Below are 57,671 nucleotides of genomic sequence, written 5' to 3'. Positions count from 1 at the left end.
CTATCATAATACTCTATCACGTAGTAATACGTTCCTTGTGGGAGCTTATCGGCTTGTTCGATAGTTACACGTCCGTTAGAGATACCTCTAAATACGCGGGTAACATTGTCATAACCTTCGGACTCGAATACTTTCACCCCCCAACGGTTATAGATACGTACCACATTGTTAGGGTAACGCTCAATGCCACCGATATGAAAATAATCGTTTTTGCCATCGCCATTTACCGACATACCATTGTAAGGCACTATCTTGTTCACTACATCGACAGTAACAGTAGCTGAAGCACAACCATCGGTGTTGCAAAGTTTATACACAAAGGTATCAGTGCCCTCAAAATTAGTATTTGGACGATATTCTATAGAACCATCTACATTCACAACTACTGTACCGTTAGCAGGGGTGGCTACCACATTAGGAGTTGTTGCTCCGTTAGGGGTATCGTTACCCAATACATTCACCACTACTGGAGTATTGATAGTGGTTGTAGAACGATCATCTACTGCTATTGGCAATACTGGGGTGGTGCTTGTGGTTGTACCACTCACTGTTACCACAATACTTGCGGTGCTACATACCGTAGGACTTGCTACGGCGCATATAGTGTAGCTTATCGTATGGATACCCACAGGGGTGTTTGGTGCTACCGTAATCGTTCCATTAGGGTTCAAGGTGAAGCCCGTAGGAGTTGCTGTATTCCAAGTAAGTGTTACAGAACTGATACTTGGATTTGGTACACCATTGAGTTTATCATTAGTAAGAACGCTTGGCGTAGTGCCGCCTACAATGCTTGTAATCGTAGTTACCCCATCGTTCACTGCTTCAATAGTCGTTGGCGTTACTACAGTAGGAACAAACACTTTTACAGTAGCTGTGGCTGTTGCACAGTTATCAGGGTTCAAACGCTCACAGATGCTGTATACTATCTCATAAGTACCCGATTTAGTGCCCGAAGGTACCGTAACAGTACCATTGTTCTTGAGCGTAGGCGTTTTAGTCGCTCCTACTACATCGGTGGTGGTAGTTACTACGGTAAGAATCACATCGGTGGTGGTTGGCGTTTTAGTGCCGAGTTTATCGTTATCTAATACCGTACCGGTGGTAGTTGTTGTACTAGTACCATTGGTTATTGTATAAGTATCAGCTTTGGCAACAATTGGCGTACTGCCTACTTTTACAGTAGCTGTGGCTGTTGCACAGTTATCAGGATTCAAACGCTCACAGATGCTATACACTATTTGGTAAGTACCCGATCTAGTACCCGAAGGTACCGTAACAGTACCATTGTTGTTGAGCGTAGGCGTTTTAGTCGCTCCTACTACATCGGTGGTGGTAGTTACTACGGTAAGAATCACATCGGTAGTTGTTGGCGTTTTAGTGCCGAGTTTATCGTTATCTAATACCGTACCTGTGGTAGTTGTTGTGCTAGTACCATTGGTTATCGTATAAGTATCGGCTTTGGCAACAATTGGCGTACTGCCTACTTTTACAGTGATGGTGGCTGTGTCGCAAACGGTTATACTATTTTCGGTATGACAGATTTTGTACTGAATAGTATAAGTACCCGATTTAGTGCCTGCAGGGACTGATATTTTACCTGTAGCGGTATTAAGTGTAGGTACATTGGTTCCTCCAGTAGCAGGGGTTACTACCGTAAGCTGTACATTGCTTGTAGTAGCTTGTGTCTCTCCTACCCTATCATTTTGCAATACATCAATCACATCATTAGCACCATTGGCTCCATTGATGATACCCGTATGTGTATCGTCTACAGCATCAATTTGCAATACTTTGATAGTGCTTGTTTTGGTAACGGTGTTGCCTAATGGGTCTTTACCTACAAAGGTAATAGTTACTATCGAAGTGTTACACCAATCCGTCGGTTTCACCGCAGTGTAGTTGTGGGTAAGGGTAGCCGTACCACAAGTATCGGTAACTGTAGCTTGGTTGAGCCAATTGCCTACAGTTGTTGCTATGTTAGCATCATCGCAAGCAATGGTTAAAGGTGCTGGTACAGTAAGGCTTAATGTATTGCTATAGATTACATTCACTACTGCACGGGCACTTTCACAACTGCCATTTCTCTGAGCTACATAGTAAGTATTACCCGCTACCAAAGGCGTTGTATTTGCCAAAGGTGTTGTGCTGGTAGCTGTAGCATACCATATTATATTAGCGCCTTGGGGTTGCAAGGAAGCTATGGTGGCATTACTACAGAAAGATTGGGTAGTTTGGGTAACTGTAGGAGTGACAGGACGCTGCAAAAGTGTAAAGGTTATAGGAGCCTTTTCACTCACACATTTTCCAATATCGCGAAGGGTGTAGTAATAAGTGGTAGCAGCATTAAGAACTGTGGCTTCTGCTTCCTCTACATATTTATTTTGAGCATTAAGTGTATAGATTTTCACTTCATTTCCCTGCAAGGCTACTTTCAAATCCCCTATAGTAGCATTGCTATTGCACAATGATAAAGAGACTGGCTGTGCTAAAGTTTTACCTCCTAATGATTTCGAAAGGTATATCCTTTCTTTTCTACTTTCACAAGTATCTCCTGTGTTTTTTATAGTATAGAAATATTCTATTCCTTCTGTCCAATCTATATCTTCATTATCATTAACTTCAGTAGATAGAACAGCATTCTGAGAAGATGTTCTTAATTTTTTATAGATTTTGATATTATCTCCTATTAACTTGGCTCTTATAGCAGACACTTTATCTTCTTCACATACGCTTATAGCTACTGTAGTAGCTATAGCACGATTAATATCGGCTACAACTATAATTTTCTGTCTAACTGACTCACATTTTCCTGCTTCTTGCAAAGTATACGAAAATCTATCAGTATTTAAAAATATTTTATCAGTAGGTTGTACCTGAGGAATATTATAAGGTCCAAAACTTTGATACAATTTAACTGTCTTACCTGCATACTTTGTTTGAAGGTAATTCATTACCACAGCATAAGTAGTGTAATAAGATAGGTTTTCCACCTCATAATCACATACTACTAAACTTTCTACTGGGAGTATAGAAGTTATAGGGGTGAGAGTAAGGTTTATATTAGCCGAAGGCGTTTCACAAGTACCCACTTTATAGGTATAAGTATACTGAATACCTGTTTGCAACAGATCATCGTTAGAAAGTAGGGTTGTACCCTTATAAACAGCTACTTTATTTACATCGGAAGTAGATGGCTTAGCAATTTCTTTCTTCAAGTCGGTTATGGTAGTTCCTTCACAAAGTGTTATGGTTTTATCACCTTTAGAAGATGAGGAAAGACGCATAATATTCACTTGTGCAGGTGAAGAAAAACAGAAACTATCACCTATATGTTTCCCTTTTATGTAATACTGATTATTCCCTTCGGATAGGGACAGCGATGGAGTGGTAATTCTATTCGTTTCATTAATTGCATCTACAGAAGTAGGATACCACTGAAACTCAAAGTTATTACCAAACATAGATGCTGTTATACCTGTGTTTGTGTTTTTAATAATCGTTTCAAGTTCTGCCAATGTTTTAGTTGCTTCACAAACATTTATACTTGTAGCATAGATTTGTTTATAAGTTTTTACTTCTAAAGTAGCTTCTGTTTGTGTAATCACGGAACCACAAGCCGATTTTATGCGGTATATAAAAGTATGTTTTCCTACAAGTGCCGGACTCATTTTTATCATATCTTTTAGTCCTAAATAATCCATCCTAGTAGTAGAAATCAATCCATCTTTATCAATTATATCATAAGAAACACCAGCCTCAAAAGAAGTAGGGACGTCTTTAAAGAGTTTATTTACATCATAAATATTATTAACACTATTGTTTTTCTCTTCTAAACACTCCACTCTATTAACAGCTATAGGAGCTTTATAAGTTTGGCTATAAGGAGTGTGAGTATTGAAACGGATAGTATCAAAACCATTAAGATTTTGCTCAATACAGCTTTTTACTGTAGGGTCAGTAATATTAGTGAGCGTTAGCTTCAAGCTAAAAGTATTGTCGAGATCGGCTTGAGTGAGATTGTTTATAATAAGCTGATTACTTGTACTCAATACAGTCGTAGGTTGATCATTGCGATACCACTGATAACTAACTCCACTTATTTGTGGCACTGATAGCACACCTTTAGAACCAACACAATAAAACTCTTGATTTTTTTGTACAGCAAAAGGAGCTATTTGTGAAAGTGTTTCTTCATAAACTTTCCCTTTACCACAAGAATCTTTCACCAGAAACTTATAACGAGCTTGAGGTTTAGAAGCATCTACATTGATAAAGAAATTGTTATCAGCATTATTCTGATACACAGAATTTGTAGTGCTACCATCTATCTCAGCTTCAGATAATTCATAAGTGTAAGGAGGCACTCCCCCTTGTGGAATAATGACTATATGATATTTTTGAGTTCCTCCTATTGCTGAGCAATCCATACGCACTCCTCTAGGCTGTTGCATTTCACCCTCGGTAAATTCATGTTCAGCTACCACACGGGTACACTCTTTTAATCTGTTTGTACTATTGGGTTGTATAGAGCGCAAGACACGATATTTTCCTTGTTGAGGACTCGGAATATTGAACTCAAATCTATCTCTTTTCCCATCAAGAAAAGTATCTCCTCCATAATAACCATAAGTAACAGATGCCCATCTATTTTCTTTAGTATCATAGCGTTCTAAAGTATACTCTATACCTTCAGCAAGTGAATAAGAAGTATTTCTTTTCACTATCAATTTAGGATTACAACCATCCTGCCACTCAAAGATAGTATTTTCAGGACCTCCAGTTTGCACTTTCAGAGTTTCTGTTTTATTACACGAGCCTGACCATCGCACATTGTAAATTCCTGCAGGGAGTTTTATTCTCCACTGTTGTTCTCCTGATCTATAGGTTTCGGTAATATCAATAGGCAATGTAATAGGCATTAAGGCACTATAGTCGGCAAAACGGCTATCTTTCTCATAAGAAATGATTTCAACTTTAGTAATGGTTCCATCAGTAGTATTTCCTCTTTCAAGCACTACTTCTTTCCAAAGAGAATTATTGTCAGGAGCTCCTGAAGGATCACTACAAGTGCCATAGACTTTAGCTTTTAATTCAAAACGCCCTTGAGAAGTAGCATAGCCGGTATAGCTAAGGTCTTTAGTAGTATTCGTACATTCATCTACCACTTTAAATTTGTAATCACCTCCTTCTTCTATAAACTTTGCAGGCAATAATGTTTTTTTACCATCAGTATTTTCAAAGAATTTCACCCATTTGTTTTGCAAAAGTGGATTAGTAGTTGTTATTTTATAAAAACCTGCTGCTTGATAATCAAATCCAGCAGGAGCATTTTCTAATACTGTATAGAAGTTCTTTAAATTTTGTACCTGATTACTCTTACTATTAGTAAGAACGAGCTTTTGGTTTCTACAATTAGTAGCAAAATCATCTTGAACAATACCTATACCTACCCCTGTAATAGGTAAAAAAACCTCTTTTTCAGCTTCAGGAATAATATTCTGTTTACCACAAATAGTATAAGTACCTTTAAGTTTCCATTTACCTACCTCATAAGAAATATTATTATTTGAAAGTTTGAGAGGTCTTAGATAAAAACTATTTTCTGTTGGAGTAAAATTTTCTTCTAATTCTTGCTTGTTATTCACTACAAAAGAGAAATGATACACCTTATTAGAAGGTGAAGTCATCTCAAAAGTAAAAGCGAGCGGATAAGGAATTAGGTTTTTTTCAACCATTTCTCTCGCATCTTTCACATAGAGTTCTGAGGTAAATGAAACCATATAAGGGCAATTCGCTTTAGGAGAAAAGCCGGTATGATTAATAACCTTGAAAACGCCTAATCTTTTTTCAACTTTATAAGTTTGAGTAGAAAAGTTACCACCACTAGTACCACAAACATCGTATACACGCACTTCATAAGTAGCACCTTCTTCTACATCTTTAAATATCGGAGAAGTTTGATTTTTTATCTCTACATTATTTTTGAGCAAAGTAAAAAATAGGGGATAACTGTTATCAACTGAACCTCCTGTCTTTCCTTTTTTAGTATCTACATAAATAGCTATTTTGCCAGTACACACATCGACTACACTACTCAATTGAAAATCGACGTGTTTAGTAAGCTTCTCTATTTTTACTTTTTGTGTATAGGTTTTACTATTGTCGTTCTTGTTTACCGCTTTTACTTCGTAGGTACCCGCATCTAAACTAGTATAAGAATGTCCTGCCAATTGCTCAAAATTGCCATTAGGCTTTTTGAAGAAGAAATTGTAATTGGCATTATCATCACCCACCATATTCATATGCACTGCTCCTGAGTGTGCACACCATTCATGTTCGACACTGAGAGAAAGTTTGAGTTGAGTATTGGGGGTAATTACATAATATCGCTTATTAACATCGCGATTGTCCAACGATTGATAAGCACAATCGCCGTTGGTAGCCCTAAATATAAAGCTCTGCTCAGTAGCTACCTTCCCTACTGGAATCTCAATGGTGAGTTCCTCAGGCATACCTGTATAAAGTTTGCTATAAGCAACACCAGTTGCCTTATCTATAAATGAATAGGTAGTACCTTTCAAAGGGTTTTTAATGAAGAATGAAGCATTACTGTCTTTGGTTACTTCTTTATGGTAATAAATACGGGTTCTTTCTAACCCTTTTAATACGTTTTCATCACACGACTGTGCTTGCCCTTTTACAAATAGAAATAGTAAAATAAATAGCGATAACCTAATAGTTAAATGTTTGTACATTTTGAGTTTTATAATTGTTTCGTTAGTGATTTTTGGGGTGCAAAAGTAGGGAAAATTTTTCACATGCAAAATATTTTGAGTAATATTTTCTTTTTCTTCTCAACTATTGTTACTTTTTCTACGAAACTGTGCAACAAAAAAGCTCTTACTAAATCCTAAAAACTTAGTAAGAGCCTATGTTTATACTTTATTTATATAAGTAGCCTATAATTTACTAATATGCAAACAAAGGTCTGTCTTCCATAAACATATTTACTTCTTCTGCTATTTCTTCAAGCACTTCATCATTATCTCGATTAGTAATCGCACGGTCTATAAAGTCGGCAATGCGTTCCATATCCGCTTCTTTCAGTCCACGAGTAGTGATTGCTGATACTCCTACCCTAATACCACTAGTTACAAAAGGCGAGCGGGTATCAAAAGGCACCATATTCTTGTTCACAGTAATATCTGCTTTACCAAGGGCTTCTTCTGCTTCTTTACCACTTACATCTTTATTGCGCAAATCAATAAGCATTAGGTGATTGTCAGTTCCTTTTGAGATGATATCATAGCCTTTTGCTAAAAGAACAGATGCTAATTTACGCGCATTCTTTTGCACTTGTATAGCGTAATAGAGAAAATCATCAGAAAGAGCTTCGCCAAAGGCTACCGCTTTTGCTGCGATGATATGTTCCAAAGGACCTCCTTGGTTACCTGGGAATACCGCACTGTCTATAAGTGACGACATCATTCGCACTTCTCCCTTAGGAGTCTTTATATCAAAAGGGTTCTCAAAATCTTTACCCATCAAGATAAGTCCTCCTCGAGGCCCTCGCAGTGTTTTATGAGTAGTAGTAGTTACAATATGGCAATATGGGATAGGGTCGTTCAAAAGTCCTTTGGCAATGAGCCCCGCAGGGTGTGCAATATCAGCAAAGAGGATAGCACCTACCTTATCGGCTATTTCCCTAAAGCATTTAAAATCGATATCACGAGAATACGCCGAAGCTCCTGCTACTATCATTTTAGGGCGCTCTCGTTCCGCTATTTCTAATATATTGTTGTAATTGAGTCTTCCTGTTTCCTTTTCTACCCCATAAAATACAGGTTCGTACAATCTACCTGAAAAATTAACAGGTGAGCCGTGTGTAAGGTGTCCACCGTGTGAGAGGTCGAAACCGAGAATTTTATCACCTGGTTTAAGACAAGTAGCATAAACTGCCGCATTAGCTTGCGAACCGCTATGAGGTTGTACATTGGCATATTTAGCACCAAAAAGCACTTTAGCGCGGTTAATAGCTATTTGCTCGATTTCATCAATTACTTCACAACCGCCGTAGTAACGCTTGCCTGGATAACCTTCAGCATATTTGTTAGTCAGTACCGAACCTGCTGCTTCCATTACTTGGTCACTCACAAAATTCTCTGAAGCGATGAGCTCAATTCCCAACTCTTGGCGCTCTCTTTCGTCTTCAATTAGTTCAAAAATATCAATGTCTCTTTGCATATTAAAATTATTTAATGTTTAATACTCTTCTCATTGCTTCTATTTCTGGGCAAATATATGTTTTTTTTCAGTATCACACAAACATCTGTAAAGAAATATTTGTTAGCCCAATACCACGTCCATTGCCATCATCACTACAAAACCTATTAAAAAGCCTATGGTAGAAACATCGGTGTTCTCATTTTGCTGGGCTTCAGGTATTACCTCTTCTATGACCACATAAATCATAGCTCCTGCCGCAAAAGCAAGAGCATAAGGGAGTATCGGAGTAAAAAAGAGTACTGCAAAAGCACCCAATACCCCTGCTATGGGCTCTACAATAGCCGAAAGCTGCCCATAAAAAAAGCTCTTACATCTGCTCACCCCCATACGTCTGAGTGGCATCGCTACGGCTATTCCTTCAGGAAAGTTCTGTAGCCCAATACCGATGGCAAGAGTTACCGCTCCCGCAATAGAGGCTTCGGGAATACCAGCGGCTACTCCTCCAAATAGTACCCCTACCGCCAATCCTTCGGGAATGTTGTGCAAGGTAATAGCTAAAATAAGCAAAGTAGTTTTTTGCCAATCGGTTTTAATACCTTCTGTTTGTTTGAAGTTGGCGTGAAAGTGCGGTAATAACTTATCTAATACATAAAGAAAAAGTGCTCCCATAAATATCCCTACCGTAGCAGGTAGAACCTTTATAAAGCCTTCACCTTCTGTCATATTAATAGAGGGTATTATCAAACTCCACACACTGGCTGCCAGCATCACCCCTCCTGTAAAGCCTAACATACCATCTAACACGGTCTTGTTTTCTTTCTTAAAAAAGAATACCACTGCAGCCCCCAAAGCTGTTACACTCCACGTGAAAATGGTAGCGTATAAGGCAGCAAGTATAGGGTTTATGGTCTCTAAATAAGTAATAATATCTCGTATCATTTTATGACTTATCTGAAAATATTTTGGTATAATAACATATCTTTATAAACTCCTTGACTGTAAAGCCAGTCTTTTTGTACACCACTGCAACAAAATCCTACTCCCTCAAAAAGGCGTATACTCACCTCATTATCCTCAGGAATATAAGCAATCAGTTGGTGTAAGTCTAAGTATTGTTGTGTATGAGCTATCAACTGTTGCAAGGCTTCTTTTGCATAACCTTTCCCTCGATAGACGGGCAAAAGAGCTATCCCCACAGCTGCTCTACGGTGCTTCGGACTAAAATCGTATAAATCTACACAGCCCATAGGCGTTCCCTCTTCAAACGCTATAACATAGCGATACTGCTTAGCTTCGTAAATATCCTGTTGGGCATTCCGTATATAATCTTGTAGCAAATGCTTAGCAAAAGGCAATTGGTTGTCACTTACCTCCCACAAACTCTCTTCATTTTCTAACTGATACAAAAAATCTATATCCTCAGGTTCTAACGCTCTTAACTTTATCATTCTTTACCTTTTAACTCCTCTATTGTTCCGTCAAACACGAATTGAGCACTACCACTCAAATAGATATTCTCATACCCCTCTCCTACTCTATCGAAAGCCACTTGCAAGTCACCTCCTCGAGTGTGCAGGGTAATCTGTTGTGCATCGGTTTCTCCTATGTGATAAAGAGCAATCGCTACGGCTGTAACCCCTGTACCGCAAGAGTAAGTTTCATCTTCCACTCCGCGCTCATAGGTGCGCACTTTAAAGCCTTTCTCTCCTTTGCTCACAAAATTCACGTTACTACCGCCCTGAGTAGCATAAAGTTCTCCATAGCGTATAGTAGCTCCTTCGCTTTTCACGTCTACGGCATCTACCTCTTCCACCCATTGCACGTGGTGAGGCGACCCTGTATTTAAGAATACGTAGCCTTTGTGTTCTTCTACCTCAGTTACATTTTTCATTTGCAAGCGCACGTAGCTATCCCCTTCAATCGTAGCACGATGCTCCCCATCTACAGCTATAAATAGCGTTTCGTGTTCTATAATACCCAATTGTTTCGCAAAAGCCACCACACAGCGCCCCCCATTGCCACACATCGTACTTTCACGCCCGTCAGAATTGTAATACACCATACGGAAATCATACTGCGGGTCGTCCTCAAGCAATATCAATCCATCGGCTCCAATACCAAAACGCCTATGACACAATTGTGCCACAAGCGTTTCGTTATTTTTAGGAAATACCCCTTTGCGATTGTCTATCATCACAAAATCGTTCCCTGTTCCTTGATATTTGTAGAATTTCATCATCAAAAAAGGTCAAAAATTAGTAGCGTTAAGTACGCAAAAGGCGAGGCAAAAATAAGGCTATCCAGGCGGTCGAGTAAACCTCCGTGTCCTGGCAGTATCGTCCCGCTGTCCTTTACCTTAGCAATTCGTTTAAAGCTAGACTCTACCAGGTCGCCTACCGCACCGGTAACCACCAAAATCACTGCCAATATAAGCCATTGCCATAGTGGTCTGCCACTGTAATACGAAATAGCCGTAGCGATAAGCATCGCCCCTATGAGTCCGCCCACAAAACCCTCAATAGTTTTCTTAGGCGAAATGCGCTCAAAGAGCTTGTGTTTGCCAAAGGCTTTGCCTGTAAGGTATGCAAAACTATCACTCGCCCATATAATACACAACAGTCCTATCATCGTAATTTGCGACTCGTTGTTGAATATATTCTGATAAAAATAATTAGGGTTCGGATTATTCTCATATTTGTAAATCAGAGGCATAAATATACAACCTCCTCCTATATACAGTAGGCTAATAAGCAGTTTAGTATTGTTACTTTGCTTGCGGATAGGCGTTTTTTCGTTGAAAAGCATCATCGTGAGGTATATATTGGCAAGCAAAGTAGCCAAAAGCAGGATATAAACCGAGAAAGGATAAGTTTTTAAGTGAATAAACAGCCACCAAACCAACAAAAAAAGCAAAAATATATGCAATTCCTTTAATCTGATAAGCCTTTTAAACTCAAATAAACAAATAATACCAAAGGATAAAAACAAGAAGTCAAAAGCATCAGCGTTGAGCATAATCGCCGATAGCAATAGAAAAACATAAATAAAGCCTGTAATAGTTCTTTTGAAGAGTTCGTTCATAAATTATTATTTATCAATAGGTAAATCTTCTAAGAGTATCAGGTACGTCCTCTTAGAACTTGTGCCGTAATGGTTGATACTATTCTTCTCAGGGTCATCGGTAAAACTTTGTAGCGTAATGAGACCCGTAGGAAATTGTTGTGGGTATTTGTTCTTTATGCCCCTCATTCCTTCAGGGATATCTCTCACCATCTGACTCGTTTTGGCAAAAACAATAAATATTTCAGGTAATTCATTGATATTCTTATGCCTCAACTGATGCGAAGAGAGCATAATCCCACCCAAAGTAGTGATAAGATACTCGCAATCCGTCAAATACACGTTCGAAGTTTCGATATCGGCAGTAAACAGTGGCGTGTGTTCTTCAAACATTGTTTTAATAGTGTGAGAAGCATTACTACTCATCTTCACATATACGCCCAACTCTTTCAGTATGTGCCGAAAAACCTCTTGCACCTGTATTTCGGTAGTGCAATAAATAAACTTTCCGCCATTTTTAGTAAAGTTCATCGCAAATTGCTCATCAGCAGGAAGCTGTTCATTTAACTTGCGTACTTCATCTTCACTTTTTATATCATTCCCTTTAAATAATCTTCTAAATAAATTCATTGACAATCCGTTTTTACAATTGGCAATCTAACTAATACTTAATCTTCTTATTCGTTGAAAATCAACAAAAGAAGTATTTTATTCCATTCATATCTGCCCAGCAGATAATACAATGAGCCCTATTTTTTTGCAAATATATACAAAATAAATGAATCTATATACTTTTTCTATAAAATTTGTCATTTGCTTTTATTTTCCTACCTTTGTGCCCTTACTGAATATATGATATTTATTTTTTTGCGTTTTTTTCGCCAAAAACGCAATTTTAACATTTTTTTCTCAATAAAATAAAAACAGCTTTTTTCCGTTTGATATTCAGCTTAATACCCTCTTTCCTTCGCCTTAGCTTCGTCTTAGGTTCGTCTTACCTTCGTCTTAGGTTCGAGTAAAGTAGAGGTAAAGTAAAAGATAAGAACTAAAAATATTCATTGATTATCAACCTTTTGTATTTTTGAGGTGAAAAAACAGAACCTTGTCTTTTTTTGAAGAATATTCGCGAAAAAGCAATTTTTAACATTTTTTTTGCAGTCAATATGGCTATTAATATTAGTATCATAGGAGGAGGCAATGTGGCTTATCACCTCACCAAAGCCCTCTATCAGCTCCCTAAGGTGCACCTTCGGCAGTTGTATAACCGTAGTGAATTTAGCCCTGAGTTTAATGATTTTCAGGTAGATAAAATTCACAGCCTTACCGATTTGCGCCCCACCGATATATGTATTATAGCCGTGAAAGACGAAGCTATTAGTGAAGTTTCAGCCTTCCTTCCTTTCGAGGGACAATTGGTAGTGCACACCTCTGGCAATACCCCTATGGAGGTACTCTCACCCAAAAACCGACGTGGCGTGTTTTACCCTTTACAATCCTTTTCAAAAAGCACTCAGGTCGATTTTTCAAACATTCCTTTTTGTTTAGAGGCTGAACATACTGAGGATATGGAAAGATTTCTATACCCATTAGCTCAAAAGCTTTCCACAAAAGTGTATCTGCTCAGTAGTTACCAACGCAGTATAATGCACCTATCGGCTGTTTTCGTTAATAATTTCACCAATCATTTGGTGGCTATCAGTCAAAGAATATGCGAGGCACACGCCATTCCTTTTGAAATATTAGAACCTTTGCTAAAAAATACTTTCGAAAAACTCCAAACAATGCCCGCCCTCGAAGCACAAACAGGACCTGCACGACGCGGCGACACTCAAACTATTGCTAACCATTTGACTTTGCTTGCAGGTTATGAACGAGAAATATACAATATAATTACAAAATCAATAATAAACACCTATGGAAAGAAAGAACTATAAAGAACGTTTAAAGAACATCACAACTTTTATTTTTGATGTTGATGGCGTATTTACCAATACTCAAGTGTTTGTAAATAACGACGGCGACCTATTGCGCAGTATGAATATGAAGGACGGATTTGCAGTAAAAACAGCTATCGCCAAAGGGTACACCATATGTATCATTACAGGAGGAGGTAACGTAGGCGTACAAAAACGCTTCGAAAACCTCGGTGTAAAAGATATCTTTATGCTCCGTCACCAAAAGCTCGAAACCTTTCTGAAATACCAAAAGGAGAAACATCTTAAAAGAGAACAAATACTTTATATGGGTGATGATATGCCCGATATCCCCCCAATGAAGCGAGCAGGATTGGCTATTTGCCCCGTAGATGCCGTACCCGAAGTAAGAGCCGTATCCGATTATATTTCGCATCTTGAAGGCGGACAGGGAGCTGTGCGCGATATTATAGAACAAGTACTTAAAGTGCGTGGCGATTGGACTTTTGAAGATAAATAATCCCACTTTACTTATTATATAAAGGGCTGTCTACCTTCCGGTAGACAGCCCTTATAATTAGATGATAGAATTAATATTCTCCTAATTCTAATTCTTTTTTAGCAATCGGCGAGCAGCTTCTGAGGCTGCTATCAATCCACCTGCCGACATAATAATATCTTTCAATACTAAACGTCCCGCTCCCGATAGATAAGGGAATCCGTAAGCAGGCGTAGGCATATCTCCACCTAAGTTAGGCACATACACCTCAGGAGTCGTGATGAGGAAAGAAAGGGTAACTATACTCATACCAAAAGTGAGTAATCCTCCTATTACCCCTATTTTAGGCGACCAAATACCCAATAAGGTAAGCAACCCTATCAAACAAATAAAAGCCCCTAAGCCATATGAGAACACATAAGTACCGTTCTCTTTATGCCATTCAATATTAGCTTTTACCATCTTCCCTTCAGGATTCTTGTGTAGCTTGTATTGGGCTACTTCTTTACCTTTGTTGGCTTCACCTGTCACGCCGTTCTCATCAATGGCAGTTTTGCCTGAATTGTTGTAGAAGAAACTCATAAACGGGCTATTCGTTACAAAGGGAACAATACCATCGGCTTCGTACTGGCACACTTTAAGTCCACCAATCCAAGCCATTACAATAAAGATAGCGACTCTGATAAAGTTTACAAAGCAACGTTCGCTATCGGCTAAAAATGATAATAATTTTTGCATAGTGATTTAATATTTAAAATTAACTTTTTATTTGCGGGGGCAAAGATACGGCATTATTTTGTATCTCGAATGGATAAAAAAGGTTATTTCATAGACTTTTTCGTTTTAGGCTGGGCAACGATAGAGATTCCCACCTTTTTTCGGAAGTGTTTGGGTGAGAGACCTACATTTTTCTTAAAGAACCTACTGAAATAAAACTCATCTTCAAAGTTGAGTTCAAAGGCTACTTCTTTAATGGATTTATAGGTGAGATGAAGCAGTTTTTTAGCTTCGAGTACTACACGTTCTTGTATGAGTTTATTGGGTGTTTTCCCTAAAAGTGTTTTTATTTTCTTGCTAAAACTATCGGGAGTAAGGCATAATGCTGATGCATAAAAGGACACGTTGCGTTCTGTAATAAAATGGTCTTCTAAGAGTTTTTGAAAGTCGTTAGCTAAATGATGTTCAGTTTTAAGAGAGGTATGCTCTAACAATAGGCTTTTTTCTTTACTTGCTAAAGCCAAAATAAGTTGCAAGTATGATTTGAGTACTGGTTCTGAATAAAGGGAAGGCGTTTTGCTTTCGTCTTCTATACGTTCAAAAAGAGTTATTATTTCAGCAAAACGTTTATCAGTAACCTTGATATGAGGATGCAAGAAGATAGCGTTAAATAGGAGTCCGTTACAGGCTACTTCTTTTTTGTGGTACTCAATACAGTAGAAATCACCGTGGAATTCCAACAGTAGGTTATCATTCGCAGTACCTTCTACCCATTGAAAATATTGATAAGGTGATAGAAAAAGTAGTGTATTACCTTCATAGGAATAGGGCACCGTATCTACGGCAATAGTTCCTTCTCCTCGAAATATAAATACACAATAATTCTCCACACGTACAGGTGTGGAGAATTGTTGTAATGTAATATGTTTAACAGCTATATCCACTATTCACTAAAATGCCTTAATACGGTACATCAAACCAATACTTACTCTATTTTTATCTAACATAGGAGAAAGCGGTTGGTGTTCATAATCATATGCTCGCCCTATATAAGCCAAGAAGAAACGCAAATCTTGCTTTTCAAAAGGCAAATATTCAACCCCTGCATAATAGCCATAAGAACGATAGTTGTTATTATAAGCCCCAGAAGGGAGACTACTATTTTTCACATCAGCCATTTCATACATTCCTTGTGCAAAAATATTCAGTTGTGGAATAGGCTGGTATTCGGCTTTTACTACAAAAGAATTATAAGATGTATCTTCTAAATAAGCAGGAACAGCTACGGCTGTTGTGGTATAAACAGAAGCGTATTGCAAACGGTCTAAGTTTTCATAAGCCATCATATAATCGAAGAAGACTTGAAACTTAGGTAAGTTTAGCTTAGTACCCAACATAACCATCGAATTGGCTATATTTTTAGCCTCTTGCTGAATCCCTGCTCCCCAACGTGTTTGCAATTTATTATCAAAGAAACTACCATTCCAGTTAAAAATATAAGTAAGTGGTGATTTGCTTGCTTCAAAGCTACTTCCTGCGTATAGTTTTTCAAAACTATCATTACGCACATCGGTAATTTGGAAATTAAACTCGTGATTTTTATTAGGGGCATAAGTAATCATCGCACCTAACATAAAATTATCCATATGGTCTACGAAATCAGAATATTCATAGATGTTCATTGGGTTTAGGTCAAACTCAAAACCTCCCCACGCTTGGCACATTTTACCTGCAGTGAGTGCCCATTTATCGTCTAAACGGAAACCTGCATAGAGCATATCGGTAGCTTTGGCGAGATTATCCAAAGAAGTTCCTGCATTTGATTTGTTCAAACGATGACGGAAGCGGTAGAAAATACGGTCGGTAATATCACCTCGAACCTCCAATCGCAATTGGCGCGCTTTGAATTGAGCAGTCATATCTTGGTCTTTTACTTTTTCAAGATCAAAGCTCGATTGAAAGTTGAAGTACATATTAAACTTCTTATGAATAGGGTTTTCTTCTCCATCTTGTGACATAGGTAGAGGCGCAGGAGCAGTAGCTTTTAACTGGTCAATTTCTGCCCTCAATTGGTTGATTTGGTCTTGCAAATCTTGTTGTGCAGTGGCAACACCTCCTACCAGAAGGCTCATTGCCAATAATATTTTTTTCATAGTATAAATTAGTCGTTAATTGTTAGTCTTTAATCGTTAGCTAAGTACTAACGATTAAAGACTAAATCTTAATATTCATTAAAGTATTTTTGGATTTGTTTCCAATCCTTAGTTTTAGTGAGTGCCAACATCAATAGAACACGAGCTTTTTGTGGGTTGAGTGTTTGTGAAGCTACAAATTGATATTTAGCATCGTCTACTTCGGCATCGAGAGTTGTTGCTCCTGTAGGTACGCGTGAAGAACGCACAAACTGAATGCCTTGCTCTCTAGCTTTTACTGCCAAATCGAAAATAGTGTGATAGAGGTTACCATTACCTACTCCTGCGTGTACAATACCATCGAATTTAGCGTCCATAAAAGCTTTCATTGGTAATTCAGATACATTAGAATAACTGTATACGATACCTACTTTAGGCAATTGTTTCAAATTATCAACATTAAACACTGATTGATAAGTGTGTTTGTTTTCAGGAGTACGATTAAAGAATACCTTACCGTTGTGAATGTATGCCAATTTGCCATAGTTAGCACCTTGGAAAGTTTCGACAGCTGTAGTATTGGTTTTAATCACATCTTTAGCATCAAGTACAATATCGTTCATACAAACCATTACTCCACGTCCCATAGCATTTTTATCGGCAGCAGTTACTACTGCGTTATAGAGGTTTAGAGGACCATCGGCACTCATACCGGTAGCAGGACGCATTGCTCCTACCATTACCACAGGTTTTTTGCTGTGTACGGTAAGGTTGAGGAAGTAGGCGGTTTCTTCCATTGTATCGGTACCGTGAGTGATTACCACTCCGTCGTATCCTTCTTTGTTGAGCAATTGATTGATGCGTTTGGCAAGGGTGAGCCATACCTCATCGTTCATATCTTGTGAACCGATTTTCACAATCTGTTCACCACTTACATTGGCTACGTTCTTCACTTCAGGTACTGCGTCTAAGAGTTGGTAAATACCGATCTCACCAGCTTTATAGTTGGTTTCAGTATTCGATTTACTTACTCCAGCGATAGTACCGCCAGTAGCTAAAATACGAATCTTTGGCTTTTGTTGCGCAAAGACTGCTACAGTCATCATTAAGAGCAATGAGAGGGCAATTTTTTTCATCAATGTCATCATATATAATTTTAGTTATTAGTTTTGAATGGAAAGTTAAGAATTAGAAATTAGATATTTCACATAAACATAATTATTAGGTAACCTACCGCAATGGCTACAATAGTAGCTACAAAACCAGGAATTTGGAACGAGTGGTTCAGCACGTACTTGCCTATGCGAGTGGTGCCAGTTCTATCGAAATTGATAGCAGCAACTACGGTAGGATAATTAGGGATAAAAAAATAGCCATTCACAGCAGGGAACATTGCTATCATTGCCATTGGGTGAATGCCTAAGGCAATCCCTAACGGATAAAGAGTTCGTACCGTAGCGGCTTGACTAAATAAAAGAACAGACATTACAAAAAGAGCTACTGCAAAAAGGAAAGGATATTGTGTAACTATTTGTTCGATGTGCATTTTGAAGAACTCAATATTGCCATTGAAAAAGGTATCGCCCATCCAAGCAATCCCAAAAATAGCTATCACGGCTTGCATACCTGCAATAAATACCGAGCCTTTTACTGCTTTGTTGATGTCCACTCGAGCAAAGATAATCATCAAGCCAGCGATAGACATCATTATAATTTCGATGAGTTGGGTCATTCCCATTTGCACTTTCTCACCTCCTACTTCAAAAGATGGACGGAGGCTATCAATAGAACCAAAAAGTACGATAGAGAGGACTCCTATAAGGAATATAATCACTGACGTTTTGGCTCTTTGCAGGTCTTTACCGGTCATTTGCAAAGCGGTATGACTTTCTTTTTCTAAAAGACCTTCACGTAAACGGCGTTGGTATTCAGGGTCTTTTTCGAGAGGAACGCCCATAAAACTCACGGCTATAGCACCTACAATCACCCCGATAATCGTAGCGGGAATACACACCATCAGGATATTGCCCAGCGTAATACCTTTACTACCTAAGAGCTCAGCTGAAAGTAAAGCGGCTGTAGCTGCCGAAATAGGGCTGGCTGTAATAGCCTGTTGCGAAGCTATTACCGATATAGAAAGGGGACGCTCAGGGCGTACCTTGCTATCGGTAGCAATTTCGGAGATGATGGGCAAAAGCGAATAGGCAATGTGACCTGTACCTGAAAACAAAGTAAAAAAGTAACAGACTACAGGCGCCAAGAAGGTAATCATAGCGGGATTTTTGCGCAGAATTTTCTCGGCTACCTTCACCAAATAATCTAAACCTCCCGCTGCTTGCAAGGTAGCAGCCGCTGTAATAACTGCTACAATGATAAGCATTACATCGATAGGCGGATCGCCAGGTTTGAGTCCGAAACAAAAAACTAGAATTCCTAAACCTATCATACCGAAGATACCGAGCCCAATACCTCCTACTCTGGCTCCTACAAAGATAGCGAGGAGCACGATTAATAATTCTATATATATCATATTCAATGAATAATTGAGAATAACAATTAGCAACTACTAATTTTGGGTCAAAGATACGAAAGTTTTTGAAAACAAAAAAGAGAAAAAGAATATTTTTTAAAATAAAAAGAACTTTTAAATTTAGGAGATAACTTATACTTAGCTTATAGGAAGCTTATAGGAACCTTGAACGAATCTTGGAAGATTGTTATACAAAAGGTATATAAACACTTGATATACAATAGTTAAAAATAATATAATTTCTATAATTCAGTTAATTTCCATTTTTTGATTTTTTAAGATTTTTGTATATAACATTAAAAATTCTTTTCAATGTCGAACGAAGGTCATTCGCAATTATTTGCTAACTTTGCCCTCAAAAATAACGTTATGGAATTTACCTACACTTTAGCGGATATCGATACAATTGCAAAAAAACTTCTTCCTCACTTACACTGCAAAGTGGTGATTTTCAGAGGAGGAATGGGATTTGGCAAAACAACACTCATCAAAGCCTTGGTGCGTACCTTAGGTAGTACAGACAATGTGAGTAGCCCTACTTTTAGCCTTGTGAACCCTTATGAAGGTGCTGATAGTCGTATTTACCACTTCGATTTCTACCGTATTAAAAACGAGGAAGAGGCTTTTGATATTGGCTTCGAAGAATACCTCTATTCGGGCGATTGGTGTTTTATTGAATGGGCGGAAAAGGTTGAAAAATACTTGCCTAATACTTATACCACAGTCGAATTGATACAAATAGATAAAAACTATAGAAAATTAGTAGTTAGCAATTAAAAAATTAGAAAATTGATAAAATGCTCGCGCGGCTCGCACCAAATTATGATTAAACACATTCTCAATTTTAAACGTCCTTCAGGGACATCAAGAGGGGTTCTTACCTCCAAAGAGACCTTTTTTTTGGTAATAGAACAAGAGGGCAAAAAAGGCATAGGAGAATGCAACCTCTTTCGTGGGCTTAGTGCCGATGACGTACCTGATTATGAGGCTAAATTGCAATGGGTAGAACAACACTTACACTTGGGAGAAAAGGCTTTATTAGAAGAGCTCAAGACTTTTCCGTCTATACAATTTGGTGTGGAACAAGCCTTTAGGTCGGTAGCAGCTCCACACTGGTACGAGCTCTTTCCTTCGAACTTTACGAAGGGAAAAGACGCTATACCTATCAATGGACTCATTTGGATGGGCTCTCCCGACTTTATGAAAGCGCAGATAAAAGAGAAACTCGCTCAGGGTTTTCGCTGTATCAAAATGAAGATAGGAGCGATTGACTTTGAAGAAGAATACCGTATCTTGAAAGCCTTGCGCAATGAGTTTTCGGCAAGCGATATAGAAATACGGGTAGATGCTAATGGTGCGTTTCAAGCAACTGAGGCACTGAGGTATTTAGAACGCTTGGCTACTTTGCAATTACACTCTATTGAGCAACCTATACGGGCAGGACAGTGGGAAGCGATGGCTGAACTATGTGAGCAAACACCTCTGCCTATCGCCCTAGACGAGGAGCTGATAGGGGTATTTACAAGGGAAGAAAAACAACGACTTCTGAGAGAGATACAACCGCAGTATATCATTTTAAAACCTTCGCTTATAGGAGGTTATAGAGGTTCTGAAGAATGGATAACCCTCGCCGAAACATTAGGCATAGGTTGGTGGGTAACCTCGGCTTTGGAAAGCAATATAGGGCTCAATGCCATCGCACAGTGGACGTACACACTTCACAGCTCAATGCCCCAAGGCTTAGGCACGGGAATGCTGTATACAAACAATATACCTTTTCCTTTGTATGTGGAAAACGGACATTTAGGTTTTAATCCTTGTGAGCGCGTAACATTTCCCTTTTCATAGGCGGACCAGGCAATCGCTCCACCGTAAAGCCACAAGCTTGCATCGCACGGCGTACAGAGCCTTTGGCAGCGTAGGTTACCAAATAGCCTCCTTGTTTGAGAGCAGTGTACATTCGTTGGAAAATAGCTTCTTGCCATAATTCAGGTTGTACTTGCGCCCCAAAAGCATCGAAATAAATAAGGTTGAAAGTATCGGTATCGTTGATAGTTTCAAAACGTTGTAATCGCTTTTTGAAACTAAAAGAGGGTAATATGGTAATGAGTTTGTTCCACTCACAACGGTGCATCTGCTCAAAAACGGGCACGAGTGCTGGAGCGTTGAGCATCTGTGGAAAGTTCATTTGCGAGGCTTCGTCACACGAAAGTGGGTAGGCTTCTACCGTTTCGTAACGAATATTCAGTTGCAAGGATTCGTGTTCCTTGTAAGTAGCCAAAGCGTTAAGCCCCGTACCAAAGCCAATTTCTAAGATAGAGATGCTTTGATGGTCAAACAGTTGCAATCCGTTTTTGATAAACACGTGTTGGGTTTCTTGAAGCGCACCGTGTACTGAGTGATAGGTCTCGTCTAACTGTGGAATATAAAGACTAGTAGAGCCATCAGAGGTTTTTATAAGTTCGTGAGTCATTATTCAGGTAAAAGATAAAAGATAACAAGTAATCGTTTAATAGTTAGTGTGTTGAAAAATATAGGTAAAGATTTTTGTGTTTTACGCGACAAAGTTAAAAAATATTTTGTACCTTTGACAAAAATTTAGACAAAATCAAAAACTAAAACAATATGAATTTAAAGATTGAAAAAGTAAAAGAAAGTCGTATTAACCAGATAGACTTTTCAAAACTGAGTTTTGGTAAAACTTTTGCTGACCATATGTTCATCTGTGAATACAAAGATGGACAGTGGCAAAACCCAACCATCAAACCTTATGCTCCTATAACCCTTGAGCCTTCAGCAAGCGTATTTCACTACGGACAAGCTGTTTTTGAGGGAATGAAAGCTTATAAGGACGACAACGGACACGTTTTTCTATTCCGTCCGCAAGAAAACTACAAACGTATCAATAAATCCTGCTCACGCTTGGCAATGCCTGAGTTTCCTGAAGAATGGTTTGACCAAGCTCTCCGTACTCTTGTAGATATTGATAGTGAGTGGATAAAACCCGGATTTGGCAATGCCCTCTATTTGCGCCCATTTATGATTGCTACTACTGCTGGCGTACAAGCGGCTCCTGCTAAAAACTACCTCTTTATGATTATTACTGCCCCTGTACAAGCTTATTACAAAGGCGATGTAAAAGTAAAAATAGCAGACTATTATAGCCGTGCTGCTAATGGAGGTTTTGGTTTTGCTAAAGCAGCAGGTAACTACGCAGGTCAGTTTTTCCCTACCCAAGAAGCTGCCAATGAAGGTTACCAACAAGTGATGTGGACAGACGATGCTACACACCAATTCTTAGAAGAAGCAGGTACAATGAACCTATGGTTCCGTTTTGGTGATACCCTTGTTACTTGCCCTACCAGTGAGCGTATTCTCGATGGGGTAACTCGTAAAAGTATCATTGCAGTAGCCGAAAAATTAGGTATCAAAACCGAAGTACGCCCCGTGAAAGTAACCGAACTTATCGAAGCATCTGAAAAAGGTGAATTGAAAGAAGCATTTGGTTGTGGAACGGCAGCTGTGATTAGCCCTATATCTGGATTTGGCTATAAAGGCAAAGATTACAGCGTAAATCGTCCTGCTGAATTATATACCGATAAAATCAAACAAGCGATACTTAACATTCAGTATAACAAGGCTGAAGATCCCTTCGGCTGGAGAGTGCAAGTAAAGTAAGAAGAAAATAATTTGTGAAAAAGTTGTGAAAAAGTTTGCAGGTTTCAAAAAAGGTCGTACCTTTGCACCCGTAAAACAAGAACAACAATGGCCTCGTGGCGCAACTGAATAGCGCATCTGATTACGGCTCAGAAGGTTACAGGTTTGAATCCTGTCGAGGTCACGAAAAAAGCTCCAACAAAGTTGGAGCTTTTTTTATCTTAATGAACGTCGTATAAGGAAAATAAATATACACAATTTAAATCTTAAAACAAAGTAGTGGCATAATAAACTTTTCCAAGAGCTTTAAGTTCTTGGAAAAGTTTAATTTTATAATGATGTAAATACTTAAAAACTCCCCTCTTAAAACCTAATCTTATTTCTTATAGAGCTCCAAGTATTCCCGTACAATTTCAAAGTCGTCGAAATGGTGTCTAACGCCTTTAATTTCTTGGTAAGTTTCGTGTCCCTTACCGGCGATGAGAATGATGTCTCCCTTTTTGGCATTCTTGCAAACGGATTGTATTGCCTGACGACGGTCGGTGATGGTTTGTACTTTGTGAAAGTATTGTGGCTGTACCCCTTGTTGCATTTCGGAAAGAATTGTCTCAGGTTCTTCGTTGCGAGGATTGTCGGAAGTGAGGATTACATTATCGCTGAGGGTTGTAGCTATATCAGCCATTATAGGACGTTTACCTTTGTCGCGATTGCCTCCACAGCCCACTACAGTAGTGAGGGTCTCGTTGTGAGTGCGTATATCGTTAATGGTTTTCAGAACGTTTTCAAGGGCATCGGGGGTATGAGCATAATCCACTATGGTAATCACTCCCGTAGCCGATACTGCATACTGAAAACGTCCTGCCACAGGTTCTATGGCGCTGATAAGAGTAAGAGCCTCAATTTCGTCAATACTCAATAGAGTAGCTGTAGCATATACCGCCAAAAGGTTATAAGCATTAAACTCACCTATGAGTTTTGTCCATACCTCGTGCTGATTGATACGCAACAGCAAGCCGTCAAATCTGCTCTCAATGATATATGCCTTATAATCTGCGTGAGTTTTGAGTGCGTATGTTTTCTTTTGGGCTTTGGTATTTTGTAGCATAAAAGCCCCATTCTTATCATCGTTGTTTACTAAGGCAAAAGCGGTAGCGGGTAACGCATCAAAGAAGCGCTTTTTCACATCGCGATAGGCAGCGAAGGTCTTGTGATAATCGAGGTGGTCGCGGGTGAGGTTAGTGAAGATACCTCCTGCGAACTGTAGTCCTTCAGTACGATGCTGGTCGATGCCGTGAGAGCTCACTTCCATAAAGCAATATTTCACCCCTTGTTCTACCATTAAGTGCAGATAATGATTCAGTTGAAGAGGGTCGGGGGTAGTGTGAGTTGCTTCAAAGCACTGGTCGTCTACGTATACCGCCACTGTGGAGAGCAACCCCGCTTTTTGTCCTGCTTTTCTAAACAATTGGTAGAGAAGCGTTGCAATGGTAGTCTTTCCGTTAGTGCCTGTTACGCCTACTAAGATAAGTTTTTCAGAAGGATTGCCATAGAAGTTAGCTGCAATCAAGGCTAAAGCACTATGACTATTGGGGACTACTATATAACTTACACCAGGCAAAGGTTGTTGAGGTAATTGCTCACATACAATAGCGGTTGCGCCACTGCGTATAGCTTGGTCTATGTATTCGTGTCCGTTAGATTGCGTACCCGTGATGGCAACAAACATACTTCCTTTTTCCGCCTTTCGAGAGTCGAAGCAAACGGAGGTAATATCTTTATCTTCCACATAAAGGGAAGTTTTTATAGTGATGTTTTTAAGTAATGTTTTTAAGTTCATAATGTTAATTAGTAATTAACCAATTTTTCTATTTGTCAGTGTCATTTTACAAAGGCGAATGTTCAAAAACTTTCTTAGGAGAAGTAACCATTTCATCGAGGCGTTTTGCTATCTTTCCCCATTGGTATTTCTTTTCAGTGAGTTGAATAGGGACATCAAAATAAATATCATTATGAAACAAAAGAGCTTTTCGGTATATTTGTAGATTTTTATTAGGAAATTTATAAGCTACAAATGAGAGCATCTCATCAAAAGAAAATTGCATCGACAAATAGGCTATATCAATAAAATCTTTCAACCGCGTACCATTATCGGCAATAGCTAAGAGTTTCATTGCAATAATATCCTGCAAACTGAATAGCCTTATACCTCCTATGTTTTGTATCTGTTCGCACAAAGGAGTATTAAAAGTAATAAAGTCTATTTTAACTCCTTCTATACTTCCTTTTAGAGTACTGCGAGCCTTATTGTCAGTAAGAAAGTTATATTGCTGAGATAGATAGAACTCTAATTCAGTATTATCAAAATCTTCTAACGAAAACAAATCTAAATCAATACTAGTGCGATGTCCTAAATACAGGGCTATAGCAGTACCTCCAGCTAAATAGAATTTATTCAGCTTTTCATCTTTCATCAAGATTTTCAGGAGTTCAAAAGTTGCTCCCGGTACTGTTTGTTCTTGTAACATTGTAAATCGTTTAAATCTATTTGAAATGCCTTTGAAACGAAATTCATATCTCTTTCGTTTAGGTAAGGCACTTGTTTTACTATTTCTATAAACGCTTCCAAGCCTCCATACAATTGCATAGCGGCATAAAAATCGTTGTCCCACCCCCTTTCTACAATGCGTTGTACGACTATTACTTTACCTTTCTCCCAATCAAAGGTAGAGAGGTCGTAGTCCCAAAGTAAAGTAGGAGAAACTTCTAAAGGGTCTTTGTCTTTCCAATCATCAAAAAGCATTATTTTTTAGTTGTTAGTTTAAATCGGATAATACAGACCAGTAGGACTGGTTGGAGTTTGTAGGGTACAAATGTACAATAGAATGCAGAGTGTAAAATTAGTATATTAGCACGTCAGCTAATTCTCTAATTTACCACATTGTAACACTACTACTATATTGCGGGGTACTTTAGTGCCTTTGGCAATTGATTGTGCACTTACTTTACCTTCACCTGAGAATTTCACTCGTAATCCCATATTCTCCAAGAGAGCAACAGCGTCCATTACATTCATACCGCTAAGGTCGGGCATTATAGTTTTGTACTTAGCAGCTTTGGCGTAGTAATCTTCGTAGTTTGTTGTGGTACTCGCTGATATTTTATCTACATTTTCTACCGTATCCATCAACAGCGAATTGGTATAGATTTTATGAGCAATACTCTTAAATACAGGACCTGATACATCGGCACCATAAAAACCTACACTCTTATCGGGTTCGTGAATTACCACTATACAAGAGTATTTCGGGTTATCGACAGGAAAGAAGCCTGCAAATGAAGATATATAGCTAAGCTTACTCTTATCGGCACTAGCATAGTTCTTACGAGCTGTACCTGTTTTACCTGCCATTGAGAAATCGGGAGAATGGAGACGATGCCCTGAACCGTAGGAACGTTCTACTACATTAGCCAATAGTCCCTTGGCACGGTCGGCTGTTTGTTTAGAACATATTTTACCATTGATAATCTCCACATTAAACTTCTCTACTGTTTTATTCCATTCCTTTACTTCTTTTATCATTCGAGGTTTGACCATTACTCCTCCGTTGGCAATTGCATTATAAAAAGCTAAGCTTTGCAAAGGAGTAAGTTTTACGGAATAACCTATTGCCATTGACTCAAGCGTTACCCCACTCCATATTTTGTCGCGAGGTGTAGGGATATAGGGAATACCTTCGCCTAAAATAGGTAAGTCTAAGGGTTGATTTAGGTTCATTTGAATGAGCTTGGTAGTAAAATCAGAAGGAGATTTTGAAAAAAGGCTATGCACGAGTTCAGTCATTCCGACATTAGAAGAGACCGAAAAAGCTTTGTTTAGACTTATATTTCCTGTAAACCTATGCTGAGAGTCTTGAAAAGTCTTATCGTAATACTGTTGTTTTCCTTCCTTGATATCTACTACATAAGTCGTATCGATATTGCGGGCTTCCATAGCGGCTACTACCGTCATTAGTTTGAAGACTGAACCAGGTTCGTGTGCTTCACCAATAGCAAAGTTATAACGCTCAGAATACGTATCGTTTCTAGTATTCAGCTCTAAGTTAGAAATAGCTTTTATTTCACCTGTATTCACCTCCATTACTATCACACAACCGTGCTGAGCTTTGTATTTTTTAAGTTGTGTAAGCAAAGCGTGGTGAGCGATATCTTGGATATTAATATTGATGGTAGACACTACGTCGTAGCCGTCCTTAGGTTCGATGATATTAAAACCACTGGCAAGTTTCCATTGTCCTTGTGCTATTTTTTGTTCTACGCGTCGACCTTTGGTTCCTAACAAATAGCTGGCATAAGCACCTTCCAAACCTACACGGGTAGTATAGCCTGTTTCATCAGTACGGGCATAGCCGATACTGCGGTGTGCAATCCCTCCTAATGGATATTCGCGTTTTATATTGCGCTCGACAATAATACCGCCTTTATAAGGACCTTTATTGAAGAGGGGGAATTTCTTGATTCGGGAGTACTCGCTATAACCCAGATTAGTGGCTACGAGCATATAACGATTCTTTAAGCTACGTTCTTTTTTAAAGAGATTTAAGTAATAGCTATTGGGTTTTCCAAACATACGCGAAAGCGAATCGCTGAGGGGTTTTACATACCTATTGAAATTAGCTCTGGAAGGCGCAATACCGTCCCAACGGATATCATACCGAGTTACCGAAGTGGCAAGCAAGCTACCATCATCAGAATACAAATTACCTTGACTGGGGATAATATCAGCTTCTCGCAAGGTAGTTTCGTCTACTTTGGCGCGATACTCATCACCGTCAATTTGTATTTTTATGAGCTTTACCGCAATGACACCTATCATCAGTAGCATCATAATGGCTACCAAATAAGTGCGCGATGTTATCTTTTTATCGTTTTTTTCCAATGCTTCTTTCTACTTGTATTATCTATTATCTGAAAGATTACTCTTCTACAATTGCCTTTATCTTTTGTGGTGGTTTTTCGGGTTGTTTGAGTCCTTTGCTTTCTAATTGTTCTAAAAGCGTAGACTCCAAACGCACTTTCTGCAAACGCGAACGCACATCGACGAATTCACTCTTGAGCTCATTTACTTCGTCGTTGAGCTTAGCTATTTGGTGTACTTTGCGGTCTACCATATGCGAGCTAGCTATCATTATAACTCCCAAAGCAAAAAGGAAGCTTATGAAGAACCAATTTCGGGTAGCTTCTTTACCTTCTACCAAAAATTTTCCTCGCAATATATTCTTTATTTCATCAGTGGCTTTTCCCATTTTTTTCAGTTATGAATTTAAACGTTCGGCGATACGGAGTTTGGCACTACGGGCACGGCTGTTTTGTGCTATTTCAGTATCATCAGGAGTGATGAGACCGCCTACTTTTTTAAAGGGTACTGACACATTGCCATACCAATCTTTCTCAGGAGCTCCTTCTAACTGTCCGTCTCGAATGAAGCGTTTTACACAGCGGTCTTCGAGTGAATGATAGCTGATAAGGCTGATACGCCCTTGTGGCTTGACTACGGCAGGGAGTTGTAGCAAAAATGATTCCAAAGCTTCTATTTCGGCATTTACCTCTATACGAATGGCTTGATAGATTTGTGCTAACACTTTGTTCTCTTTAAATTTAGGCAAAAGAGCTTTTACTGCCTCTTGTAGTTCACTGCCTAAGCGTATTGGTTTCTGCTCTCGGTAACTGATTATGGCACGGGCTATTGCTTTGGCATTTTTCAGTTCGCCATATTGAAAAAAGATATGAGTGAGTTCTATCTCGCCATACTCATTGACGACTTCTTGGGCTGAAAGAGGAGCTTGCTGGTTCATACGCATATCGAGTGTACCTTCAAAACGAGTAGAGAAACCACGCTCAGCTACATCGAACTGGTGAGAGGAAACCCCAAAATCACCCAAAACCCCATCTACTTGTGTTACTCCGTAAAAGCGCAAATACTGACGCAGATACTTAAAGTTTTGCTGAATAAGAGTAAAACGTTCATCATCGATGGTATTATTAAGGGCGTCGGCATCTTGGTCGAACGCATAGAGGCGTCCGTTTTTACCGAGGTGCTTTAAGATTTCGCGCGAATGCCCTCCACCACCAAAGGTAACGTCGACATAAGTGCCATTATCTTTGATATTCAGTCCCTCAATGCTTTGCGTTAAGAGTACAGGAGTATGATAGGGGGTGTTATTGTTCATTTACTTGCTACGTGATATAATAGAGTGCAAAGGTACGAATTTAATACTCAACCACCAAATTTAAATTAAATGAGAGAATGAGAAAATGAGAGAATGAGAAAATGAGAAAATGAGAAAATGAGAGAATGAGAAAATGAGAAAATGAGAGAATGAGAGAATGAGAAAATGAGAAAATGAGAGAATGAGAGAATGAGAGAATGAGAGAATGAGAAAATGGAGAAGGTTTTGTAGGGATTGCAAAGGTGTGTTATCGGAGAATCTCGGAGGGAATCGGAAAGTATCGAAGATAGGGTTATGGTATAGTTAGCTTATAGAAAGCTTATAGGAAGCTTATACGAATCTTGGACGATTGGTATAGAAAGGGTATATAAGTAGTTAAGAATGAGGGATTAAGAGCGAAGATTAAAAAGTTAAAAAGTGTTAATTAAGCGAAGGGTGAAGACTGGAAAAACGAAAGTATATAGAGACGAAAAAGGAGGAATATAGAAACCGTAAAGGCTGTAAACTGGAAGAGAATGGTATAAAAATTGATGTGTGGGGCATAGATGTATTGGCATTTATGATTATTTTCGTATCTTTGCACCATCATTGGAATGAATTTGAATGAAAAAAACGTATTACTATATATTATTCACTTGTTTATTAACCTTTTGTACTAACCTTTGGGCTCAGAATGACAATAGCAAGACCCGCCGTATCGAAATTATCTACGGGGGGGAATTTACAATTGACAATGAGAAATACCCTGGGGCTACTATCTTTAAATCGGACGGACAACGGGTACAGTTTCGACATCAAGGATTAGACGTGTGGTGCGATTTGGCTGTGCTCTACGAGGAGAAAAACGAGGTGATTGCACACGGCAATGTAGTGCTACAACAAGGCGACACGCTACAAATGAACAGTCAGTACGTATCGTATAAAGGGAATACTAAAACAGCTGTAGCCCGCGAGAACGTGCTATTGCGCAATGGGAATATGACGCTGGAAACCCAAGAACTCTTCTTCGACCGCAACTCTCAGGAGGCTTATTACAACAATTTCGGAAAAATTACTGACCCTGAAAATGAGCTCACCAGTAAAACAGGAAAGTATTACGTAACGACCAAGAAAAACCAATTTACCAATTCGGTAAAGATTGTCAATAGAGATTTTACGGTTAATTCGCAGGTGTTGGACTATTATCACAATTCGGGCAACGCCTATTTTTACGGCAAAACTACCATTGTGGGCGCTGATTACAAAGTGTATTGCGAGCGAGGTTTTTACGATACGCGTCGACAATTGGGTTATTTTATGAAGCACGCCAAGATAGAATACGACCTGAAAACCTTGGTGGGCGACAGTTTGTATTTTGATAAACGCCGTCAGTTTTCTTCGGGTTCTAACAATATCTTCATTTCGGACACGGTAAACAAGACCTTTGTACGAGGGCATTACGGCGAAATTCACAAGGCAAAAGATTCGATGTTTATCACCAAAAAGGCAGTGGTAATCACATTAGTGGAGAAAGACTCGATGTATATGCACGGCAAGCGCATTTTGGTTACTGGCAAACCGCAACACCGCGTGATTCGCGCTTACCCCGATGCTCGTATTTTCAAAAGTGATATGCAAGCCAAGTGCGATTCAATTCACTCTGACGAGGCTAATGGGCTGACCCAAATGGTGGGCAAACCTGTAGCGTGGACAGGCGAAAGCCAAATGACGGGTGACAATATTCACCTGATTGCCAATACGAAGACCGAGCAACTGGACTCTTTAAAAGTGTTTAACAACGCACTGGTGGTAGAGAAAGACAGTTTGGGCGATGGCTATAACCAAGTGAAAGGTAAGTTCTTGTATGGCAAATTCAAGAAAAATGTTTTGCGACAAATAGACTTTTTGCAGAATACCGAGTCTATTTATTACGTGTATAACGACGCTAAGGAGCTGGTAGGTATCAACAAACTGACTTGTAGTCATATTAAGCTCTATTTAAACAAAGACCAGCAAATACAACAAACGGTGTTTATTACACAACCATCGGGGAATTTATACCCAGACGATAAATTACACGTGAACGACCGTAAGTTTAAGGAATTTATATGGCGAGGTGATGAACGTATCCGCAGTAAAGAAGAGATTTTTAGCGATGCGGAGAAGAAAATAAAACCCAAGAAAATTAAGGGAATGAAGACTCCTGAGGAGATAGACGAGGAGGAAAATCTGCTTGCAAATCCGTCGCTTAAAAAAGAGAATAAGGCGGGAAAAGAGAAGGCTAAAGAGAAGCCAAAAAACAAATAAGACGAAAAGTTGGCATTTTTATTGCACAATAATAAAAAAAGGCGTACATTTGCCTATTGATTAATTTTAAAACATAAACTATATGAAAAAATTTATTATCGCAATGTCGGTGTTGGGATTGATTACCACATCGTGCGTATCCAAAAAGAAGTATGCTGAATTAGAAGCAAGAAACAAACAGACTGAGGATTTACTAAACACTGCTACCGTAAAACTCAATATGTGTTTAGACGAAAAGAACAACTTGACTCACAAGTTGGAGAGTATGAAAAATCAGAACGACTTGCTCAAAGAAAACAATCAGCAGCTCATCAACAATATGGGTAACCTTACTACGCTTACCCAAAAAGGTGCTGAGAACCTTGAAAAATCATTGGAAAGCTTGCGTGAAAAAGATTTAACTATCAAGAATTTGCGCGATGCTGTTACCCGTCGTGACTCAATAAACCTCGCCTTGGTACAAAGCCTCAAAGGAGTGTTGGGTAACTTAGACGACCAAGATGTAGACATCAAAGTAGAAAAAGGTGTGGTATTTATCAATATCTCTGATAAGATGCTTTTCAGCAGTGGTAGCTACACTATTTCTAAAAACGCAAAGAGCGTACTTGAAAAAGTTGCAAAAGTGGTTAAAAATAAACCTGACTTTGAGTTTATGGTGGAAGGACACACCGATAACGTAAACATCAAAACAAGTTGTATTCGTGACAACTGGGATTTGAGCGTAATGCGTGCTACCGAGATTGTACGTGTATTACAAAAAGACTTTGGAGTTGCTCCTGAACGTATGACTGCAGCCGGTCGTAGCTATTACGTGCCTTTAGCAAGCAATGGTGATGCTAACGGACGTGCCTTAAACCGTCGTACTCGTATTGTGATATTGCCTAAGCTTGACCAATTCTACACTATGATTGAAGAGGGAATGAAAGACCCTGCTATCGGTGGTAAAGGAAAATAGTGCGAGCCGGTGCGAGTCGCACTGACAATTAAAGACAATTAAAGAATTAACAAATGAGATAAGAGTCAGCAGTTAGTGTAAAGCTAATTGCTGACTTTTTTGTATGGAAGATGAAATACGAATTACTTTTAAACAAGATAAGGGGATATATAGCTCTATCGGGAAAGGACTGTATTCTTATAGAAGAGCTTTTTGAGCCTTTGTATCTTGCCAAAGGAGAGGTACTACTACAAGAAGGTAAAGTTTGTAGGCATTTCTGTTATGTAAACAAGGGATTACTGAGGCAATTTATGAATTATGATGGGAAAGAACTTACTATACACTTTAACGAAGAGAATACTTTTGTTTGCGACTATGAGAGTTTTATAACTAAAACACCTTCACAGAAAACAATCATTGCACTTGAAGATAGTGTTTTGCAAATGATTTCTTACGGTAATTTGCAACGGTTTTACAAAGAAATAGAAGAGGGTGAACGGTTTGGTAGGCTACTACTTGAAGAGACTTTTATCAAAGCAGTACAATACATCATTTCGGGACTTACTGATAGTCCGCAAGAACGTTATTCGAAATTTATGAAGCAATATAAAAATATTGAGCAACGAGTAGCACAGAAATACATAGCTTCGTTTGTAGGAGTTACTCCACAATCATTGAGCAGAATTAGAAGAAGAATAGCCTATATGTAATTTATTACCCCAAGTTAATTTTTATCTCACCACTTCTGCATTATTTTGCATCTCAGAAATTAAAAACAGAATAACAGATGAAAAGTAAAAATCTTTTTCAGCGAGCAGCTCAATTTATTGCTATTTTGGGGCTTAGTTTATTAATAGGAAATATTTCGGCTTTTATAGCGATGAATATGCTTTCTACACCACAAGACACTTCGTTCTTCTTATGGCAACGCCGATTTATAGATGCGATGGTTCAACTGGGAATGATTAAGGGAATGTGGTTGTTCCTTATAGGCAATATTGTAATTTACTTATGCCAAAGAACTCGGAAAAACTTACTATTGCTTATACTTTCAATCGCAGTATTTATATTGGGTGAGTTTTTTATCATACCCTTATCTTACGAAACTTCACTTTTAGCTTTTCAGCAGTACAAAATGAACCAAGTAACTTCTGATTTTCTTAGAATAAAACATAAAGAAGACGTTTTGGGAGGAGTCAATCTGCTTATATTGTTGATATATTGTGCGTGCTACACAGGCAGTGTGAGCCACACAGGCAATTAGCAAATTTGAAAATTAGCAAATTAGCAAATGAGATAAGAGTCAGCAGTTAGTGTAAGGCTAATTGCTGACTCTTTTGTATGGAAGAGTGGATAGAAAGTGCGAGCCGCACAAGCAGTCGTAGCACGACAGGCATTTTTTTAATTGGTAAATTAGTAGATTTTTGAAGTTGTAAGTTTAGTAAAAAAACAATCAAGCGTTGGTTATTATTTCACTAATCATTGATTAGTTTTTTGTATAAACCACAATATTGTTATACCTTTGCACTCAAAAAGACACAAAATTGATAACTTATTAAAAGAAATAGATAAGTGCTATAAACATCTTGTCTTATACTTTTGTACCGAAAAATAAAAACAGTAACATATGAAAAGAAAATGTTTGCTACTATTGTTTTTAGTAGCTACAACTGCTGTTTTTGCACAGCACAAATACACCCTTAGTGGTTCGATTGCTGATGCTTCTAACGGCGAAAAGCTCTTAGGGGTAAACTTTATCATCAAAGAACTGCACACAGGTACCTCTACCAACGAGTACGGGTTCTATTCTATTACCTTGCCCGAAGGCAAATATACCATTACCATTGAGTATATAGGCTATGGTACTCACCAAGAAACTATAGTATTAAACAAGAATATCCGCAAAGATTACAAACTGAAGCCTGAGGCTATTCAGCTTACAGGAGTAGACGTAAGTGCAAATGCCACAACCCAAAAAACAGCAGTACGCAAGCCTGAAATGAGTGTAGCTTCTATTCCTATCGCTACGGTGAAGAAACTGCCTGTACTAGTAGGTGAAGTAGATATTATCAAAACGCTGATGCAGATGCCAGGGGTGAGCAACGCAGGCGAAGCATCATCAGGATTTAACGTGCGTGGCGGTGCTGCCGACCAAAATTTAGTGCTTCTTGATGAAGCAACGATTTTCAACGCTTCGCACCTCTTTGGTTTTTTGAGTGTCTTCAACGCTGATGCTATACGTGATATGAAGCTCTACAAAGGAGGAATTCCAGCACGTTATGGCGGACGTATCGCTTCCGTTTTGGATATTTATCAGAAAGAGGGTAACAAGAACAAGTTTGGCGCTACAGGGGGCATAGGGGTGCTCTCTTCACGATTACTTGCGGAAGGTCCTATAGTGAAAGACAAAGCGTCGTTTTTAGTAGGAGGTCGCGCCTCTTACGCTCATCTCTTTCTCAAACTGAGCGACAATGAAAATTCGATGTACTTTTACGACCTCAATACAAAACTCTCTTACCAACTGAACCAAAACAATGCGCTGTATCTTTCGGGTTACTTTGGTAGAGACCTTTTTAAACTGAGCAATAACCTTACTAATGCTTATGGTAATGCTTTAGTGAATTTGCGTTGGAATCACTTATTTACTGAGAAGCTCTTCTCTAATTTATCTGCTATTTATAGCAATTACAACTATAAGTTTGACTTTAACTGGATTGATATGATATGGACTTCAGGGATAGAGAATTTCAACCTAAAATATGATTTCAAGAACTATGTATCAGAGAAGTTTAAATTCACTTATGGATTTCAAGGACTATATTATACCTTCAAACCTGGTAAAGTCCTCCCTAAATCTCCTGCCTCTACTATCAAAGAAAAGGTTCTTGACCATAAATACGCTGCCGAAACAGCTTTTTATATAGATGCCGAACAGAAATTAGGAGATGCTCTTACGGTATCGTACGGAGTGAGATTGAGCTCTTTCTATCACTTAGGAAAGCGTACTGTAAATGTGTATAAAGATGACAACCCTGTGATATTTAACGCTAGCCGACAAATCTATCAGAAAGCAACCCCTATTGGGACGAAGTACTACGGTAGTAACCGTATTATAAATTTGTACTCTAACTTCGAACCGCGCTTTACTATGAGTTATGCTTTCAACGATAATAAATCAATAAAAGCGAGTTATGCGCGTACGGCTCAATATGTACATTTGATTTCTAACACAGCTTCGCCTTCGCCTTTGAACGTATGGGCACCCAGTGATGAGTTTATCAAACCACAGTTAGCTGACCAAGTGGCGTTGGGTTATGCTTCTAACTTCTCGGACGATAAATACAGCATAGAGGTTGAAACTTATTACAAGAAAGTGCAAAATCGGTTAGACTATATAGACGGTGCGAACCTCATTGCTAACGAAGCAATTGAACAAGTATTGCTAACAGGGGAAAACAGAGCTTATGGTTTGGAACTGTTATTGCGTAAAAACACCGGTAAACTCACTGGGTGGATAGCTTATACACTCTCAAAATCGGAAATGCAAACTAAAGGACGTACCTCTGAAGAAATAGGTATCAACTACGGCGACTGGTATAGTGCTCCCTACGACAAACCTCACGATGTTTCGATTACGGCTACCTATGAGCTCTCTGCTAAATGGACATTCGGAGCTGTATTTAACTTTCAATCAGGCTTACCTACTAATTACCCCGTAGGACGTTATAACTACTTAGGAATGAGTGTTCCTGACTATAGCAAACGAAACGAATACCGCTTGCCTACTTATCACCGTTTGGATCTTTCGGCTACCTATACGCCACAACGCCCAAACAAGCGTTGGAAAAGCGAATGGGTATTCGGTATTTACAACGTGTACAACCGCAAGAATGCTGTGAGTGTTTCCTTCCGTGAGAACTTAGACACCCATAAAAATGAAGCCGTTAAACTCTCTATTTTTGGTATCATACCCAGTGTAACTTATAATTTTAGTTTCTAATACTTAAACCTCTATTTACTATGAAAATAAGAAATATTTATATTATACTTCTCTGTGCTTTAGCTTTAACTTCTTGTGAAGAGGTCATAGATTTAAAATTGGACTCTGCTCCTCAAAAGTTAGTGATTGATGCATCTCTCGATTGGAAGAAAGGAGAAACAAAAGCCTATCCTGTAGTGGACATCAGTTATACGGAAGCCTATTTTGGCGATACGCCTTCACCTGCTATTGATAATGCCATTGTGAAAATCAAAGCACATACTCAAACCCAGACGCAAGAGTACCAACTCTCGTTATGGGACGGTACTTCTACCATTACCACAGATAACGTAGCCACATTAAAAGGCGGTAGCCGTTATGTATTCCCCGCAGGTATCACTCCTGAGTTAGGCAAGGACTATGAACTTATCATAGAACTCAACGGACAAACTTATACTGCTAAGAGCAAAATGCTTGAAGCTCCTATAATACCTTCTGACAAAATAGTACAAAAAGAAAACGGAGGCTTTTTAGGTGACCAAATAGAGTTAAAATTCTACTTTGACGGTATTAGTGATGGTGTAGCCAATGCTTATTTAGTAAGGCTGACACAAAGTAGTAGCAAAAAAATTACTTACGGGACTTTGGATGACAACTATATAGCTAACTATAAGTTTTTCTTTATAATGATAGGACTCAATAATGATAAGTTAAACAAAGGAGATATTGTAAACGTAACACTTTATCGGATTCACCCTCAATACAAAGAATTTGTGCAAATGCTTATAAGATTATCAGAAGGACAAGGTCCGTTTACTATTCCTACGCGCCCCATAGGTAATATTGTGAACAAAGGAAATTCTCGTGAGAACCCTCTTGGAGGTTTTCGGGTGGCACAGTATACTACGCTCCAATATACAGTAAAATAATTGCCCGTGGGACTTGCACCTACCACTTCACTTGTACCAAAAACTCGTGAGAGTTACGCGATTGTAAATTGAGATGTGTTTGAAAGTAGGTTTCAAAACCATATCCCACTGATAAATAATAATTCGGGATATTGAAGAGCACATAAGAGCTAAAAGCCTTATCAGTGCGATAGGTAAGCCCTACCTCAGCACGGTTTAAATAGTCAGTAGCTACAGTGAAGTTTGTTGAGGCATCTTGTTTTTTAGCAAGACGTATTTGTACGCTTGGTTTTAGAGTAAATTCAGAAGAGATATGCCAATGATAGCCCGCCATTGCATAATACAACATATTCTGGGCGACGGAAGTCATTACATCATTCTCCATACCCACTTTATCAGAAGCAAGCATATTGGGGATAGATAGCCCTACATAAAAGTCACGCAATTCATAATAAACTCCAGCTCCAAAGTTGAATTGGAACTTCCCCGAGATATCTTGCAAATAGGGGTCGTAGCGCGTAGCATTCTGTCCCGTATTGTACAAGTGATTATATGTGCGTATTTGGCTTATATCAATATTATAAAACTCTCCTCCAAACTTAATTCCTCCTACGATATTAGAATGTTCGTTTATAGGCACTCTATAAGAAAAGTCCCCAAAAACACCCGTTTGCTTCTGGATAAATACTTTATTATTGGTTACTGAAAGCCCTAAGCCCACGCGGTCAGTTATCTTATGAGTGGTAAAAAAGGTTTGCGTTTGGGGAGCTTCATTCATTCCACGCCATTGATTGCGAATATCTGCTGAAATAGTATGCCCTTTTTCCACACCCACTACAGCTGGATTCGCCAAGTTTTGGTGTTGTTGATAAAATATGTACGTAGGATGTATAGATTGAGCTTGTAGTGCTCCTGCGATAAACAAAAAAACACTGATAAGTAATCTTCTTTTCATTCTGATAATAATTTCTTCTAATAAAGGATAAGAGCAAATTGTAACTACAAAGGCTCCAATATTTGAGTAAAGACAATATAAACTAACAATTAGAAACAAAAACAACTCAAACACTTAAATTCTAAATTACAATAACACTCCTTGTTTTATCTTCATCTCTTAGCCTTACCATTTAAATTGCACCAAAAACTCGTGAGAGTTGCGCGACTGTAAATTCATATGGGTTTGAAAATAGCTCTCAAAACCATAGCCTATAGATACATAATAATTAGGAATATTAAATAATACATAAGCATTCACAGCTTTATCTGTGCGATAAGTAACCCCTAATTCTGCTCGTTCCAAAAAGTTTCCTGCTACTGTAATATCGGTCGAGGGATATTCGCCTTTGGCTAAGCGCATCTGCAAACGCGGTTTAATAGTGAAATCGGGAGTAAGACGCCAGTAATAGCCTGCTATGGTATAGAAGTACATCGTTTCGGCTAAAGAAGTCATTTGGTCATTATCCATTCGCACCCTATCGGTAGCAAGCATATTAGGGATAGAAAAACCTACGTAAAAGTTAGGGTGGTCATAATACAGCCCTGCCCCAAAGTTAGTCTGGAACTTTCCTGAAATGGTTTGCAAATAAGGGTCGTAATAATAAGTAGGGTGCATACGTGTGCCATTAGGGTAATATTGGTTATACAAGCCGTTATAATACGTCATATCACTTCCGTCTATATTATAGAAATCACCGCCAAATTTAATTCCTCCTATCAATCGCGAGTTGTACGAAATGGGTATTGCATACGAGAAATCGGCATAAATGCCTGCTTGTTTCTGTATAAATACTTTGTTGCTTGCCAATGAAAAACCTAACCCCACACGGTCACTCAAACGATGCGTAGTAAAAAAGGTTTGCGTTTGTGGGGCTTCGGTCATTCCTCGCCACTGGTTGCGTATATCTACCGAAATAGTATGCCCAAACTCCATTCCCACTGCTGCTGGGTTTATTAGGTTTTCGTGTTGTTGATAAAAAATGTACGTAGGGTCTGTGGCTTGTGCGTGCAAAGCACTTGTGCCTATTACCAATATACTTAATAATATCTTTTTCATAGGATTCTGTGTTTTTCTCTTCTTAATAATTAATGTAAATCCAAAGTTGTTTCTTGTTCTTTTCACTGCCGTCAATGCTGAAAACGGCTACATACGAACCTCGTGGCACTAAGGTACCGTCAAACTTTTTACCATCCCATTGGTTCTTATACCCGTGAGCCGAGTAGACTAATTGCCCTAAGGTATTAAATATATACAGGGTGTTATTAGGGTATCGTTCAGCACGCGCTATCACATAAGTATCATTCACCCCATCGCCATTAGGGGTAAAAGCGTTGGAAATAAGCACATAATCCACCTGTGGGTCTTGTGCATTCGGGATTCCGTCGCCATCTACATCGTCATCACAAGCGTCGCCTATACCATCATCGTCTAAATCAGCTTGGTCTGGATTGTATACATTAGGACAATTATCTTGGTCATTTAAGAAACCATCTCCATCTATATCGTTATCGCAAGCATCTCCTATGCCATCGTTGTCAGTGTCTTGTTGGGTAGTGTTAGACACGGTAGGGCAGTTATCCAAAACATTTAAAATTCCATCACCATCCATATCTTCATCACAAACATCGCCTATACCGTCATTATCAGCATCAGCTTGGTCAGGGTTGGCTACTGTCGGACAATTATCCATACGCGAAGGTATACCGTCATTATCCACATCGTCATCTTCTTTTACGGTGATAGTCCCTGCATTCACTGCCAAAAATAGGTTCTCTTCTGCTTTCACCATAAACCTTCCTTGCTGCGTTTTAATAGCATCAGGCACACTTATTTCAGCTTTCCCGTTATTAGGTAAGCCCGTAGCTAAGGTATGCGAAAAAGTAACTCCCCCGTCAGTCGAAAAGAGTATCTTCACTTTTTCGGCATTCACAGGTGCTTTATCAGTATTAGCTACATTCCACTGCAAACTTACTTTTTGTCCTACATACCAAGTGCTTTGCTCGGTATGCGAACTCACTTTAAACGGACCCGCGTCTGCACTCACTACCACATCAATGGTTTTATAAGCTGTATTTCCTGTTTGATTGCTTGCTAAAGGACGGTCGATAACCATAAAAGTCCAATGCAAGGTACGCCCTATGTTGAGCACTGTTTCCCAAGCATCTCCTTTTTTAGGATTCTGCTGGGTGAGCGTACCCGCTACTATACGCTCCAAACGCGGGATATAGCGATATGATTGTGCTGAGGGTTTCATAGAGCGTGCCGTAGCTCCTGAACGTATTGTAGGTGAAAAATAATAATTACCCGTTTCTGTATAATTGTCGCTTTCTTCCCACGTATAAAGCAACGCATCGCCATCAGCATCGGTAGCAGTACCTTCTAATAAATAAGCAGTTCCATACGGAATAGTATAGCTTTTCAAGTCGGGTATCTCAGGAGGGGTATTGCCCGTAGAAATTTCGGTAGCACAAGACTTGCCTTGTAGGTTATCTGTAATGTCGTAAATAGTGCGGTGATGAAAATAAGGGTCAGCATTCTGTTGTACATCATAATATCGCGTAACTCCTGCGTAGCTCATAATAGTAGTACCACTCCCTGGTTCCATCTGCGACCCCGACCCATCTTCTCTGCGATAAGAAAAAGTATGCCGTGCCCCCAGTTGATGTCCTATCTCGTGAGCTACCACATCTATATCAAAAGCACTTCTATTGCGTACGTAAGCAAACGGATAAGACGAAAATCCCTGTCCTTTGAGGTCGTTGGTACACACGCACCCTATACAACCTGCATTACCTCCTTCTGCAGCATTGTGAAACAACTGCCCTATATCATAATTAGCATTACCTATCTTGTTGTCCAAAACTTCTTGCAGTACACGAGCTTTATTTTTGTACCATTCTTTTTCGTAGTTAATACCCGTAAAAGGGTCAGTATCTTTAGTCTCATATACTATACTATCGTCCGAAACTAACTGAAAAACAATCGACAGCTGTTGCCCATAGACCTCATTTACACGGTTTAGCGTACTGACTATTTGGGCAAAAGCTGAAGCCTTTCCCCAGAAATAATCAGTATATTCGTGGGTGCAAGCAATTGCAATGCGAAAAGTACGTTGCATAGGTTTAGTCTGAAATGAAGGGCGTTGAGCCGCTTTACTTTCCTGCAAAAGAGTAGGCACATCCAATGTTTTACAGTCTATGAATGCTTTTTCAACATCCTTACGACGATAAACCCTGTAATAAACACCTTCTTTATCTTCTGCTTCTATAAACGAATAGCTCAACTCTTCTTCCATAATAGCATCAAGCCCATAATCGCTCCACGTAAAACGAATATGTTTAGAGGGGTCAGTTACTGATTTACCCACAAAAGTTTTAATAGAAGGATATTTTCGTGCAACTGCTTCCGAAAGAACCTGCGTAGGTGCAATGCGATAAGTAATGAGTGTTCCGTTGGCATCAGGTATCTGAACGGTAGCCTCACTGCGTCTACTATCGGTTTCCAAAGCACGTGCAAACGCCTTTTTATTCAGTGTAAAATACTGATAATTGGAGTTATTAGTAGTGACTGCTACACTGCGCTGAGTCGAGAAATCAGCCTTGCGCCAATAATTCTGTGCCGACCCTTGTAACACCACCAAAATAAATAACCAAAAAATACTATTGTAATTGCTATATCTCAATGTTTAATTCTTTATATACTTTTTATTTCTTTTGCTTCCTCACTTAATTTTCACCAAAAAAAATCACTGTCACGTCCTAAAAAAGGTTGTCATAATTAATTATTGTTTTATTAGTCAAATTTTCTCATCTCCCCATTTTCCCATTCCCTCATTTTCTCATTTCCTCATTTTCTCATTTCCTCATTTTCTCATTTCCTCATTTGCTAATTAATCCGCCTCCACACACCCAGCAGTGAGCCCTCACTGGCTTTACCTTTTACCTCTTATCTCTTACCTTTTATCTCCCCGTGCGACTCGCTATAGTACTCAAACGCCTCGTAAATCTCTTCCTCAGGCACTACACAATCCGTTTTAGGCTTACCTATCTCCTCTAAAAGCACAAAGTGTACTCTGCCCGCTACATTCTTCTTGTCAAAACGCATCAACTCACAAATATCCTCAATATCCTCTTTATGAAAAGTTTGTTTGCTGAAATACTCTCCCAACACGCTTTTCACCTTATCGCATTTGCCCTTAGGAAAGCCTAACTTTTTCACCGATAGGTAAGTAGCCAACACTATTCCTATCGCAATAGCCTCTCCGTGCAACAAACATTGGCGATTGGGGTTTTCCAAGCAATACGACTCGATAGCGTGCCCCAGCGTATGACCGTAATTCAGTATTTTTCTCAATCCACATTCTTTCGGGTCTTGCATTACCACCTCGTTCTTTATCACCACCGATTCGTGAATAAGACTGTCTAAATCAGCTAACGAAAGGCTTCTCAAATCACACATTTTGTTCCAATAAGCCTCCGAGCGAATAAGTCCGTGCTTAAACATCTCTGCCATTCCGCTACGCAATTCCTCAGCAGGTAACGTTCCTAAATATTGCGAGTCTATCACCACCCCCAACGGATTGTTTATCACTCCTACAAGATTTTTCAAAGGACCTAAATCCACCCCCGTCTTCCCCCCTACCGAGGCATCTACCATTGCCAGTAAACTCGTCGGCACATTAATAAAGGGCACTCCGCGCATATAGGTAGAAGCCACAAAGCCTCCTAAATCGGTTACCACTCCTCCTCCTACGTTTATGAGCAAGCTCTTGCGGTCGGCTCCTAATTCTGAAAGTGCGTGCCACACTTGCGTACAAGTATCGAGGTTTTTATGCAGTTCTCCCGCTTCTATTTCTATAATTTCTATCGGAATATCAGTAATGAGAGTAGGTAAAAACACAGGCAAACATTTTTCATTGGTATGACTGTCCACCAACAAAAACAGCTTCGAAGGACGTTTTTCCGCAACCATTCGATTGATAAAATCAGTTCCTTCCTCATTAAAATAAACGTTGTAATTTCCAGCTCTGATAACATTTGCTTCCATCAGTACAGAATTTTTGGCAAAAGTAGTAAAATAATAACAATTGTACAAATTCCCCCTTTCAGCACCAAAAGACCGTCATTTACACAACACATTTACTCCTTCTATTCACCTTACATTCATCTTAGATTTATTGTTTCTTCGTTCATTCTTCGTTCATTCTTCGTTATTCCTTCGTTATTCCTTCGTTTATTCATCACTGTTGACCCATTGTAGACCCACTGTTGACCCATTGTAGACCCACTGTAGACCCACTGTAGACCCACTGTAGACCCACTGTAGACCCACTGTAGACCCACTGTAGACCCACTGTAGACCCACTGTAGACCCACTGTAGACCCACTGTAGACCCACTGTAGACCCACTGTAGACCCACTGTAGACCCACTGTAGACCCACTGTAGACCCACTGTAGACCCACTGTAGAGCCACTGTAGAGCCACTCATTGTTTAATTATCCTATAAGCTTTGTATAATCCTCTCCCAATTTCACCATTAACCATTAATCATTAACTACAAGCCTTCTTTCACTTATTGTTCGTTCATTCCTTACCTACCCTTGTGGCTCACACCACACTGTACCAAATTTGCTAATTGATAAATTATTCTTACCTTTGCCTCTCAAAAATAAACTATAATGGAAGTAAGCAAACGTTATGCACAACGCGGAGTTTCGGCAGCCAAAGACGAAGTGCATAAAGCTATCAAAAATATCAATAAAGGATTATTCCCCAAAGCCTTTTGTAAAATAGTCCCCGATTACCTTACGGGCGACGACAACTATTGTCTTATAATGCACGCCGATGGCGCCGGTACCAAGTCGGCTTTGGCATATATGTATTGGAAAGAAACCGGTGACCTAAGCGTGTGGAAAGGCATTGCACAAGATGCTCTCATAATGAACATAGACGATTTATTGTGCGTGGGAGCAGTCGATAATATTATGCTTTCGTCCACCATTGGGCGCAATAAAAACCTCATTCCTGCGGAAGTCATTTCAGCTATTATCAACGGAACAGAAGAGCTGATTGCAGAACTCTCTGCCTTTGGAGTGCATATCCATTCTACAGGGGGAGAAACTGCCGATGTGGGTGATTTGGTGCGCACTATCATTGTCGATTCTACGGTTACAGCGCGCATAGAACGCCGTAAAGTGATTGATAACGCAAATATCAAAGCGGGCAATGTGATTGTAGGACTCGCCTCCTACGGTCAAGCTACCTACGAAAACGAATACAATGGCGGTATGGGTAGCAACGGACTCACCTCAGCGCGTCACGATGTGTTTGCAAAAGTATTAGCAGACAAATACCCCGAAAGTTTCGATGCCTCTGTCCCCAGTGAGCTCGTATATGCTGGCACGAAACAACTTACCGACAAGGTAATTGGCAGTCCGTTAAACGCTGGCAAACTCGTTCTCTCTCCTACTCGTACCTATGCTCCTATCATCAAGAAGATATTAGAAAAGTACAACAATACCCAAATATGTGGTATGGTGCATTGCAGTGGAGGCGCACAAACTAAAATTTTGCACTTTGTAGATAACTTGCATATTATCAAAGACAACCTTTTCCCTACCCCTCCCCTTTTCAAACTCATTCAAGAAGAATCAAAAACCGATTGGAAAGAGATGTACCAGGTGTTCAACTGTGGGCATCGTATGGAGCTCTATGTAAAGGAAGCCATTGCAGAAGATATTATCACTATTGCAAAATCATTTAATGTAGAAGCGCAAATCATAGGTAGAGTAGCTTCATCAGATAATAAATGTCTCACTATAAAAAGCGAATATGGTACTTTTGAATACTAAATTAAACATACGAACTGATGTACGATGGGCATTCACCTATTTCGTTATAGTAGTGTGCTTGGGTATCTTTATGCGCTCGGTACAAGTAGTGGACTATCCTTTCGATTTCAATTATCGAAATATCGTGCATACTCATTCGCATTTAGCACTTTTAGGGTTTGTATACGTACTGCTCTCGGCTATTTTAGTGCGCACTTTCATTCCTCTTAACGCTCAACTTCACAAACGTTACCGATGGCTGTTCTACGTCACTCAGTTATCGGTATTAGGTATGTTATGTAGCTTTCCTTTTCAAGGATATGGGGCTGTTTCTATCAGTTTTTCATCAGTATTTATCTTCTGTACCTATTTTTTTGCGAAGTTTTTTATGAAGTATGCCACTTCCCCTTTTGTAAAAATGGGAATTTGGTATCTTATCCTATCGAGTTTGGGAATATGGCTAATGCCCGTAACCATAGTGAAATATGGCAAGTTCTCTGATATGTATATGTGTGCCATTGCCTTCTTTTTGCACTTTCAATACAATGGTTTTATGCTCAGTAGCCTAATGGGACTCTTTATAAAAAAATACGGTTGGGACGTTCAATATCCTCAACTCATCAAGCGCGTATTCATTCTGTTTCAAGCGGGAATTATAGGTTCGCTTTTCATCTCTTGGGTAGGCTATTTTAGCTATCCTATTTACTATATCGTAGGAGGAGCTTCGGTGCTTATTTGGCTCATTGCGGTAGTGATGATATTGCGTTTATACCTAAAAACTCAACCTAAGAGTTTTTTAGCTACTGTATTTATCAGTTTCTTTATCGCCAAAGTAGTAATGATGTTCACAGGTGCTTTCCCTGTTCTTACGCCTTATTTGTTTAAAAACATCGACCTGTTGATAAGTTACTTACACTTTAACTTTCTAGGGATTGTAACCATAGGTCTCTTGCTGTTTTTAGAAGAAGTATACAAAGTAAACCGATGGCTCGTTTATCTGTTTCTTTTTGCTTTTATCACCACCGAGGTACTCATCACCTACAAAGGGTTTTCAGTAATTGTAAACTATCCTATTTTCAGTAATTTTTATGAATGGTTATGGGCATTCACTGCTCTTTTTTACTTTCCCGCAATAGGGTGGTTCATCGGTAGTTTTAAAATAAAATAAAGTAGAAAGTTTCGTTTTTCCAATATAAATACTACTTTTGCAAATTGGTTAGTGCAATTAGGCACATCTTTTGATATAATAACAGAACGTTTAAAGTTAATAACGAAGTTTATGAATAAAACAAAAATTTGGTCAGCACTTGTAATATTGTTGTTCACTACTCCTTTTTTTGCCCAAAACAATGAGCGCAGAAAGGTAGATGGTGTAGCAGCGGTAGTAGGTGATTATTTGATTTTAGAATCAGATATCGACAAGGCGTATATTGATTTGCAACAGCAAGAGGTAGACACTCGTGAAATCAACCGTTGCCAGATGCTCGGCAAACTGATGGAGGATAAACTCTACGCTCACCAAGCTGTGCAAGACAGTGTGAAGCTCACCGATAGCGAAGTACGTGACCAAGTGAACCAACGTATTGAGTTTTTGACCGCTCAGTTAGGTGGCGACATTAAGAAACTTTTAGAGTTCTATAAAAAAGACGACGAACAATCTATGCGCGATGAGCTTTTCAACCTCCTAAAAGTGAGTATGCTCGCTCAGCGTATGAAACAACAAATTATAAAAGATATAGAAGTAACTCCTGAGGAAGTACGTACTTTCTTCAACGCTATTCCAGCCGATGAACGTCCGCACTTTGGTACTGAATTAGAAATCGCTCAAATTGTAGTCAATCCTGTAGCTCCCAAAAGTTCGGTACAAAAAGTAATAAACCAACTCAACGATATTAAAAAAGATGTAGAGGAAAACGGTATGAGTTTTTCTACCAAAGCCATTCTCTACTCCCAAGACCGCGCTACTGGCGGACAAGTACTCACCTTCAACCGTAACTCTGCTTTTGATAAAGCTTTTAAAGACGTAGCCTTCACTCTGCGGGAAGGAGAAATATCTAAGCCCTTTGAGTCTAGCTTCGGTTGGCATATTATCCAAATGGACAAGATTCGCGGTAAGGAAGTGAGTGTACGACACATCTTGTTAATGCCTGAAATTCCTCAAGAAGCTCTCAACGAGGCTAAAGAGAAGATAGCCAAAATACGCGACCGTATTGTAAACAAAGAGCTTACTTTCGACGAGGCTGCACGTAATTTCTCCGATGAAAAAGAAACCCGCAACGATGGCGGTCAGCTTATCAACCCCGAAGACCTTTCTACTCGTTTTGAGCTTACCCGTATAGAGCCTACACTTTACGCTCGCATTTCAGACCTTAAAGACAATGAGGTATCAGTACCTTTCCTCGACGAAGATAGAACAGGCAAAAAAACTTATAAGATTTACCAAATCACCAACCGTATTGAGGAACACCAAGCCGACTTTGTAAAGGATTACGTAAAGATACAAGATTTAGCTCTGAAAGAAAAACAACTGAAAGCCATCAGTAAGTGGATGAAAGAACATATCGAGAAAACTTACATTTCAGTAAACGGAGAATACAAGAACTGTAAGTTTGAAAACAATTGGCTTAAGAAATAATTAGTAAATAGTGAAAAGCAAGTTTTGTTTTTCACTATTTTTTATTACTTTTGCCTCATCAATGTTTATATAGCTCAGTATATGATTTCCGTTTACAAACTAAAACCTAAATTTCAGCAGTTGCTACACCCTATCTTGCTGTTCTTGCATCGTAAGAAAGTAACTGCAAACCAAATAACGATAGTTGCTATTTTGTTTTCTTTAATAATTGGAGTGCTCTTTTGGCAAGCCTCTGAATGTCGTTACTTCTTCTTAGCCTTACCTATAGGCTTACTCTTGCGTATGATTCTCAATGCACTCGACGGAATGATGGCTCGCGAGTTCCAGCAAACCACTTCTTTAGGTGAAATCCTCAACGAATTGGGTGATGTGATTTCCGATGTGTTCATCTTCTTCCCTTTGCTGAAATATCACCCCGAAAGCCTTTATTTAGTAGTTATTTTTATTGTGTTCAGCGTTCTCAATGAATTTGCCGGCGTAATGGGCAAAGTGTTAGGCGGTGAAAGACGCTATGAAGGACCTATGGGTAAAAGCGACCGTGCCTTACTAATAGGCATTTACGGACTTTTAGCTTTCTTGGGCGTTTCTATCACTTCTTACTCAGCGATTATCTTCGGGATTATAATTGCTTTACTGTCCCTCAGCACCTTTATTCGTCTCAAAAAAGGACTTTATGCCCAACACTAATAGCCATAGTAAGTTTGCCGATGTACCTCTTCGCATTAGGAGTTGGGTATTCATTATTGCTGTTTTCGCAGGAGCTGTATATAATAAACTTACGATGCGTATTTTTATATGTTGGGTGAGTTTTCAATGTTTAAAGGAGTTAGGACGGCTCTTTTCTTTCAATACCCGTTATTTACCTATTGTTATCGCTATACTACAAGGCGTTTTACTTTTCTGTTTTCCTCATTATCAAATTTATTTATTAGGGGCTATAGTTCTGCTCATTATTTCAGTTTTAGGAACTTTCTTTGTAGTCAAAAACGAAGCACCTTATATAGCCCTCTCTTTGGGTATCGTTCTATTTGCTTATCCTCATTTGTTTTTTTTACTTTCAGTACCTAACGGCTTACTATGGGTTATCTTTTTAGTTGTTTCCACCGAACTGAACGACGTGTTTCAATACTTATCAGGTAAATGCCTTGGCAAACGGAAAATACTGCCCGAGGTGAGTCCAAATAAAACTATAGCAGGTTGCGTAGGAGGAATTTTACTCACACCTTTAGTAAGCGTGTGTTTGGCATATGTGCTCGGTTTACAAGCGTCCCTTCACACGTGGTTGCTCTTAGGAGTAATTATTAGCTTTTTCGGCTTTTGGGGTGATGTATGTATTTCCTTTCTCAAACGCAAAGCAGGCGTAAAGGATACTGGCAACCTTATTCCTGGTCACGGCGGACTTTTAGACCGTATGGATAGCCTTTTGTTTAACAGTATATGGTTCTTTCTATGGGTACAGTGAAAACATTCCATCGCTCCTTAGTCTTCTCAGGAGGAGGTACACGTTTTGCCCTTTATGGCGGTATGTACAATGCTTTAGATGATTTAGGCAAAACTCCTTCGCTACTGATAGCCTCTTGTGGAGGTGCTTTTGCAACTCTAATCATCAACGCTTTTCCTGCACATACTGCTCGCAAAGCCTACCTGCAATCCGAAGAATTTTATAACTTCATCAAGAGCCTTTCTCTCACCCCTTATAGTCAATTATACCGTATAGGCTTTTTAGCTCTAAAAAAACAATACGACAAGAGGCAAGCTCCTTATATTGAAGATGTGTATCATCGCTATTTGGTAACAATGGCACAAGACCTTTCTAACCTATTGCCAAGTGTCTCGAAAGTGCACTTCTCCTCTACCCTACCTACTATTATTGTCGGTTCTAAAATGTTATTCACTCCTGATGAATGTGGCAAACGGAGAGGGGCTCGTAAGCTTTACCAAAAAGTACTCTTTACCGATACACAAACTGCAAGACATATAAATCTGCAAACCATTCAAATCTCTTCTGATAACTATTTACAATCCGCAGTTGCTAAAGATATTCTCCTTAAAACAGAGATACCAATGCTCACAGCTGCTCGCATTTCAGTTTCTGATATGTTCTACGTAGCTCCGGTAAATATAGCAGATGATGTATTTGCAGGAGGCGCAATAGATTTACTACCTATAGAATTAGCAAATGCTCTTTCGCAAGAAGTGATAAGAGAGGAAAAACAGCCTTATAGTTCTACTGAAGAAGCGTTAGTGCGTGCAGTTTTAGGTTTTAGTGGCAACGAGCGTTTAGCCGAAGTAGCACAATATCCCGCTCAACTCATCGATACCCGCGATGCTACTATGGTCTTAAAAGGATTTTACTCAGAGAAGTATATCAACTGGAAGCGATGTGCGGTAGGTATTCACTTTCCAAAAAACTACGCTCACTATCGTGAACAAATAGAAAAACAATGGAACTACGGTTATCAAACTACAATAAACGCTTTTAAACAATGAATGTATTTATCATAGGAGGCACCTCAGGCATAGGGTTAGCATTGGCGAGCTATTATCACCTACAAGGCAATCGCGTAGGCGTATGTGGAAGAGATTTGCAAAAGCTCACTGATGAATCGCGTTTTGAGAAGTACCAAGCCGATGTAACCAATATAGTGCAATTACAAAACGTTATACAGCAATTCGTAGGTGAGAGGGCTTTGTCGTTGCTCATCAATTGTGCAGGTAGTTATGCTGAAGATGTAGCAAATGAGATTAGCTATGAAGAGGCTGTGGCAATGCTTCAAACCAATATTATGGGAGCTGTGAACTGCTTAGAAGTTGGACGAAAAGCAATGTGCCACACAGGCGGACAAATAGTCTTACTTGCTTCTATTTCAGGTATTTTAGACTACCCCGAGTCAAGCCTATACACCAAGACCAAGCGTAGTGTGATACAAATAGCCGATGCTTATCGCCGTGCTTTACGTCGGTATGGAATCGCAATTACTACCATTGCTCCAGGCTATGTAAATACCCAAAAACTACGCGACCTCAACCACAACGACCTCTCTAAGAAACCTTTTCTTGTAATCGAAGCCCAAGCTGTGAGGGAAATCACGCAAGCTATTACTGAAAAGAAAGCATTGCTTTTATTCCCAAAACAAATGAAATGGTTAATGCGTTTCCTCTCATATATGCCCTCTTTCCTGCTTTCAAAGATAATGTATAAGAAAGCTCATTATATGAAGAAATAAAATTTATTATCCTTTCGTTGTTGCTTTTGTCTTTAAAAATTGTACCTTTGCGGTATTAAAAACGTAAAACAGAAGAAATACAATGAATATCCAACAACTTACCGACCTTACTACGCAGGTGCGTAGAGATATCCTCAGAATGGTTCACAATGTAAATTCAGGTCACCCAGGGGGCTCTTTGGGTTGCGCTGAATTCCTTGTATGCCTCTACAACGAGGTAATGGATATCAAACTACCTTTCTCTATGGAAGGTAAAAACGAGGACTTATTCTTCCTCTCTAACGGACATATATCGCCAGTGTTTTACAGTGTATTAGCACGACGTGGGTTCTTTCCAATAAGTGAACTGAACACTTTCCGCTTGCTCAATTCTCGCTTACAAGGACACCCTACACCTCACGAAGGGTTGGAAGGTGTGCGCGTGGCTTCGGGTTCATTGGGACAAGGGCTTTCAGTAGCGATTGGGGTGGCTTTGGCTAAAAAACTCAACGGCGATAACCACTTGGTATATACCCTCCACGGCGATGGTGAACTGCAAGAAGGGCAAATATGGGAAGCGGCAATGTACGCCGGGGGTAAAGGAGTGGACAACCTCATCGCTACTGTCGATTACAACCACAAACAGATTGATGGACCTACTGATAAAGTAATGCCTTTGGGCAACCTTCGCGCTAAATGGGAAGCCTTTGGTTGGCAAGTAATCGATATTGAAAAGGGTAACGATATCGCCTCTATCTTAAAAGGATTGGCAGATGCAAAAGCTTTAACCGGCAAAGGCAAACCCGTGTGTATCTTACTCCATACCGAAATGGGTAATGGGGTAGACTTTATGATGGGCACTCACGCTTGGCACGGCAAGGCTCCTAACGACGAGCAATTAGCCAAAGGCTTAGCACAGAATCCTGAAACTTTAGGAGACTACTAATAAAGATTAAAAGAGCAAATCAGCTTATCGCTACGAAAGTAGAGGAAAGTCTGGACACCACAGAGCATCATAGCGGGTAACACCCGTCCGCCGCGAGGCGAGGACAAGTGCAACAGAAAGAATGTATGGGTAATGCCATAGTGAAATCAGGTAAACTCTATGAGGTGCAACGTCGCGTAAACCAGCGTTTGAGGGTTGCTCGCCCGATGTTGGAGGGTAGGCGGTTAGAGCTAATGAGCAATCATTAACCGAGATAAATGATAAGCACCTGCTCGGTAAGAGTAGGTACAGAATCCGGCTTATGATTTGCTCTTTTTTATACCCAAAAAAGCCAAAGAGCTGTCCTCAAAAGAGGACAGCTCTTTGGCTTTTTCAAGTTTATTTTGTAAATTATCGCTTGTCTCTTAATGACCAACCGGTTTTAAGTCCAATGATGAAGTATACCAATAGCAATTCACCTATTGCTAAGAGTATATCACCTGGAATGCGTAACCAACGTATGGTTTGCATCAAATCGGTGTGCATAAACTCCTCAGAACGCGCTGACCAATAGCCGTTTTGAATAGCTTCTACTGCTTGCATAATACCTATAGGAAGTAAGCTTCCTACCAACATCACAAGCAACCCTATATTTATCAACCAGAATGCCCAACCAAGAATCTTGTTATTCCAGTGACGATCAGGATACAAACCGCGAAGCACAAACAAGATAAGTCCAATACCAAGGATACCATATACCCCAAAGAGGGCTGCGTGTCCGTGAACTGCCGTAGTGTTCAATCCTTGAATGTAGTATAAGGCAATAGGCGGGTTAATGGCAAAACCAAAGATACCTGCCCCAAGGAAGTTCCAGAAACACATCGCAATAAAGCAATAGATAGGCCATTTGTAGGCTTTTATCCACTCAGTAGATTTAGAAATCTTGTAGTTGTGATAAGCCTCATATCCTATAAGTACCAAAGGCACAATCTCCAAAGCACTAAAAGTAGCTCCTAAGGCTAATACACCCGTAGGGGTAGCACTAAAATACAAGTGGTGGAATGTACCCAATATACCCCCTGCTAAGAATACAATAGTAGAGAACAATACTGAGGCACTCGCCACTTTCAAGCGTAACAAGCCCATACGTGAGAACAAGAAAGCAGCCACTACGGTAGCAAATACTTCAAAGAAGCCTTCTACCCAAAGGTGAACTACCCACCAACGCCAATATTCAGCAATAGCCATATGTGTTTGGCGACCGTACATCAAGCCTGCTCCATAGAAAGCTGCAATAGCTATAGAAGCCAATACAAAGAGTAATAACAAATGGCGGTTTTCGTCTTTTTTACGCAAAGCAGGCAATAAAGCTCTTACCATCAAGAACAACCACAAGAATAAGCCTACAAGCAATAGTATTTGCCAAAAACGACCCAATTCTAGATATTCATAACCTTGATGTCCAAAGTAGAAGTTTTCTACTAAGCCTAATTTTTGCATCACGCCAAACCATTGTCCTGCCAAAGAACCTAACACCACTATCAGTAGGGCAATAAAGAGTATATTTACCCCCAATTTTTGATATTTAGGCTCGTGTCCTGATACTGCAGGAGCTATGTAAAGTCCTGTAGCCAGCCAAGAGGTTGCTATCCAGAAAATAGCCAACTGTACGTGCCAGCTACGCGAAATAGCTTGTGGAAATATCATATCAAGGGGAATACCAAAGAAACCTCCTCCTTCTACACCATAGTGCGCTGTAATCACCCCTGCCACCATCTGTACCAAGATAAGTAACGATACTATCCAAATGTATTTAAGGGTAGCTTTCATTGAAGGTGTAGGTTTCATACCGCGCATTGGGTCTTCCGCAGGAAGATGCTCATTTTCTTCTTCCTCTTTGTTGCTTGCATGATAATACACCAAGAGTCCTACTCCGAAAAGCAACATCAGTACGCTAAATCCTGACCACATTTGTAGTGAAGTCGAGGGGTGATTGCCTATCACAGGGTCGTAAGGCCAGTTATTGGTATAGGTTACATCGCTATTAGGGCGATTAGTGCTACATACCCAAGAAGTCCACGTAAAGAATGCATTCATCTGTTGCATACGCACAGGGTCTTTGATAGCATTCTTCGGAATCGCGTAATGAGTGCGCGTTTCACTTAGCGAAGGGTCGTCCATAAAGAGTTTGGTGTAATACGCAGCCAACTCTTTAGCCACCTGAGCACGCTCTGGCGAGAAGGTAATCACACCTGTTTCTTGGTTAAAGGTGTTCGTACGCAACTCTTTGCGCAACTGCACTTGGTACTTCGCTTGCTCATCTTCAGGTAGGTCTTTGTACACCTTACCGTCTTTCTGAGCAAAAAGCTCTAATAGCAATACCGATTCGCGGTGTAGATAATCAGCATTCCAGTCGGGTGCTATATAAGCACCGTGTCCCCAGATACTACCTACGGTTTGACCACCCATCGATTGCCAAACATTCTGACCATCTTTAATGTCTTGCCCTTCATAGAGCACTTCCCCATTGGTCGTTACAATCTTTTCGGGGAAAGGAGGTGCTGTACGGTATATTTCTACACCGAAGAGAATCAGCACAAGGAATGAAGCAGCTACTGTTGCTCCAAGCCAAATCCATAATTTCTTAGCTGTCATAAATAAAATATATTAGTGTTTTTGTAATTTCTGGGTGCAAAGATATAAAAGATAATTGTATCTTATATGCCTTTTGTATTATTTTTTTACCTTCAATTTTAAAGTTTTCTCCTAAAAAAGAATATTACCTACTGAAAATCAATAGGTAACCTTCCTTATTTTTTTATGAGTTTTGTACTACTTCTTTTCTGCTATTCTTCTTTTATTTTATCAAATGTTGTATAGTTTTCACTACCCCCGCCTCGTTATTATCGTATTCAGTCACGTAATTAGCAATAGCTTTCAAAGCCTCTTGGGCATTCTTCATCGCGTAACTCATCTCAGCGGTTTGTATCATTTCTACATCGTTCATATGGTCGCCAAAAACCACTGTTTCCGATGGCAAGACACCTAATTTCTCTTGCAGACGTCTCACCGCCACCCCTTTATTCACATCACTTCGGGTAATATCAAGCCATATCTCTCCTGAGACCACTACATTAAAATCATTCTCATACTTCTTCAAAAGAGGATAGCTATTGGTCCTTGAAATTCCTTCATCACAAATAGTTATTTTAAAGATGTCATCATTCACTTCCGAAAAGTTCATCACCTTTGTATGAGCGGGATAATGTCTGGCTATTTCATCAAAAATAGTAACACTATCCGTCTTAATGTAGGCATTCTCTCTCCCACAAAGCGCTACCCCTATTTGCCCAATCTGTTCACAAGTTTCCAATATGGGGCGAATACCATTAGGGTTCAATGGGTTTTCAAAAAGCGTCTCCCCTTTGTATATTAGCGAAGCTCCGTTATCAGGAGCAAAAGCTATCTCGTCTTTAATAGGTGCAAAAAGCTCGTGCAAACTCTGTATTTGTCGTCCACTCGCCACGCAAAAATTAATTCTACGGGCTCGTATCTCCTTAAAAACTTCCCAAAAACTCTCAGGTACCTCTTTCTGATTATTCACCAAAGTACCATCAATATCCGTTACAATAAGTTTTATCATACATTCTAATTTTCGGCAAATATACAAAATTATTCACACATATCGTTCAAATATGGTTTTCATATATCTAAACCATCTCCTCACTTCCGTTTCACTTCGCTTTATTTCCCTCAAAACTACCTCTTTTTCTCATCTTTTAACCACTCACTTTCAAACACTTACATAGCCTTTCTATACCAATCGTCCAAGATTCGTATAAGCTTCCTATAAGCTCTCTATAAGCTACCCCCACCCTCCCAATAGCCTTTTTTCATCAAAAACCCTCCCTCCTCTCTTCCGAACTTCTCCGATATCTTCCGAAAACTCCTATACGTCATTTTGCGGTATACACTTTGGCATTATTGGTATTATTGGCATTATTGGCATTTCTGGTATTATCAGTATTATTGGCATTTTTTTTTGTTAATTCATAATTATTTTGTAATTTTGCATCTTGAAAACTATGAAAAGACAATCGTTACACACGCGCATCTTCGCCTTTCTGCTACTATTTTGTATGCTGAAAGTAGCTTTTCCGGTGGGTGAATTCTTTCATAATCACCACACTCAGGAAGAGTTATGCGCTATAGCTACCGGCGATAAGTGTCATCACAACGCTCACCTTTCAGCGGTAGACACTCATCACGATTGTATTTTTGTACAACTGCATCAATTCTTTGCTCCTTCATTTTTTATCTATCTATTCTTAGAGCAAAGTACAACAGCAGTATTCTTCTTTATCGAAAAAGGCTTTCCTCAAAACGCCTTTACTATCTTTTCAAGAGGTCCTCCGATGTAATTAGCAGACGACTAAATGAGTAAATTAGCAAAAGAGGAGTCATTCCTCTTCTTACTCAGCTTGCTAATTTTCAAATTCCCAAAATTTCCAAATTGATTTTATGCAAAAGATATTCAGTCTTCTGCTACTCAGTTGTGCATTCTCGCTATATGCGCAAGAAACCTTGCAACTGCAAATAGAAGACACTCAAAAACTACCCTTAGGCAATGCGGTAGTGCATTTCGTTGGAAAGCACTTTATAAGCGATGCCGATGGGAAGGTAACGATAAAAAAACTCAGCAAGGGCTCTTACCCTATCAAAGTAACCTATTTAGGCTATCACGATTACGAAAGTACTGTCATCATTCCACACACACAACCTCTTGTGATTGTAATGAAAGAAGCAGTGAGCGTACTCGAAGGGACTACCGTATCAGGGCATACAACTCAACAGTATGTGAGAGGCTTAACCCCATCTATCATATCCATTTCGCTCAAAAGAAATAGCTTGATAGACAAACAAGGCGACGATTTAGCCAAAGTGCTCACCTCTATATCGGGGGTATCGATGATACAAACAGGCGCAACTATTGCCAAACCGGTAATTCACGGATTGCACAGCAATCGTATCTTGATACTCAACAACGAAGTACGCCAAGAAGGACAACAATGGGGTGCCGACCACGCTCCCGAAATCGACCCTTTGGTAGCCGACCAAATAACGGTGGTAAAAGGTGCTGAATCGGTGCGTTATGGCTCTGATGCCTTAGGTGGAGTGATTCTCATAGAACAAAAAAAACTCCCCTATAGCGACGGTCTGCACGCCAACTTAGCTTCTTCGTTTGGCTCTAACGGACGCAAATTGAGTACTACGTTAAAAGTCGAAAGTTCAGTCCCCGAGTTACCTTCTTGGGCGTGGCGTGTACAAGGAACTTTGAAGCGTTCAGGCGACATCAGTACAGCTAATTACCTGCTGAATAACACTGCTGCTCGTGAAGCCAATTTCTCAGTAGCAACAGGCGTTCAGAAGGAAAAAGGTACTGCTGAAATATTTTACAGTAGGTATGAGAACGAAAGCAGTGTGTTCTACGGTTCGCATATTGGGAATTTAGACGATTTGCTCGCTCGGTTCGAAATTGGAAGACCGCTTACCACTTATCCATTTTCGTATAGCATCAATGCACCCAAGCAAAAAGTAGTGCACCACTTGCTAAAAGGTAAAGCGTCCTATTTCTTGCCCTTCGGAGGAAAACTCACCGCACAATACGCTTTTCAGAAAGATATTCGTCAGGAGTTCAGTGTTCGCCGAATGGACAGAACCCGCATCCCAGCCTTAAATATGGAGCTCACTACCCACGCACTCGATGTGTATTGGGAAAACGCTTACAGCAAATGGAAGAGTACCATAGGGGGTAGTTTCAACAAGCAGGACAACTACAACCAACCCGGTACGGGGGTAGTACCTGTAATCCCTAACTATGCCTCTCTTAGTTATGGTGCTTTTGCAATACAACGTTTTCAGCGAGATGCTTGGTTATTAGAAGCAGGTGTACGTTACGACTATAAGTACCTCAATGCCGATGGTTACGATATGTACTCACAGCGTTAC

General features: G+C 39.5%; 46 protein-coding genes, 1 tRNA gene and 1 other RNA gene (2 of these 48 running past the window's edge). 23 read left to right on the top strand and 25 right to left on the bottom strand.

The window, feature by feature from the left end:
* From COCH_RS08160 to COCH_RS08130, 7 genes are all read right to left on the bottom strand, one after another.
* Positions 1-6,755: the 5' portion of a T9SS type B sorting domain-containing protein gene (locus COCH_RS08160; RefSeq protein ID WP_015782702.1), read on the bottom strand. 49 nt of this gene lie to the left of the window's left edge; 6,755 of the gene's 6,804 nt are visible here — the first part of the coding sequence; it begins with the start codon at positions 6,753-6,755; its stop codon lies beyond the left edge, outside the window.
* Positions 6,756-6,969: 214 nt separating this feature from the next.
* A complete protein-coding gene (glyA, locus tag COCH_RS08155; RefSeq protein WP_015782701.1) occupies positions 6,970-8,244 on the bottom strand; it encodes a serine hydroxymethyltransferase in 1,275 nt (424 codons plus the stop codon).
* A gap of 102 nt (positions 8,245-8,346) precedes the next feature.
* Positions 8,347-9,165, bottom strand: a complete 819-nt coding sequence (locus COCH_RS08150) for a ZIP family metal transporter (RefSeq protein WP_009417519.1) — start codon at positions 9,163-9,165, stop codon at positions 8,347-8,349.
* Between the two features lie 8 nt (positions 9,166-9,173).
* Complete coding sequence (locus COCH_RS08145; protein WP_015782700.1) at positions 9,174-9,674, bottom strand: GNAT family N-acetyltransferase; 501 nt, start codon at positions 9,672-9,674, stop codon at positions 9,174-9,176.
* On the bottom strand, positions 9,671-10,465 hold the full coding sequence (gene dapF, locus COCH_RS08140; RefSeq protein WP_015782699.1) for a diaminopimelate epimerase: 795 nt from the start codon (positions 10,463-10,465) through the stop codon (positions 9,671-9,673). The genes COCH_RS08145 and dapF overlap by 4 nt, the downstream gene beginning before the upstream one ends.
* Complete coding sequence (locus COCH_RS08135; RefSeq protein WP_009417483.1) at positions 10,465-11,307, bottom strand: phosphatidate cytidylyltransferase; 843 nt, start codon at positions 11,305-11,307, stop codon at positions 10,465-10,467. Before COCH_RS08135 ends, dapF begins: the two co-directional genes overlap by 1 nt.
* A gap of 6 nt (positions 11,308-11,313) precedes the next feature.
* Positions 11,314-11,916 (bottom strand): LUD domain-containing protein, encoded by a 603-nt coding sequence (locus tag COCH_RS08130; protein WP_002671206.1) that lies wholly within the window; start codon positions 11,914-11,916, stop codon positions 11,314-11,316.
* A gap of 533 nt (positions 11,917-12,449) precedes the next feature.
* Here COCH_RS08130 and COCH_RS08125 point away from each other — a divergent pair.
* Positions 12,450-13,220 carry a Rossmann-like and DUF2520 domain-containing protein gene (locus COCH_RS08125; protein WP_015782698.1) on the top strand — a complete coding sequence of 257 codons (771 nt, stop codon included), beginning with the start codon at positions 12,450-12,452 and terminating at the stop codon, positions 13,218-13,220.
* On the top strand, positions 13,201-13,719 hold the full coding sequence (locus COCH_RS08120) for a KdsC family phosphatase (RefSeq protein WP_002671200.1): 519 nt from the start codon (positions 13,201-13,203) through the stop codon (positions 13,717-13,719). The genes COCH_RS08125 and COCH_RS08120 overlap by 20 nt, the downstream gene beginning before the upstream one ends.
* An 87-nt stretch (positions 13,720-13,806) precedes the next feature.
* Here COCH_RS08120 and COCH_RS08115 read toward each other — a convergent pair whose 3' ends face one another.
* From COCH_RS08115 to COCH_RS08095, 5 genes are all read right to left on the bottom strand, one after another.
* Positions 13,807-14,436 carry a DUF417 family protein gene (locus COCH_RS08115; protein WP_015782697.1) on the bottom strand — a complete coding sequence of 210 codons (630 nt, stop codon included), beginning with the start codon at positions 14,434-14,436 and terminating at the stop codon, positions 13,807-13,809.
* 83 nt (positions 14,437-14,519) lie between these two features.
* Complete coding sequence (locus COCH_RS08110) at positions 14,520-15,359, bottom strand: helix-turn-helix domain-containing protein (protein ID WP_015782696.1); 840 nt, start codon at positions 15,357-15,359, stop codon at positions 14,520-14,522.
* Between the two features lie 6 nt (positions 15,360-15,365).
* Positions 15,366-16,568 carry an OprO/OprP family phosphate-selective porin gene (locus COCH_RS08105; protein ID WP_015782695.1) on the bottom strand — a complete coding sequence of 401 codons (1,203 nt, stop codon included), beginning with the start codon at positions 16,566-16,568 and terminating at the stop codon, positions 15,366-15,368.
* Between the two features lie 68 nt (positions 16,569-16,636).
* The gene (gene ansB / locus COCH_RS08100; protein ID WP_015782694.1) at positions 16,637-17,695 is read right to left on the bottom strand and encodes an L-asparaginase 2; all 1,059 of its coding nucleotides are present in this window, start codon (positions 17,693-17,695) and stop codon (positions 16,637-16,639) included.
* Positions 17,696-17,751: 56 nt separating this feature from the next.
* Complete coding sequence (locus COCH_RS08095; RefSeq protein ID WP_015782693.1) at positions 17,752-19,077, bottom strand: anaerobic C4-dicarboxylate transporter family protein; 1,326 nt, start codon at positions 19,075-19,077, stop codon at positions 17,752-17,754.
* A gap of 312 nt (positions 19,078-19,389) precedes the next feature.
* Here COCH_RS08095 and tsaE point away from each other — a divergent pair, with 312 nt between their 5' ends.
* Both tsaE and COCH_RS08085 read left to right on the top strand, forming a co-directional pair.
* Positions 19,390-19,854, top strand: coding sequence for a tRNA (adenosine(37)-N6)-threonylcarbamoyltransferase complex ATPase subunit type 1 TsaE (tsaE, locus tag COCH_RS08090; protein WP_081432984.1), 465 nt, complete (start codon positions 19,390-19,392; stop codon positions 19,852-19,854).
* A 45-nt stretch (positions 19,855-19,899) separates the two neighbouring features.
* Positions 19,900-20,925 carry an o-succinylbenzoate synthase gene (locus COCH_RS08085; protein WP_015782691.1) on the top strand — a complete coding sequence of 342 codons (1,026 nt, stop codon included), beginning with the start codon at positions 19,900-19,902 and terminating at the stop codon, positions 20,923-20,925.
* Here COCH_RS08085 and mnmD read toward each other — a convergent pair.
* On the bottom strand, positions 20,888-21,550 hold the full coding sequence (gene mnmD, locus COCH_RS08080; RefSeq protein WP_015782690.1) for a tRNA (5-methylaminomethyl-2-thiouridine)(34)-methyltransferase MnmD: 663 nt from the start codon (positions 21,548-21,550) through the stop codon (positions 20,888-20,890). The two genes, COCH_RS08085 and mnmD, sit on opposite strands and share 38 nt — an antisense overlap.
* A 152-nt stretch (positions 21,551-21,702) precedes the next feature.
* Here mnmD and COCH_RS08075 point away from each other — a divergent pair, with 152 nt between their 5' ends.
* Positions 21,703-22,755 carry a branched-chain amino acid aminotransferase gene (locus COCH_RS08075; protein WP_015782689.1) on the top strand — a complete coding sequence of 351 codons (1,053 nt, stop codon included), beginning with the start codon at positions 21,703-21,705 and terminating at the stop codon, positions 22,753-22,755.
* A gap of 89 nt (positions 22,756-22,844) precedes the next feature.
* Positions 22,845-22,918, top strand: a tRNA-Arg gene (locus COCH_RS08070).
* 192 nt (positions 22,919-23,110) lie between these two features.
* Here COCH_RS08070 and COCH_RS08065 read toward each other — a convergent pair.
* The 6 genes from COCH_RS08065 to rsmH form a co-directional block, all read right to left on the bottom strand.
* Positions 23,111-24,571, bottom strand: a complete 1,461-nt coding sequence (locus COCH_RS08065) for a UDP-N-acetylmuramoyl-L-alanyl-D-glutamate--2,6-diaminopimelate ligase (protein WP_015782688.1) — start codon at positions 24,569-24,571, stop codon at positions 23,111-23,113.
* A 46-nt stretch (positions 24,572-24,617) separates the two neighbouring features.
* Positions 24,618-25,259 (bottom strand): nucleotidyl transferase AbiEii/AbiGii toxin family protein, encoded by a 642-nt coding sequence (locus COCH_RS08060; protein WP_015782687.1) that lies wholly within the window; start codon positions 25,257-25,259, stop codon positions 24,618-24,620.
* Positions 25,214-25,534 carry a DUF6922 domain-containing protein gene (locus tag COCH_RS08055; protein WP_015782686.1) on the bottom strand — a complete coding sequence of 107 codons (321 nt, stop codon included), beginning with the start codon at positions 25,532-25,534 and terminating at the stop codon, positions 25,214-25,216. The genes COCH_RS08060 and COCH_RS08055 overlap by 46 nt, the downstream gene beginning before the upstream one ends.
* A 117-nt stretch (positions 25,535-25,651) precedes the next feature.
* Positions 25,652-27,619, bottom strand: a complete 1,968-nt coding sequence (locus COCH_RS08050) for a penicillin-binding protein (RefSeq protein WP_394330120.1) — start codon at positions 27,617-27,619, stop codon at positions 25,652-25,654.
* A gap of 88 nt (positions 27,620-27,707) precedes the next feature.
* Positions 27,708-28,037 (bottom strand): FtsL-like putative cell division protein, encoded by a 330-nt coding sequence (locus tag COCH_RS08045; protein WP_015782684.1) that lies wholly within the window; start codon positions 28,035-28,037, stop codon positions 27,708-27,710.
* A gap of 9 nt (positions 28,038-28,046) precedes the next feature.
* The gene (gene rsmH / locus COCH_RS08040; RefSeq protein WP_009417475.1) at positions 28,047-28,961 is read right to left on the bottom strand and encodes a 16S rRNA (cytosine(1402)-N(4))-methyltransferase RsmH; all 915 of its coding nucleotides are present in this window, start codon (positions 28,959-28,961) and stop codon (positions 28,047-28,049) included.
* A gap of 603 nt (positions 28,962-29,564) precedes the next feature.
* Here rsmH and COCH_RS08035 point away from each other — a divergent pair.
* From COCH_RS08035 to COCH_RS08010, 6 genes are all read left to right on the top strand, one after another.
* Positions 29,565-31,247, top strand: a complete 1,683-nt coding sequence (locus COCH_RS08035) for an OstA-like protein (RefSeq protein WP_015782683.1) — start codon at positions 29,565-29,567, stop codon at positions 31,245-31,247.
* Between the two features lie 82 nt (positions 31,248-31,329).
* Positions 31,330-32,202 (top strand): OmpA/MotB family protein, encoded by an 873-nt coding sequence (locus tag COCH_RS08030; protein ID WP_009410200.1) that lies wholly within the window; start codon positions 31,330-31,332, stop codon positions 32,200-32,202.
* A gap of 110 nt (positions 32,203-32,312) precedes the next feature.
* A complete protein-coding gene (locus COCH_RS08025; RefSeq protein ID WP_015782682.1) occupies positions 32,313-32,891 on the top strand; it encodes a Crp/Fnr family transcriptional regulator in 579 nt (192 codons plus the stop codon).
* Between the two features lie 77 nt (positions 32,892-32,968).
* On the top strand, positions 32,969-33,445 hold the full coding sequence (locus tag COCH_RS08020) for a hypothetical protein (RefSeq protein ID WP_015782681.1): 477 nt from the start codon (positions 32,969-32,971) through the stop codon (positions 33,443-33,445).
* Between the two features lie 363 nt (positions 33,446-33,808).
* The gene (locus tag COCH_RS08015) at positions 33,809-36,181 is read left to right on the top strand and encodes a TonB-dependent receptor (protein WP_015782680.1); all 2,373 of its coding nucleotides are present in this window, start codon (positions 33,809-33,811) and stop codon (positions 36,179-36,181) included.
* A 20-nt stretch (positions 36,182-36,201) separates the two neighbouring features.
* Complete coding sequence (locus tag COCH_RS08010) at positions 36,202-37,089, top strand: DUF4249 domain-containing protein (protein ID WP_015782679.1); 888 nt, start codon at positions 36,202-36,204, stop codon at positions 37,087-37,089.
* A 19-nt stretch (positions 37,090-37,108) separates the two neighbouring features.
* Here the strand turns inward: COCH_RS08010 and COCH_RS08005 are convergent, their stop codons facing one another.
* From COCH_RS08005 to aroB, 4 genes are all read right to left on the bottom strand, one after another.
* Entirely contained in the window at positions 37,109-38,023 is a 915-nt protein-coding gene (locus COCH_RS08005; RefSeq protein WP_015782678.1) for a PorP/SprF family type IX secretion system membrane protein, read from the bottom strand.
* 165 nt (positions 38,024-38,188) lie between these two features.
* On the bottom strand, positions 38,189-39,121 hold the full coding sequence (locus tag COCH_RS08000; RefSeq protein WP_015782677.1) for a PorP/SprF family type IX secretion system membrane protein: 933 nt from the start codon (positions 39,119-39,121) through the stop codon (positions 38,189-38,191).
* Positions 39,122-39,143: 22 nt separating this feature from the next.
* Positions 39,144-41,747 carry a thrombospondin type 3 repeat-containing protein gene (locus COCH_RS07995; RefSeq protein ID WP_041546790.1) on the bottom strand — a complete coding sequence of 868 codons (2,604 nt, stop codon included), beginning with the start codon at positions 41,745-41,747 and terminating at the stop codon, positions 39,144-39,146.
* A 263-nt stretch (positions 41,748-42,010) separates the two neighbouring features.
* The gene (gene aroB / locus COCH_RS07990; RefSeq protein ID WP_015782675.1) at positions 42,011-43,111 is read right to left on the bottom strand and encodes a 3-dehydroquinate synthase; all 1,101 of its coding nucleotides are present in this window, start codon (positions 43,109-43,111) and stop codon (positions 42,011-42,013) included.
* A 633-nt stretch (positions 43,112-43,744) separates the two neighbouring features.
* On the opposite strand from aroB, the gene COCH_RS07980 reads away from it, so the two are divergent.
* From COCH_RS07980 to rnpB, 9 genes are all read left to right on the top strand, one after another.
* A complete protein-coding gene (locus COCH_RS07980; protein ID WP_015782673.1) occupies positions 43,745-44,917 on the top strand; it encodes an AIR synthase related protein in 1,173 nt (390 codons plus the stop codon).
* Positions 44,898-46,064, top strand: a complete 1,167-nt coding sequence (locus COCH_RS07975) for a hypothetical protein (RefSeq protein ID WP_015782672.1) — start codon at positions 44,898-44,900, stop codon at positions 46,062-46,064. Before COCH_RS07980 ends, COCH_RS07975 begins: the two co-directional genes overlap by 20 nt.
* A gap of 111 nt (positions 46,065-46,175) precedes the next feature.
* Entirely contained in the window at positions 46,176-47,531 is a 1,356-nt protein-coding gene (locus tag COCH_RS07970; protein ID WP_015782671.1) for a peptidylprolyl isomerase, read from the top strand.
* An 81-nt stretch (positions 47,532-47,612) separates the two neighbouring features.
* Complete coding sequence (locus tag COCH_RS07965; RefSeq protein WP_015782670.1) at positions 47,613-48,218, top strand: CDP-alcohol phosphatidyltransferase family protein; 606 nt, start codon at positions 47,613-47,615, stop codon at positions 48,216-48,218.
* Positions 48,205-48,993, top strand: a complete 789-nt coding sequence (locus COCH_RS07960) for a phosphatidate cytidylyltransferase (RefSeq protein ID WP_015782669.1) — start codon at positions 48,205-48,207, stop codon at positions 48,991-48,993. The genes COCH_RS07965 and COCH_RS07960 overlap by 14 nt, the downstream gene beginning before the upstream one ends.
* Complete coding sequence (locus COCH_RS07955; protein ID WP_223375716.1) at positions 48,969-50,021, top strand: patatin-like phospholipase family protein; 1,053 nt, start codon at positions 48,969-48,971, stop codon at positions 50,019-50,021. Before COCH_RS07960 ends, COCH_RS07955 begins: the two co-directional genes overlap by 25 nt.
* Entirely contained in the window at positions 50,018-50,758 is a 741-nt protein-coding gene (locus COCH_RS07950; protein ID WP_015782667.1) for an SDR family NAD(P)-dependent oxidoreductase, read from the top strand. Before COCH_RS07955 ends, COCH_RS07950 begins: the two co-directional genes overlap by 4 nt.
* Before the next feature lie 82 nt (positions 50,759-50,840).
* Positions 50,841-51,683, top strand: a complete 843-nt coding sequence (locus tag COCH_RS07945; protein WP_015782666.1) for a transketolase — start codon at positions 50,841-50,843, stop codon at positions 51,681-51,683.
* Positions 51,684-51,694: 11 nt separating this feature from the next.
* Positions 51,695-52,000, top strand: an RNA gene (gene rnpB / locus COCH_RS11140) — RNase P RNA component class A.
* Positions 52,001-52,073: 73 nt separating this feature from the next.
* On the opposite strand, the gene COCH_RS07940 is transcribed toward rnpB, so the two are convergent.
* Positions 52,074-54,317, bottom strand: coding sequence for a nitric-oxide reductase large subunit (locus tag COCH_RS07940; protein ID WP_009417468.1), 2,244 nt, complete (start codon positions 54,315-54,317; stop codon positions 52,074-52,076).
* Between the two features lie 202 nt (positions 54,318-54,519).
* Positions 54,520-55,305, bottom strand: coding sequence for an HAD family hydrolase (locus COCH_RS07935; RefSeq protein ID WP_015782665.1), 786 nt, complete (start codon positions 55,303-55,305; stop codon positions 54,520-54,522).
* A 496-nt stretch (positions 55,306-55,801) separates the two neighbouring features.
* Between COCH_RS07935 and COCH_RS07930 the strand changes: the two genes are divergently transcribed.
* Positions 55,802-56,083 (top strand): hypothetical protein, encoded by a 282-nt coding sequence (locus COCH_RS07930; RefSeq protein WP_015782664.1) that lies wholly within the window; start codon positions 55,802-55,804, stop codon positions 56,081-56,083.
* A 100-nt stretch (positions 56,084-56,183) separates the two neighbouring features.
* On the top strand, positions 56,184-57,671 hold the 5' portion of the coding sequence (locus tag COCH_RS07925; protein ID WP_015782663.1) for a TonB-dependent receptor. Its footprint extends 855 nt past the window's final position; 1,488 of the gene's 2,343 nt are visible here — the first part of the coding sequence; the start codon lies at positions 56,184-56,186; the stop codon falls past the right edge of the window.

The organism is Capnocytophaga ochracea DSM 7271 (genome assembly GCF_000023285.1).
GTDB lineage: Bacteria > Bacteroidota > Bacteroidia > Flavobacteriales > Flavobacteriaceae > Capnocytophaga > Capnocytophaga ochracea.
Note: the sequence above shows the minus strand (reverse complement) of the source record. Positions and strands in the feature narration are given on the sequence as shown.

Bases quoted from the DNA above. Each gene is read 5' to 3' on its own strand.
- COCH_RS08065 (WP_015782688.1), bottom strand. From the start codon at position 24,571: ATGAACTTAAAAACATTACTTAAAAACATCACTATAAAAACTTCCCTT.
- COCH_RS08150 (WP_009417519.1), bottom strand. From the start codon at position 9,165: ATGATACGAGATATTATTACTTATTTAGAGACCATAAACCCTATACTT.
- COCH_RS08050 (WP_394330120.1), bottom strand. From the start codon at position 27,619: ATGATGCTACTGATGATAGGTGTCATTGCGGTAAAGCTCATAAAAATA.
- COCH_RS08145 (WP_015782700.1), bottom strand. From the start codon at position 9,674: ATGATAAAGTTAAGAGCGTTAGAACCTGAGGATATAGATTTTTTGTAT.
- COCH_RS08075 (WP_015782689.1), top strand. From the start codon at position 21,703: ATGAATTTAAAGATTGAAAAAGTAAAAGAAAGTCGTATTAACCAGATA.
- COCH_RS08105 (WP_015782695.1), bottom strand. From the start codon at position 16,568: ATGAAAAAAATATTATTGGCAATGAGCCTTCTGGTAGGAGGTGTTGCC.
- COCH_RS08055 (WP_015782686.1), bottom strand. From the start codon at position 25,534: ATGCTTTTTGATGATTGGAAAGACAAAGACCCTTTAGAAGTTTCTCCT.
- COCH_RS08120 (WP_002671200.1), top strand. From the start codon at position 13,201: ATGGAAAGAAAGAACTATAAAGAACGTTTAAAGAACATCACAACTTTT.
- COCH_RS08010 (WP_015782679.1), top strand. From the start codon at position 36,202: ATGAAAATAAGAAATATTTATATTATACTTCTCTGTGCTTTAGCTTTA.
- COCH_RS07935 (WP_015782665.1), bottom strand. From the start codon at position 55,305: ATGATAAAACTTATTGTAACGGATATTGATGGTACTTTGGTGAATAAT.
- COCH_RS08095 (WP_015782693.1), bottom strand. From the start codon at position 19,077: ATGATATATATAGAATTATTAATCGTGCTCCTCGCTATCTTTGTAGGA.
- COCH_RS08020 (WP_015782681.1), top strand. From the start codon at position 32,969: ATGAAAAGTAAAAATCTTTTTCAGCGAGCAGCTCAATTTATTGCTATT.
- COCH_RS07940 (WP_009417468.1), bottom strand. From the start codon at position 54,317: ATGACAGCTAAGAAATTATGGATTTGGCTTGGAGCAACAGTAGCTGCT.
- aroB (WP_015782675.1), bottom strand. From the start codon at position 43,111: ATGGAAGCAAATGTTATCAGAGCTGGAAATTACAACGTTTATTTTAAT.
- COCH_RS08130 (WP_002671206.1), bottom strand. From the start codon at position 11,916: ATGAATTTATTTAGAAGATTATTTAAAGGGAATGATATAAAAAGTGAA.
- COCH_RS08015 (WP_015782680.1), top strand. From the start codon at position 33,809: ATGAAAAGAAAATGTTTGCTACTATTGTTTTTAGTAGCTACAACTGCT.
- COCH_RS08030 (WP_009410200.1), top strand. From the start codon at position 31,330: ATGAAAAAATTTATTATCGCAATGTCGGTGTTGGGATTGATTACCACA.
- COCH_RS08115 (WP_015782697.1), bottom strand. From the start codon at position 14,436: ATGCAAAAATTATTATCATTTTTAGCCGATAGCGAACGTTGCTTTGTA.
- COCH_RS07960 (WP_015782669.1), top strand. From the start codon at position 48,205: ATGCCCAACACTAATAGCCATAGTAAGTTTGCCGATGTACCTCTTCGC.
- COCH_RS07970 (WP_015782671.1), top strand. From the start codon at position 46,176: ATGAATAAAACAAAAATTTGGTCAGCACTTGTAATATTGTTGTTCACT.
- COCH_RS07955 (WP_223375716.1), top strand. From the start codon at position 48,969: ATGGTTCTTTCTATGGGTACAGTGAAAACATTCCATCGCTCCTTAGTC.
- COCH_RS07965 (WP_015782670.1), top strand. From the start codon at position 47,613: ATGATTTCCGTTTACAAACTAAAACCTAAATTTCAGCAGTTGCTACAC.
- COCH_RS07945 (WP_015782666.1), top strand. From the start codon at position 50,841: ATGAATATCCAACAACTTACCGACCTTACTACGCAGGTGCGTAGAGAT.
- ansB (WP_015782694.1), bottom strand. From the start codon at position 17,695: ATGATGACATTGATGAAAAAAATTGCCCTCTCATTGCTCTTAATGATG.
- COCH_RS07980 (WP_015782673.1), top strand. From the start codon at position 43,745: ATGGAAGTAAGCAAACGTTATGCACAACGCGGAGTTTCGGCAGCCAAA.
- COCH_RS07950 (WP_015782667.1), top strand. From the start codon at position 50,018: ATGAATGTATTTATCATAGGAGGCACCTCAGGCATAGGGTTAGCATTG.
- dapF (WP_015782699.1), bottom strand. From the start codon at position 10,465: ATGATGAAATTCTACAAATATCAAGGAACAGGGAACGATTTTGTGATG.
- COCH_RS08135 (WP_009417483.1), bottom strand. From the start codon at position 11,307: ATGAACGAACTCTTCAAAAGAACTATTACAGGCTTTATTTATGTTTTT.
- COCH_RS08125 (WP_015782698.1), top strand. From the start codon at position 12,450: ATGGCTATTAATATTAGTATCATAGGAGGAGGCAATGTGGCTTATCAC.
- tsaE (WP_081432984.1), top strand. From the start codon at position 19,390: ATGTCGAACGAAGGTCATTCGCAATTATTTGCTAACTTTGCCCTCAAA.
- rsmH (WP_009417475.1), bottom strand. From the start codon at position 28,961: ATGAACAATAACACCCCCTATCATACTCCTGTACTCTTAACGCAAAGC.
- COCH_RS08000 (WP_015782677.1), bottom strand. From the start codon at position 39,121: ATGAAAAAGATATTATTAAGTATATTGGTAATAGGCACAAGTGCTTTG.
- COCH_RS07930 (WP_015782664.1), top strand. From the start codon at position 55,802: ATGCTGAAAGTAGCTTTTCCGGTGGGTGAATTCTTTCATAATCACCAC.
- mnmD (WP_015782690.1), bottom strand. From the start codon at position 21,550: ATGACTCACGAACTTATAAAAACCTCTGATGGCTCTACTAGTCTTTAT.
- COCH_RS08035 (WP_015782683.1), top strand. From the start codon at position 29,565: ATGAAAAAAACGTATTACTATATATTATTCACTTGTTTATTAACCTTT.
- COCH_RS08025 (WP_015782682.1), top strand. From the start codon at position 32,313: ATGAAATACGAATTACTTTTAAACAAGATAAGGGGATATATAGCTCTA.
- COCH_RS08045 (WP_015782684.1), bottom strand. From the start codon at position 28,037: ATGGGAAAAGCCACTGATGAAATAAAGAATATATTGCGAGGAAAATTT.
- COCH_RS08060 (WP_015782687.1), bottom strand. From the start codon at position 25,259: ATGTTACAAGAACAAACAGTACCGGGAGCAACTTTTGAACTCCTGAAA.
- COCH_RS07975 (WP_015782672.1), top strand. From the start codon at position 44,898: ATGGTACTTTTGAATACTAAATTAAACATACGAACTGATGTACGATGG.
- COCH_RS08085 (WP_015782691.1), top strand. From the start codon at position 19,900: ATGATTAAACACATTCTCAATTTTAAACGTCCTTCAGGGACATCAAGA.
- COCH_RS08005 (WP_015782678.1), bottom strand. From the start codon at position 38,023: ATGAAAAGAAGATTACTTATCAGTGTTTTTTTGTTTATCGCAGGAGCA.
- glyA (WP_015782701.1), bottom strand. From the start codon at position 8,244: ATGCAAAGAGACATTGATATTTTTGAACTAATTGAAGACGAAAGAGAG.